46 protein-coding genes and 1 tRNA gene (1 of these 47 running past the window's edge) are annotated in these 57,671 nt (G+C 68.9%); 17 read left to right on the forward strand and 30 right to left on the reverse strand.

Going from position 1 to position 57,671, the window contains the following annotated elements; translation table 11 throughout:
* Positions 1 to 296: 296 nt before the first annotated feature.
* The 17 genes from tyrS to infC form a co-directional block, all read right to left on the reverse strand.
* Positions 297 to 1,604, reverse strand: coding sequence for a tyrosine--tRNA ligase (gene tyrS / locus TBIF_RS00970; RefSeq protein ID WP_235174421.1), 1,308 nt, complete (start codon positions 1,602 to 1,604; stop codon positions 297 to 299).
* The gene (locus TBIF_RS00975) at positions 1,601 to 2,266 is read right to left on the reverse strand and encodes a DNA-3-methyladenine glycosylase (protein WP_024793016.1); all 666 of its coding nucleotides are present in this window, start codon (positions 2,264 to 2,266) and stop codon (positions 1,601 to 1,603) included. The genes tyrS and TBIF_RS00975 overlap by 4 nt, the downstream gene beginning before the upstream one ends.
* Before the next feature lie 5 nt (positions 2,267 to 2,271).
* A complete protein-coding gene (locus TBIF_RS00980; RefSeq protein ID WP_024793017.1) occupies positions 2,272 to 5,253 on the reverse strand; it encodes an AMP-binding protein in 2,982 nt (993 codons plus the stop codon).
* A gap of 167 nt (positions 5,254 to 5,420) precedes the next feature.
* Complete coding sequence (gene argH, locus TBIF_RS00985) at positions 5,421 to 6,851, reverse strand: argininosuccinate lyase (protein WP_024793018.1); 1,431 nt, start codon at positions 6,849 to 6,851, stop codon at positions 5,421 to 5,423.
* 3 nt (positions 6,852 to 6,854) lie between these two features.
* Positions 6,855 to 8,054, reverse strand: coding sequence for an argininosuccinate synthase (locus tag TBIF_RS00990; protein WP_024793019.1), 1,200 nt, complete (start codon positions 8,052 to 8,054; stop codon positions 6,855 to 6,857).
* A gap of 72 nt (positions 8,055 to 8,126) precedes the next feature.
* Entirely contained in the window at positions 8,127 to 8,615 is a 489-nt protein-coding gene (locus tag TBIF_RS00995) for an arginine repressor (protein ID WP_024793020.1), read from the reverse strand.
* On the reverse strand, positions 8,612 to 9,535 hold the full coding sequence (argF, locus tag TBIF_RS01000) for an ornithine carbamoyltransferase (protein ID WP_024793021.1): 924 nt from the start codon (positions 9,533 to 9,535) through the stop codon (positions 8,612 to 8,614). The genes TBIF_RS00995 and argF overlap by 4 nt, the downstream gene beginning before the upstream one ends.
* Positions 9,535 to 10,728, reverse strand: a complete 1,194-nt coding sequence (locus tag TBIF_RS01005) for an acetylornithine transaminase (protein WP_024793022.1) — start codon at positions 10,726 to 10,728, stop codon at positions 9,535 to 9,537. Before TBIF_RS01005 ends, argF begins: the two co-directional genes overlap by 1 nt.
* Positions 10,725 to 11,660 (reverse strand): acetylglutamate kinase, encoded by a 936-nt coding sequence (gene argB / locus TBIF_RS01010; protein WP_024793023.1) that lies wholly within the window; start codon positions 11,658 to 11,660, stop codon positions 10,725 to 10,727. Before argB ends, TBIF_RS01005 begins: the two co-directional genes overlap by 4 nt.
* Positions 11,657 to 12,868: a bifunctional glutamate N-acetyltransferase/amino-acid acetyltransferase ArgJ gene (gene argJ, locus TBIF_RS01015; protein WP_038169432.1), complete on the reverse strand. Its 1,212-nt coding sequence runs from the start codon at positions 12,866 to 12,868 to the stop codon at positions 11,657 to 11,659. Before argJ ends, argB begins: the two co-directional genes overlap by 4 nt.
* Before the next feature lie 8 nt (positions 12,869 to 12,876).
* Positions 12,877 to 13,914 (reverse strand): N-acetyl-gamma-glutamyl-phosphate reductase, encoded by a 1,038-nt coding sequence (gene argC / locus TBIF_RS01020; protein WP_024793025.1) that lies wholly within the window; start codon positions 13,912 to 13,914, stop codon positions 12,877 to 12,879.
* A gap of 159 nt (positions 13,915 to 14,073) precedes the next feature.
* Positions 14,074 to 16,560, reverse strand: coding sequence for a phenylalanine--tRNA ligase subunit beta (gene pheT, locus TBIF_RS01025; RefSeq protein WP_024793026.1), 2,487 nt, complete (start codon positions 16,558 to 16,560; stop codon positions 14,074 to 14,076).
* Between the two features lie 44 nt (positions 16,561 to 16,604).
* A complete protein-coding gene (gene pheS, locus TBIF_RS01030; protein WP_051461317.1) occupies positions 16,605 to 17,672 on the reverse strand; it encodes a phenylalanine--tRNA ligase subunit alpha in 1,068 nt (355 codons plus the stop codon).
* A 124-nt stretch (positions 17,673 to 17,796) separates the two neighbouring features.
* Entirely contained in the window at positions 17,797 to 18,636 is an 840-nt protein-coding gene (locus tag TBIF_RS01035) for a TrmH family RNA methyltransferase (RefSeq protein ID WP_024793028.1), read from the reverse strand.
* Between the two features lies 1 nt (position 18,637).
* Positions 18,638 to 19,024, reverse strand: coding sequence for a 50S ribosomal protein L20 (rplT, locus tag TBIF_RS01040; RefSeq protein WP_024793029.1), 387 nt, complete (start codon positions 19,022 to 19,024; stop codon positions 18,638 to 18,640).
* Positions 19,025 to 19,087: 63 nt separating this feature from the next.
* Positions 19,088 to 19,285: a 50S ribosomal protein L35 gene (gene rpmI, locus TBIF_RS01045; RefSeq protein WP_024793030.1), complete on the reverse strand. Its 198-nt coding sequence runs from the start codon at positions 19,283 to 19,285 to the stop codon at positions 19,088 to 19,090.
* A 108-nt stretch (positions 19,286 to 19,393) separates the two neighbouring features.
* Positions 19,394 to 20,083, reverse strand: a complete 690-nt coding sequence (gene infC / locus TBIF_RS01050) for a translation initiation factor IF-3 (protein WP_084611473.1) — start codon at positions 20,081 to 20,083, stop codon at positions 19,394 to 19,396.
* A 327-nt stretch (positions 20,084 to 20,410) separates the two neighbouring features.
* On the opposite strand from infC, the gene TBIF_RS01055 reads away from it, so the two are divergent.
* The 4 genes from TBIF_RS01055 to TBIF_RS01070 all read left to right on the forward strand — a co-directional run bounded on the left by TBIF_RS01055 (position 20,411) and on the right by TBIF_RS01070 (position 25,090).
* Positions 20,411 to 20,788, forward strand: a complete 378-nt coding sequence (locus tag TBIF_RS01055) for a DUF1844 domain-containing protein (protein WP_024793032.1) — start codon at positions 20,411 to 20,413, stop codon at positions 20,786 to 20,788.
* A gap of 146 nt (positions 20,789 to 20,934) precedes the next feature.
* Positions 20,935 to 21,672 (forward strand): ABC transporter ATP-binding protein, encoded by a 738-nt coding sequence (locus TBIF_RS01060; protein WP_024793033.1) that lies wholly within the window; start codon positions 20,935 to 20,937, stop codon positions 21,670 to 21,672.
* Positions 21,672 to 24,203, forward strand: a complete 2,532-nt coding sequence (locus TBIF_RS01065) for an ABC transporter permease (protein WP_024793034.1) — start codon at positions 21,672 to 21,674, stop codon at positions 24,201 to 24,203. Before TBIF_RS01060 ends, TBIF_RS01065 begins: the two co-directional genes overlap by 1 nt.
* A 704-nt stretch (positions 24,204 to 24,907) precedes the next feature.
* Positions 24,908 to 25,090 carry a hypothetical protein gene (locus TBIF_RS01070; RefSeq protein WP_024793035.1) on the forward strand — a complete coding sequence of 61 codons (183 nt, stop codon included), beginning with the start codon at positions 24,908 to 24,910 and terminating at the stop codon, positions 25,088 to 25,090.
* A gap of 81 nt (positions 25,091 to 25,171) precedes the next feature.
* On the opposite strand, the gene uvrA is transcribed toward TBIF_RS01070, so the two are convergent.
* A complete protein-coding gene (gene uvrA, locus TBIF_RS01075) occupies positions 25,172 to 28,201 on the reverse strand; it encodes an excinuclease ABC subunit UvrA (RefSeq protein WP_024793036.1) in 3,030 nt (1,009 codons plus the stop codon).
* Between the two features lie 314 nt (positions 28,202 to 28,515).
* On the opposite strand from uvrA, the gene TBIF_RS01080 reads away from it, so the two are divergent.
* From TBIF_RS01080 to TBIF_RS24290, 4 genes are all read left to right on the forward strand, one after another.
* Positions 28,516 to 29,199: an MBL fold metallo-hydrolase gene (locus tag TBIF_RS01080; RefSeq protein WP_024793037.1), complete on the forward strand. Its 684-nt coding sequence runs from the start codon at positions 28,516 to 28,518 to the stop codon at positions 29,197 to 29,199.
* Between the two features lie 136 nt (positions 29,200 to 29,335).
* Positions 29,336 to 30,163, forward strand: a complete 828-nt coding sequence (locus TBIF_RS01085) for a DoxX family protein (protein ID WP_024793038.1) — start codon at positions 29,336 to 29,338, stop codon at positions 30,161 to 30,163.
* 150 nt (positions 30,164 to 30,313) lie between these two features.
* Positions 30,314 to 32,614, forward strand: coding sequence for a HelD family protein (locus TBIF_RS01090; protein ID WP_024793039.1), 2,301 nt, complete (start codon positions 30,314 to 30,316; stop codon positions 32,612 to 32,614).
* Positions 32,611 to 33,042, forward strand: coding sequence for a DUF732 domain-containing protein (locus tag TBIF_RS24290; protein WP_148302115.1), 432 nt, complete (start codon positions 32,611 to 32,613; stop codon positions 33,040 to 33,042). The genes TBIF_RS01090 and TBIF_RS24290 overlap by 4 nt, the downstream gene beginning before the upstream one ends.
* Before the next feature lie 80 nt (positions 33,043 to 33,122).
* Here the strand turns inward: TBIF_RS24290 and TBIF_RS01100 are convergent, their stop codons facing one another.
* The 3 genes from TBIF_RS01100 to TBIF_RS01110 all read right to left on the reverse strand — a co-directional run bounded on the left by TBIF_RS01100 (position 33,123) and on the right by TBIF_RS01110 (position 37,262).
* A complete protein-coding gene (locus tag TBIF_RS01100) occupies positions 33,123 to 33,572 on the reverse strand; it encodes a universal stress protein (protein WP_024793041.1) in 450 nt (149 codons plus the stop codon).
* Between the two features lie 289 nt (positions 33,573 to 33,861).
* On the reverse strand, positions 33,862 to 36,018 hold the full coding sequence (uvrB, locus tag TBIF_RS01105) for an excinuclease ABC subunit UvrB (RefSeq protein ID WP_024793042.1): 2,157 nt from the start codon (positions 36,016 to 36,018) through the stop codon (positions 33,862 to 33,864).
* A gap of 50 nt (positions 36,019 to 36,068) precedes the next feature.
* Positions 36,069 to 37,262 (reverse strand): hypothetical protein, encoded by a 1,194-nt coding sequence (locus TBIF_RS01110; RefSeq protein WP_024793043.1) that lies wholly within the window; start codon positions 37,260 to 37,262, stop codon positions 36,069 to 36,071.
* A gap of 140 nt (positions 37,263 to 37,402) precedes the next feature.
* Here TBIF_RS01110 and TBIF_RS22575 point away from each other — a divergent pair, with 140 nt between their 5' ends.
* Entirely contained in the window at positions 37,403 to 37,924 is a 522-nt protein-coding gene (locus tag TBIF_RS22575) for a ribonuclease FAU-1 family protein (protein WP_038169354.1), read from the forward strand.
* On the opposite strand, the gene coaE is transcribed toward TBIF_RS22575, so the two are convergent.
* A complete protein-coding gene (gene coaE, locus TBIF_RS22580; protein ID WP_084611474.1) occupies positions 37,921 to 38,901 on the reverse strand; it encodes a dephospho-CoA kinase in 981 nt (326 codons plus the stop codon). The genes TBIF_RS22575 and coaE overlap by 4 nt on opposite strands.
* 106 nt (positions 38,902 to 39,007) lie before the next feature.
* Positions 39,008 to 40,477, reverse strand: coding sequence for a 30S ribosomal protein S1 (gene rpsA / locus TBIF_RS01125; protein WP_024793044.1), 1,470 nt, complete (start codon positions 40,475 to 40,477; stop codon positions 39,008 to 39,010).
* A gap of 252 nt (positions 40,478 to 40,729) precedes the next feature.
* Here rpsA and TBIF_RS01130 point away from each other — a divergent pair, with 252 nt between their 5' ends.
* Entirely contained in the window at positions 40,730 to 41,584 is an 855-nt protein-coding gene (locus TBIF_RS01130) for a class I SAM-dependent methyltransferase (protein ID WP_024793045.1), read from the forward strand.
* Positions 41,585 to 41,790: 206 nt separating this feature from the next.
* Here TBIF_RS01130 and TBIF_RS01135 read toward each other — a convergent pair whose 3' ends face one another.
* Positions 41,791 to 42,639, reverse strand: coding sequence for a patatin-like phospholipase family protein (locus TBIF_RS01135; protein ID WP_024793046.1), 849 nt, complete (start codon positions 42,637 to 42,639; stop codon positions 41,791 to 41,793).
* 200 nt (positions 42,640 to 42,839) lie between these two features.
* On the opposite strand from TBIF_RS01135, the gene TBIF_RS01140 reads away from it, so the two are divergent.
* The 4 genes from TBIF_RS01140 to TBIF_RS24720 are packed head-to-tail and all read left to right on the forward strand — an operon-like array spanning position 42,840 to position 48,286.
* A complete protein-coding gene (locus TBIF_RS01140; RefSeq protein WP_038169356.1) occupies positions 42,840 to 45,182 on the forward strand; it encodes a glycerol-3-phosphate 1-O-acyltransferase in 2,343 nt (780 codons plus the stop codon).
* On the forward strand, positions 45,179 to 46,615 hold the full coding sequence (locus TBIF_RS01145; protein ID WP_024793048.1) for an HAD-IB family hydrolase: 1,437 nt from the start codon (positions 45,179 to 45,181) through the stop codon (positions 46,613 to 46,615). The genes TBIF_RS01140 and TBIF_RS01145 overlap by 4 nt, the downstream gene beginning before the upstream one ends.
* 58 nt (positions 46,616 to 46,673) lie before the next feature.
* Positions 46,674 to 48,182 carry a sodium-dependent transporter gene (locus tag TBIF_RS01150; protein ID WP_148302125.1) on the forward strand — a complete coding sequence of 503 codons (1,509 nt, stop codon included), beginning with the start codon at positions 46,674 to 46,676 and terminating at the stop codon, positions 48,180 to 48,182.
* Complete coding sequence (locus tag TBIF_RS24720) at positions 48,179 to 48,286, forward strand: methionine/alanine import family NSS transporter small subunit (RefSeq protein WP_084611475.1); 108 nt, start codon at positions 48,179 to 48,181, stop codon at positions 48,284 to 48,286. The genes TBIF_RS01150 and TBIF_RS24720 overlap by 4 nt, the downstream gene beginning before the upstream one ends.
* Positions 48,287 to 48,367: 81 nt before the next feature.
* On the opposite strand, the gene polA is transcribed toward TBIF_RS24720, so the two are convergent.
* Both polA and TBIF_RS01165 read right to left on the reverse strand, forming a co-directional pair.
* The gene (polA, locus tag TBIF_RS01160; protein ID WP_024793050.1) at positions 48,368 to 51,118 is read right to left on the reverse strand and encodes a DNA polymerase I; all 2,751 of its coding nucleotides are present in this window, start codon (positions 51,116 to 51,118) and stop codon (positions 48,368 to 48,370) included.
* 57 nt (positions 51,119 to 51,175) lie between these two features.
* Positions 51,176 to 51,796, reverse strand: a complete 621-nt coding sequence (locus TBIF_RS01165; protein ID WP_024793051.1) for an ANTAR domain-containing response regulator — start codon at positions 51,794 to 51,796, stop codon at positions 51,176 to 51,178.
* A gap of 163 nt (positions 51,797 to 51,959) precedes the next feature.
* Here TBIF_RS01165 and TBIF_RS01170 point away from each other — a divergent pair.
* Positions 51,960 to 52,033, forward strand: a tRNA-Leu gene (locus TBIF_RS01170).
* A 111-nt stretch (positions 52,034 to 52,144) separates the two neighbouring features.
* Here TBIF_RS01170 and TBIF_RS01175 read toward each other — a convergent pair.
* Together TBIF_RS01175 and TBIF_RS25210 are read right to left on the reverse strand one after the other, a co-directional pair.
* A complete protein-coding gene (locus TBIF_RS01175) occupies positions 52,145 to 52,381 on the reverse strand; it encodes a hypothetical protein (RefSeq protein WP_038169358.1) in 237 nt (78 codons plus the stop codon).
* A gap of 149 nt (positions 52,382 to 52,530) precedes the next feature.
* Positions 52,531 to 53,103, reverse strand: coding sequence for a septum formation family protein (locus tag TBIF_RS25210; protein WP_148302116.1), 573 nt, complete (start codon positions 53,101 to 53,103; stop codon positions 52,531 to 52,533).
* A gap of 131 nt (positions 53,104 to 53,234) precedes the next feature.
* On the opposite strand from TBIF_RS25210, the gene arfB reads away from it, so the two are divergent.
* The gene (gene arfB / locus TBIF_RS01190; protein WP_024793055.1) at positions 53,235 to 53,705 is read left to right on the forward strand and encodes an alternative ribosome rescue aminoacyl-tRNA hydrolase ArfB; all 471 of its coding nucleotides are present in this window, start codon (positions 53,235 to 53,237) and stop codon (positions 53,703 to 53,705) included.
* Here the strand turns inward: arfB and TBIF_RS01195 are convergent.
* A complete protein-coding gene (locus TBIF_RS01195) occupies positions 53,653 to 54,933 on the reverse strand; it encodes a glycosyltransferase 87 family protein (RefSeq protein WP_024793056.1) in 1,281 nt (426 codons plus the stop codon). The genes arfB and TBIF_RS01195 overlap by 53 nt on opposite strands.
* Positions 54,934 to 55,128: 195 nt before the next feature.
* Positions 55,129 to 56,676, reverse strand: coding sequence for an FAD-binding protein (locus tag TBIF_RS01200; RefSeq protein WP_024793057.1), 1,548 nt, complete (start codon positions 56,674 to 56,676; stop codon positions 55,129 to 55,131).
* Between the two features lie 165 nt (positions 56,677 to 56,841).
* Between TBIF_RS01200 and TBIF_RS01205 the strand changes: the two genes are divergently transcribed.
* Positions 56,842 to 57,671 carry the 5' portion of a family 1 glycosylhydrolase gene (locus TBIF_RS01205; protein ID WP_207164912.1) on the forward strand. Its footprint extends 526 nt past the window's final position, so the window shows 830 of its 1,356 coding nt (coding positions 1-830); it begins with the start codon at positions 56,842 to 56,844; its stop codon lies off the right edge, out of view.

Raw genomic sequence — 57,671 nt, forward strand, 5'->3', positions numbered from 1 at the left:
GGGATTCGCCAGGGGCGCGTTCCCGGCTAACTTGCGGCCGGGCGTCTCTCGCTGACTTCCAATAAGTTACGCGAGTGCGGCAGCAATGCCAAATCGGTCGAATCCGAGCTCTCTCATGGCCATCCATGCAGGCCACGGACCTGCGGACCTCTCGAATCTCGCCGATTAGGGCGATCCGGCGAGCCCGTTGTGAGCGAGGACACTAGCTGGAGGACAACTCGGCCCCCGCTCCGTGGCCCGCCCTCTTGTGCCGGGGCGAGCATGTGGAGCGGGGGCGAAGTAGGCCTGGAGCGAGCTCAGCGGCGAACGCCGGCGATGTTCTTCTTTCCTCTACGCAGAACCAGCCAGCGGCCGTGGAGGAAGTCGGTCTCGGCGGGCGTCCAGTCGTCCTCCCCCACCCGGGAGTTGTTCACGTACGCGCCGCCCTCCTTCACCGTCCGCTTGGCCGCGCCCTTGCTCTCACACAGGCCGGTGGCAACGAGGAGGTCGACGATGGTGGTGGGGTCACCGGCCGCGAGCTCCGCGACAGGCGCCTCCGTCAGTGAGGCCGCGAGGGTCGGCTCGTCCAGTTCCCCCAGCTCGGCCCGGCCGAACAGCGCCTGGCTAGCGAGCTCCACCGCGCGGGTCTGGTCGACGCCGTGCACCAGGTTCGTCATCTCCGTCGCGAGGCGACGCTGCGCGGTGCGGGTGTGCGGGCGTTCCTCCACCTCGACCTGAAGCTCCGCCAGCTCCTCGCGGCTCAGGAAAGTGAACCACCGCAGGTACTTCATGACGTCGGCGTCCGCGGTGTTGATGAAGTACTGGTACCAGGCGTACGGGCTGGTCATCTCCGGGTCGAGCCACAGGCTCCCGCCGCCGGTGGACTTCCCGAACTTCTTGCCGTCAGACGCGGTCACCAGCGGCACCGTCATGCCGTGCACCGCGGTGCCGTCGATCTTGCGGGACAGGTCGACGCCGGCGACGATGTTCCCCCACTGATCAGAGCCGCCAACCTGCAGCGCGCAGCCGTGGCGGCGGCGCAGCTCCAGGAAGTCGTTGGCCTGCAGCAGCATGTAGCTGAACTCGGTGTAGGACATCCCGTCCGACTCGAGGCGCTTCTTGACGGTGTCCCGCGCGAGCATCACATTGACGGAGAAGTGCTTGCCCACCCCGCGCAGCAGGTCGATCGCGGTCAGCTCGCCAGTCCAGCGCATGTTGTTCTCGACGATAGCGCCGGAGGGCGAGTCGTCGAAGTCCACAAAGCGCTCGAGCTGCGCGCGGATCCGGTCGGACCAGTCCGCCACCGTGTCCGCGGAGTTCATGCTCCGCTCCCCCACATCGCGGGGGTCGCCGATGAGTCCGGTCGCGCCGCCGGCGAGCACGATCGGCCGATGGCCGGCGCGCTGGAAACGCTTGAGCGCCAGCAGCGGGACGAGGTGGCCCGCGTGCAGGCTGGGCCCGGTGGGGTCGAAGCCCGCATAGAGCGTCAGCGGTCCGGCATCGAGATCCCGGCGCAGATTGTCCAGGCTCGTCGACTGCGCGATGAGCCCGCGCCACTCGAGCTCGTCCAGGATGTTCTCGGCGTTCTCGGCCACGGCATTCTCCCTACCAGCATTCTCAGTCACGACTCTGATCTTCCCGCATCGCCGTGGGCAGCATCGAGTCGGGCGGGGTCGGCAGCGAAAGGCCCAGCATCCGACGGGTCAGCGGCGCGCGGGCTGCGCCGGTAGGCCGAGACAGCCCGTGAGTCCGGCACCCACAGCCGCCAGGGCACCTCGGCATTGGTGCTGACGCCCACCCTCGGCCCGGCGCGGAACGGCGATTCGGCGGCGGGCAGCATCAGGCGGATTGCCGAGTGCGGGTCGAGCAGGTCGGCGCCGCCGTCGCCCAGGGTGATGCCCAGCGCCGCGCCGAGGTTGCCCGGGCCGCGGGCCAGATTGTCGGGGGCGGCCTTCGGACGACGACTCACAGCGACCTCGGCGCCGTCGAGCACCTCCCCCGCCCGCAAGAGCACAGCCCACCCGATCCCGTCGGGCCCGGCGCTGACGTTCAGACACGTGTGGATGCCGTAGCTGCGGTACACGTATAGGTGTCCGGCGGGCCCGAACATCACCTTGTTCCGCTCGGTGATTCCCCGAAATGCATGGGACGCAGAATCCTCTGAGCCGTGATACGCCTCTACCTCGACGATCCGCACCGTCACGCCGTTCGACCGCAGCCGCGCGCCGAGCAGCCGCCGCGCCGCGATCAGCGGTTCGACGGCCAGCCGTGCGCGCGGCCCTGGCATGGCGGCTAACCCCGGATCAGGGTGAGGAGTTCCGCCGTCAGCTCCTGGTAGTGGCCGCTCGCCGGGTCCAGGCCGAAGACTCCGACACCCGGCGCGGGCAAGCCCGAGGCCTGCAGGTCCACCGTCATCGGCCGGTACCAGCGGGATTTCGCGATCTTGTCGACGACGTGCACCAGCGCGGGGCGCTTCTCGGCGGGCAGCACGGACAGCGCCTCGTCAAGGTCCTCGTGCGAGAGCTGCTCACCGGGGTGCACGGTCACAGCGAGCACCGCGATCTGGGTCTCGCCGTCGGGCACCCCGTAGGTGACCGCCGAGTCGATCTCGGGGAGCCGGCCGGCTGCGTCCGAGATCGGCAGCGTGAAGACAGGACCGCGGGCCGAGTGCACCACAGCGTCAACGGTGTCCACCATCCAGAAGTCGCCGTCGGAGTCCTTATAGAACAGGTCGCTCGAAGCCACCCACGCGTCGCCCTGCGCGAAGACTCCACGCATGATCACCGGCGAGTAGTCCATGTCCGCGCGGGCCTTCGCCAGCAGGCGGCCGACCTCGCCCGTCTGCGCCTCCCGCACCAGGCCGTTCTTCTTCTCGAGGTATCGATCCTCGGTGGAGTCGTAGGCCGCGAGCTTGACGAGGGCGCTGCCGGGCATCGGCCGACCCTTCGACCCGAGCTTGTGCTTGGACAGGTTGGCGAGCACCGCGCCGCCCTCGGTCGAGGCGTAGAACTCCACCACACGGGCGGGGCTGAACTGCTCGGTGACCCGCTCCCACAGCCCCAGCGGCATGCCGGAGCCGATGAACAGGCGGATGGCGTGGTGCTTGCCGAGGTCGAACTCCGGATTGTCAACGAGTTCGCTGAGCTGCGTCCACGTGTAGGAGACGACGGTGACGCCGTAGCGCGGGACCTCGGCCGCGAAGCGCGCCGGATCGAACTTGCCTGTGAGCGCGATGCGGGAGCCTCCGGCCACCGCGCCGCCGACGCTGGTGAGCAGGCCCGACGGGTGGTTGAGCGGGGTCAGGCAGTAGACGGTGTCGCCGCTGCCGAGTGCCGCCGCGCTGGCGGTGCCGAACGCCGAGGTGGCCCAGCGCCGGTTGGTGATGCGGCGGGCCTCTGTGCGGCCGCCCGAGCCGGAGAACATGATGAACGCGAGGTCGCGGGCACGGCCAGGGTTGGCCTCGTACCACTTCGGCATCCGCACCCTGTCCGGGTCGATGCGCTCCATGTCGATGACGCCCTCGCGCTGGTCCAGCTCGCGCTCGGCGCTTCCGCCGCCGAGCACGAACACGGGGCGCCCGGAGTCGACCGCCGTGTCGAGGTGGTCGGGATCGGCGATGATGGCGACGACGTCGGACTGCTCGATCGCGTCGTGCATGGCGCTGCTTGCGGGGAGCAGCACCGCGATGGCGCCGATCCGCGAGAGTGCGGCGATGGCAACGAGCGCGCTGGGACGGGTCTCCATCAGCACACCGACCTCGGTGCCCTGCCGGACGCCCAGGTGCACGAGCCCCCGCACGACGTTGTTGATGCGCTCGTCGACGGCGGCGTTGGTGTGCACGCGGTCCTCGAACAGGAAGCACTCCCCGCCCGGGTTGTTCTGCGCCTGCTCGGCCAGCAGCTGCCCCAGTGAGACGCGGGTGTGCGACTGCATCTCGCCGAGCCGGGCCAGGCGCGGCAGGGTGCGGGCCGCCTCCTCGGCGATGGCGACCGTGCTGCGCGTGACGCCAACCGCGAGTCCGATGACACTGCGGGTCGCCCCAACCCCGACCTCCGCCATCGTGTTCACGCCGTGGGTGATCCGCGACGTCACCGAGACGCCGGTCTCCCCCGCATCTGCGGCGTCGGCTGGCTCCATCGGGTGGATGTTCTCCGGCCGCTCCGCCGCCACGTTGCCGATGCGGACGGCCTCCTGCCAGTGCATCCACCCAGCGGCACCCGGCCAGGTCAGGTTCGCGGCGGTGGAGCCGACGACCAGGCCGAAGTGCCCCGACGGGAGCATCTGCTCGTAGATGCTGGCCTTCGGCGAGGCCTGCAGGATCCCGCGGACGGCGACAGGCTGGCCGATATCGTCGACCTCGCCGATGAACGCCAGCACCGGGCAGGTGATCTCGGCGAGGCTCACGAGCTGGCCCTCGATCACGAACCCGCCGGTCATCATGCGGTTGTGCGCGATGAACTGCTTGAGCAGCTCGGCGATCGCAGGGCCGGAGTACGCCACGTAGCCGTCGTTCTCCAGGAACCGGCGCTGCGGCTCGCGCGGGAGCAAGGCGTCCCGGTCATGGAGCTGGCGGACGAAGTCGATCCGCGACTTCGCCGTCTTCACCGGGTCCAGCAGCTGGAAACCGATCCGCGCCCCCCAGGCCGGCAGGTACAGGCGGCTGATGATGTGGTCGGCCAAGAAATCGGCGCCGCGCGTGGCCAGGCCCGCGGGCAACCCGAAGGGCAGCGCGGCGAGCGTGTCGACGGGGCTGCCGAACGTGATGACGCTGGCGAGTCCGGCGGACTGGCGGAACGCCGCGGTCTGGTAGGCGAACATGCCGCCCTGGGAGTAGCCGGACAGGTGCACGTCGCGGCCGGTGTGGGCGATCACCTGGTCCACGGCCTGGCTGACGGCGACGATGTGATCGGCGAGGTTGCGGGCGAGGCCGCCGTCCTCGCGGTCCGGGGAGCCGAAGTCGATGACCCATGGGTCGATGCCCTGGTCGAACAGCACGCCCGCGCCGCCCTTGTCGCGCGTGACGTCGAAGACGTCCGCGGACATCATCATCGGGGGGATCAGCAGGACCGGGGGGCGGTCGCTGACGCCGTCGACCATGGTCGCCGCATCGGGGAAATACCGGCGCAGCCGATACATCGGGCGCCGCTCGACGACGTCGTACGGCGTGTCCTCGGACTCCGTGTCTAGGCCGCCGAGCCGCAGGACCTCCAACCCGTTCTGGGCCGTGGCCAGCAAGCGGTTGATCGGTCGTGTGAACGTGCGGCTGCTAACCATCGCGTGTCCCCTCCTGTGGCGGCCGTGTCACGTTGCGGGCCTCTTGTGCTGGCCGACACAGTCCTTACCTGATCTTCCCACAGTCACTGCACGCAATACTCCCGGGTAGGGTCGGGCCGGGAACCTCTCGATTCCCGGCCCGACTGACCATCCTTGTGCGCAGCCAGTTAGACCCAGCCGCGGAGCGTGGCGACCTGCGCGCGCACACCGTCGAGCTGTTCGGCCACCCGCACCCCGGCGGTGCCGCCGCGGGCGTCGCGGGAGGCGATGGAACCGGAGACGGTCAGGACCTCGCGGACCTGGGCCGTCAGGTTCGGGTCGACGGCCGCGAGCTCCGCCTCGGTGAGGTCCTCGAGGCCAACGCCGCGGGCCTCGGCGACCTTGACGCACGCGCCGGCCGCCTCATGGGCGACGCGGAACGGGACGCCCTGGCGGACGAGCCACTCCGCGATATCGGTGGCGAGCGTGAAGCCGGCCGGGGCCAGCTCTGCCATCCGCTCCTCGTGGAACTCGAGGGTGGAGACCAGTCCGGTCATGGCGGGCAGGAGCATCTCGAGCTGCGCGACGGAGTCGAACAGCGGCTCCTTGTCCTCCTGCAGGTCCCGGTTGTATGCCAGCGGCTGCCCCTTGAGCGTTGCCATCAGCCCGGTGAGGTTGCCGATCAGCCGCCCCGTCTTGCCGCGCATCAGCTCCGCGACGTCGGGGTTCTTCTTCTGCGGCATGATCGAGCTGCCGGTGGACCACGCGTCGGCCAGGGTGACGTAGCCGAACTCGGCGGTGCACCACGTGATGACCTCCTCCGCCAGGCGGGAGAGGTCCACGGCGGTGAGCGCCAGCACGAACGCCGCCTCGGCCGCGAAGTCGCGGGACGAGGTCGCGTCGATGGAGTTCTCCGCCGAGGAGTTGAAGCCGAGGTCCTTGGCGATCGCCTCCGGGTCCAGTCCCAGCGAGGAGCCGGCGAGCGCGCCCGAGCCGTACGGGGAGACCGCGGCGCGCACGTCGAAGTCCTGCAGCCGCGCGACGTCGCGCAGCAGCGGGTGGGTGTGCGCGAGGAGGTGGTGCGCCAGCAAGATCGGCTGCGCGTGCTGCAGGTGCGTGCGGCCCGGCATGGCGGCGTCGGGGTGCGCCGCAGCCTGGCCGGCGAGGGCGTCGACGACATCGAGCACGCCCGCCGCGACCCGGCGGACCGCGTCGCGCAGCCACATGCGGAACAGCGTCGCGACCTGGTCGTTGCGGGAGCGGCCGGCGCGCAGCCGCCCGCCCACCTCGGTCCCGACGCGGTCGATGAGCCCCCGCTCGAGGGCTCCGTGCACGTCCTCGTCGGCCTCGTCGGGTGTGAAGGCGCCGCTGGCGACATCCGCCGCGAGCTGCTCGAGGCCCCGCGTCATCTCCGCGAAGTCCCCATCGGTGAGCAGGCCGGCGGCGCGCAACACCTTGGCGTGCGCCAGCGAGGCGCGCACGTCATAGGGCGCGAGCACCCAGTCGAAGTGCGTCGACTTGCTCAGCGCCGCCATGGCGGCGGCCGGTCCGGACTCGAACCGGCCGCCCCACAGGGCGCCCTCATTGGTTCCGTGTGCAGGGGTGCCCTGTGTGGTCATGACTTACAGGCCCAGGTCCCGCTTGGCCGCGACCTTCGAGGACAGGCCGTGGATGTTGACGAAACCCTTGGCGTAGGACTGGTCGAACGTGTCGCCCTCGTCGTAGGTGGCCAGGTTGAAGTCATACAGCGACTCCGGGCTGCGGCGGCCGTTGACGGTGATCGCGCCGCCGTGCAGGTACAGGCGGATGTCACCGGTGACGCGCTCCTGCGTGTTCTGGACGAACGCGTCCAGGGCGTACTTGAGCGGGGAGAACCACAGGCCGTCGTAGACCAGCTCCGACCAGCGCTGCTCCGTCTGACGCTTGAAGCGGCCCAGCTCACGCTCGAGGGTGACGTGCTCCAACTCCTGGTGGGCGGTGATGAGCACCATCGCGCCGGGGGCCTCGTAGATCTCGCGGCTCTTGATGCCGACGAGGCGGTCCTCGACGACGTCCAGGCGGCCGACGCCCTGGGCGCCCGCGCGGCGGTTGAGCTCCTCGATGGCCTGCAGCACGGTGACCGGGCGGCCGTCGATGGCGGTGGGGACGCCGGCGGTGAAGCTGATGATCAGCTCGTCGGGCGCGTTCCAGTTGACGGTGGGGTCCTCGGTGTAGTCGTACACGTCCTTGGTGGGCGCGTTCCACAGGTCCTCGAGGAAGCCGGTCTCAACGGCGCGGCCCCACACGTTCTGGTCGATCGAGAACGGCGACTTGGCCGTCACGTTGATCGGGATGTTGTTCTCCTCGGCGAACTTGATCGCCTTCTCGCGGGTCCACGCGTAGTCGCGGACCGGGGCGAGGACCTCGAGGTCCGGGGCCAGGGCGCCGAAGCCGACCTCGAAGCGGACCTGGTCGTTGCCCTTGCCGGTGCAGCCGTGCGAGACGACGGTGCCGCCGTGCTCACGCGCCGCCTCGACGATGTGCTTGACGATCAGCGGGCGGCTGATCGCCGAGACCAGCGGGTAGCGGTCCATGTACAGGGCGTTGGCCTGGATGGTGGGCAGGCAGTACTCGTTGGCGAACTCGTCCTTGGCGTCCACGACGACGGACTCGACCGCGCCGCAGTCGAGGGCGCGCTGGCGCACGAGGTCCATGTCCTCGCCGCCCTGGCCGAGGTCGATGGCGACGGCGACAACTTCCTTGCCGGTCTCCTTCGCGATCCAGCTGATGGCCACCGAGGTGTCCAGGCCGCCCGAGTAGGCGAGAACAACGCGATCAGACATGATATTTACGCTCCTAATAAGTACTGATGTGGTGTGCAGTTATGTCTATCTTGCCGGGGCCGGGCCCCAGGGTCAGGCGAGGGCCTCCAACTGGGCCGCCACCTGTGCACCCGTGACCGGCGCGCGCGCGATGACCATGATTGTGTCATCGCCGGCGATGGTGCCGACGATCTCCGGCAGCGACGCGCGGTCTAGCGCGCTGGCCAGGAACGACGCGGCCCCCGGCGGGGTACGCAACACGGCCAGGTTCCCGCTGGAGTCGGCTGAGACCAGCAGGTCCCCCAGCAGCCGGGCGAGCCGGTCCGTGCCGCCGACCACGCCCCGCACGAGATTGCCGTCCTCCGGGATCACGTACACCCCGGCCCCGCCGTCCGCCGCGCGCAGCTTGACGGCGCCCAGCTCGTCCAGATCGCGGGAGATGGTCGCCTGGGTGGCCTCGATGCCCAGCTCGGACAGGAGTGCCTGCAGCTCCGGCTGACTCCGGACCTCACGCCGGGCGAGCAGCTCGCCGATGCGGGCCTGCCGGCCCGCGCGCGTCGGCGAGGTCTCCCCCGCGGTCACTGGTTCTCCAGGAGCCAGACCATGAGGGCCTTCTGCGCGTGCAGCCGGTTCTCGGCCTCGTCCCAGGCGGCGGATCGGGGGCCGTCGAGCACCCCGGCGGTGATCTCCTTGCCGCGGTAGGCAGGCAGGCAGTGCAAGACCATGGAGTCAGGAGCCGAAAGACTCAGCAGCGCCTCGTTCACCTGGAACGGGCGGAACGGGGCCTCACGGTCGAGGCCGTCGTTCTCCTGGCCCATTGACACCCAGGTGTCGGTGACCAGGACGTCCGCGCCGGTCGCCGCCGCGGACGGATCAGAGGTGACGGTGACGCTGCCGCCGGTCTCCGCCGCCCGGGCCTGCGCCGCGGCTGTCACGTCGGCGTCGGGCTGGAAGTCCTCCGGCGTCGCGATGACGACGTGCATCCCGGCGGTGACGCCGCCGAGCATCAGCGAGTGCGCCATATTGTTCGCGCCGTCGCCGAAGTACGCCATGGTCAGCCCCGCCGTCGCGCCCTTGCGCTCGCGGATGGTCTGCAGGTCCGCGAGCACCTGGCACGGGTGGAACTGGTCGGTGAGCGCGTTGATCAGCGGCACGGTGGACTCCGCCGCGAAATCGTCGACGCGGTCCTGGCCGAACGTGCGCCAGACGACCATGTCCACGAAGCGCGAGAGCACCCGGGCGGTGTCCTCGATGGACTCGCCCTTGCCGATCTGCGTGCTGGAGGCCTCCACCACGATCGGGTGCCCGCCAAGCTGGTTGACCCCGACGTCGAAGGACATCCGGGTGCGGGTCGACGTCTTGTCGAACAGCACGGCGACGCTCTTGGGCCCCTCGAGGGGGCGACGCGAGTATGGGGCCTTCTTGAGCTCGTCCGCGAGCTCGAGCACCTCGAGCTGTTCGGCCGGGGTGAGGTCGTCGTCGCGCAGGAAATGCCGGGCCATCAGTTGGACGTTCCTTCAGTTGTGTCGGTTGCGGCGTCGAGCAGTCCGGGCAGCGCGGTGACGAAGCTCGCGGCCTGCTCCTTGGTGAGCACCAGCGGCGGCGCGATGCGCAGCACGGCCTCGCGCGGGGCGTTGATGAGGAAGCCGGCGTCGCGCGCGAGCGCCTCGGCCCGCTTGGCGATGTCCTTGTTCAGGACGATCCCCAGCAGCAGCCCGGCGCCGCGCACGTGCTCGATCGCCGGGTGGCCCAGCGCCTCGATGTCCGCGGCGATGGACTTGCCGAGCTCGCTGACGTGGCTCAGGAGGTCCTGCTCGTCGATGGTGCGCAGCACGGCCAGGGCCGCCGCGGCGCACACCGGGTTGCCACCGAATGTGGTCCCGTGCTGGCCGGGGCCGAACAGCTCCGCGGCCGGCCCGACGGCGATGCATGCGCCGATCGGCAGGCCGCCGCCGAGGCCCTTGGCCAGGGTGATGACGTCGGGGACGATGCCGTTGGCCTGGTGCGCGTAGTGCCAGCCGGTGCGGCCGATGCCCGTCTGCACCTCGTCGAGGATGAGCAGCGCGCCGTGGCGGGCGGTGATCTCGCGAGCCGCGGCGAGGTAGCCGGGCGGGGGCATGACGACGCCATACTCGCCCTGGATCGGCTCCAGGATCAGCGCGGCGGTGTTCTCGTCGATGGCGGCCTCAAGCGCGGCGACGTCGCCGAACGGCACGAAGCTCACGCCGGCGGGCATCGGCTCGAACGGCGCGCGCTTCTCCGCCTGGCCCGTCATGGCGAGCGCGCCCATGGTGCGGCCGTGGAAGCCGTTCTCGGCGGCGACGATGTTCGTGCGGCCGGTGCGGCGGGCCAGCTTGAAGGCGGCCTCGTTGGCCTCGGCGCCGGAGTTGCAGAAGAACACGCGGCCGGGCTGGCCCAGGTGGCGCAGCAGCTCCTCGGCCAGCTTGACCGGCGGCTCGGCGATGTACAGGTTGGACACGTGGCCGAGGGTGGACAGCTGCGTGGTGACCGCCTCGATCACGGCGGGGTGCGCGTGGCCCAGCGCGTTGACGGCGATGCCGCCGAGCAGGTCCAGGTACTCCTTGCCTTCGGCGTCGGTCAGCACTGAGCCCTCGCCGCGCACCAGGGCCACGCGGGGCACGCCGTAGGTGTCCATCAGCGCATCAGACCAGCGATGTTGCAGTGGTGCGGTCACAGGTTCTCGCCTTCCTTGGCAGGCTCGGCAGCGGTGGGGGTCACCATCGTGCCGATGCCTTCTTCTGTCAGTAGCTCTAGCAGGATCGAGTGCGCCAGGCGGCCGTCGATGACGTGGGCGCTGGGCACCCCGCCGCGCACGGCCCGCAGGCAGGCTTCCATCTTCGGGACCATGCCCGAGTCCAGGCGCGGCAGCAGCTGTTCCAGCGCCTCGGTGTCGATCCGGGTGACGAGCGAGTCCTTGTTGGGCCAGTCGGTGTAGAGGCCCTCGACGTCGGTGAGGATCACGAGCTTCTCCGCGCCGATCGCCGCGGCCAGCGCGCCGGCGGCGGTGTCCGCGTTGACGTTGTGCACGACCCCGTCCGAGTCGGGCGCGATCGTCGAGACGACAGGGATGCGGCCCGCGTCGATCAGGTCGAGCACCGCGTCCGGGTTCACGGACGCGATATCGCCGACCAGGCCGATGTCGGTGGAGACTCCGTCGACCATCACGTTGCGTTGCTGCGCGGTGAACAGGTGCGCGTCCTCGCCAGAGATGCCGACGGCGTACGGGCCGTGCGCGTTGATCAGCCCGACGAGCTCGCGCCCGACCTGCCCGAACAGCACCATCCGCACGATGTCCATCACCTCGGGGGTGGTGACGCGGAAACCGCCGCGGAACTCCCCCTCCATGCCGAGGCGGGCGAGCATCGCGCTGATCTGCGGGCCGCCGCCGTGCACCACCACTGGCTGGATGCCCACGGTGCGCAGGAAGACCATGTCGGCGGCGAACGCGCGCTTGAGGTCGTCGTCGATCATGGCGTTGCCGCCGTATTTGATGACGACCTTGCGGCCGCGGAACTGCTGCAGCCACGGCAGCGCCTCCGCGAGGACATAGGCCTTGTCCATCGCGGTCAGGGCTGAGAGCGCAGCTGACTTTGTGGTTTCGGTCATGACGAGTACGCAGAGTTCTCTTCGACGTAGTCGTGGCTCAGGTCGGTGGTGCGGATAGATGCGGTGGCGGTGCCGACCTGCAGCTCCACGACGACATGGATGTCCTCGCCGGACAGGTCCACCTCGCGGGCGCCGGGCGCGCCCATGCCGTCCACACACACGTGCGAGCCGTTGAAGGACACCGTGATCTTGTCGGGGTCCAGCTCGATGGGCGCGATACCGATCGCGGCCAGCACCCGGCCCCAGTTGGGGTCGGAGCCGAACAGCGCGGTCTTGACCAGGCTGTCGCGCGCGATGACACGGGCGCCGATGAGCGCCTCGTCCTCGCTGACGGCGCCGTTGACTGTGATGCGCACGCGCTTGGTGACGCCCTCGGCATCGGCCATCAGCTGGTCCGCGAGGCTGTCGCATACCGCGAGCACCGCGGCGTCGAGCTCCTCCTGGGACGGCGCGACCTCGCTGGCCCCCGAGGACAGCAGCAGCACGGTGTCGTTGGTGGAGGTGGCGCCGTCGACGTCGAGGCGGTCGAAGCTCATCCGGGTTGCGGCACGCAGCGCGGCGTCGAGCTGCTCCGCGGTGGCGACGGCGTCGGTGGTGATCACGCACAGCATGGTGGCCAGCGACGGGGCGAGCATGCCCGCGCCCTTCGCCATCCCGCCGACATTCCACTTGCCGGCGTGGTGGACCGCGGCCTCTTTCGCCACGGTGTCGGTGGTCATGACGGCGTGCGCGGCGTCGGTGCCCCCGGAGATGCCGCCCGCCAGCTCGTGGACGATCTCCTTGACACCGGCGGAGATCTTGGCCATCGGCAGCCGGTCGCCGATCAGGCCGGTGGAGCACACTGCGACCTCACCGGCGCCAGTCTCGCTGCCCCAATCGCTCAGGGCGACGGCGAGCTCCTCGGCCGTCTGATGCGTGTCCTGGAAGCCCGGCGCGCCGGTGCAGGCGTTGGCGCCGCCGGAGTTCAGCACGACCGCGCGCAAGCGGCCGCCGCTGAGGACCTGCTGGGACCACAGCACCGGGGCGGCCTTGACCTTGTTGCGGGTGAACACGCCCGCGGCGGCGAAGTCCGGGCCCTCGTTGACGATGAGCGCCAGGTCCAGCTTGCCGCTGGCCTTGATGCCCGCCGCGATGCCAGCGGCCTTGAAGCCAGCCGACGCGGTGACCCCCTGGTTCAGCACCACCTGGGTGATGCTCTGCTCATGCACGTTCTCGGTCACGGCGCTACTCCCACAGTGCTCAGGCCCGCGGTCTCTGGCAGGCCGAGGGCGATATTCATGGACTGCACCGCACCGCCGGCGGTGCCCTTCGTCAGATTGTCCAGCGCGGCCAGGACGACGAGCTGCCCGGCGCGCTCGTCGACGGTGACCTGGATGTGCACGGCGTTCGAGCCGATGACCGAGCTGGTCTGCGGGAGCTGGCCCTTGGGCAGCAGGTGCACGAACGGCTCGTCGGAATAGGCGGCCTCATAGACGGCGCGGACCTCGTCCTCGGTGGCCGTGGTGCGGGCGACGCAAGTGGACAAGATGCCCCGTGACATCGGCACGAGGACCGGCGTGAACGAGACCGAGACCTCTTCTCCTGCCACCTTCGACAGGTTCTGGATGATCTCGGGCGTGTGCCGATGCGCGCCGGCGACGCCGTACGCGCGGGCGGAGCCCATCACCTCGGAGCCCAAAAGATCTGCGCGCAAGGACTTTCCCGCGCCCGACGTGCCGGAGACCGCGACGACCGTGATGTGCAGGTCGACCAGTCCCGCCGCCACTGCGGGGGTCAGCGCCAGGTTCGCGCTGCTCGGGTAGCACCCGGGGACCGCGATGCGCGTCGCGCCCTTGAGCTTGTCCCGGTTTCCCGGCAGCTCGGGCAGGCCGTACGGCCAGGTGCCGGCGTGCTCGCCGCCGTAATAGCGCTCCCACTCGGCGGTGTCGTCTAGGCGGAAGTCCGCACCGCAGTCGATGATCACGACGGACTCCGGCAGCTGCTTCGCGACCTCCGCGGACTTGCCGTGCGGCAGCGCCAGGAACACGACGTCGTGCCCCTTCAGCGTGTCCTCGTTGGTCGCCTCGAGCACGCGGTCCGCGAGGGGCAGCAGGTGCGGCTGCAAGCTCCCGAGTGCGGTGCCGGCGTTGGAGCCGCCGGTGAGCGCGCCGATCTCAATGGACCCGTCCTGCACGCCGGGATGCCCCAGCAGCAGGCGCAGGATCTCCCCGCCCGCATAGCCGCTGGCACCGGCGATAGCCACCTTGATAGTCATACAAGGATTATGCACCACTCTGCATAGTCATGCAAGAGTGCTGGGTACGGCGCCGCGCGGTCGCCGAACGTGAAGAACATCCGACATCGGCCGAGTGGCACCCGGAAGTTCTGCATGCTCGAGGACAGCCAACTGGTGGGGCTTGCCGATCAGGAGCGGTCAGCCCCGGATGACTGCACCCACCGCGGCCGAGGCTGCGGCGACCGCGGCGTCACGACCCGCGCTCGCGTCGTCCTCGGTGAGCGTGCGGTCATCCGCGCGGAACGTCAGGGCATAGGCCAGGGACTTCTTGCCCTCCCCCACCTGCTCGCCGGTGTAGACGTCGAACAGCGAGAGGTCCTCGAGGAGCTCCCCTGCGCCGGCCCGCAGCGCGGACTCGACGGCGGCGGCGGGGACGGCGGCGTCCACGACGACGGCCACGTCCTGCAGCACGGCCGGGAACTGCGAGATACGCGGCGCGGGCAGGTTCTCCACCAGCGGCAGCGCGTCCAGGTCCAGCTCCAGGGCGCACAGGCGCGGGGGCAGGCCGGCCCGCTCGAGCACTGCGGGGTGCAGCTCGCCGGCATAGCCGACCACCACGCCGTCGACCGTGAGCTCGGCGCAGCGGCCCGGGTGCCACGGCAGGTGCTGCGCCGCGTTCACCTCGAGCTCGACGCCAGCCGCACGGGCGATCTGCTGCGCGGCGGCGAGGGCATCAGCGGTGTCTGCCACGCGGCCCGGACCCCACGGCCCGCGTGGCTCGCGCAGCCCGGTCAGGACCAGCGCGACATGCACGGGCTGCTTGGGCAGCGAGTCGAACAGGTGCTGGACCTGCGCGTCGGTGGGCCGACGGTCCACCGGCAGCGCGTCGACGGTGATGGAGCCGTGCACGGGCTGGACGACCTGGGCGACGCTGAACAGCGACAGATCGCGGCGACCGCGCGAGATGTTGCGGGCGACGACCTCGAGCAGGGCGGGCAACAGGGTGGTGGCCAGCTCGGGGCGGTCGGCCTCGAGCGGGTTGAGGACCTTGGTGGTGACGCGGCGCGGATCATCCGCGTCGAGCCCCCAGGAGTCGAAGATGCCCGCCGGCAGGAACGGGGTCGCGAGGACCTCCGCGTAGCCGCCCAGGGCGAGCGCCTTGCCAACGTTGCGGCGGCGGCGCTGCGCGGCGGTCAGCCCACGCCCGGCGGGGGCGGTCGGCAGGATCGAGGGGATCTTGTCGAGACCCTCGAGCCGCAGCACCTCCTCGACGAGGTCGGCGGGCTGGGTGAGGTCCGGGCGCCAGCTCGGCGGGGTGACCATCAGCTCGCCCACGCCGTCGTCGGTCACGGCCAGGTCGACGACGCAGCCGACCTGGGTCAGGCGGCGGGTGACGGCGCCGTTCTCGTAGGTGGCGCCCGCGATGCGCTCGGGCAGGCTCAGCGCCATCTCGATGGGCGCGGCGGCGGGCACGGACCCGACGTCGGTGAGCACCGGCAGCACCTGGCCGCCGGCGATCTCCACGAGCAGGCTCGCGGCCCGGTCGAGGGCCGCTGCGGCGATCGCCGGGTCGACGTTGCGCTCGTAGCGGCGGCTCGCCTCGCTGGGCAGCTTGTGCCGGCGCGAGGTCTTGAACACGGCCAGTGGGCTCCAGCATGCGGCCTCGAGGAGCACGTTCTTGGTGCTGGCGGAGACCTCGGTGGTGGCGCCGCCCATAACGCCAGCTAGAGAAATGGGGCCGGTGTCATCGCAGATCACGATGTCCTCCGCGTCGAGCGTGCGCTCGACGTCGTCGAGGGTCCTGAGCTTCTCGCCCTTGGCGGCGGGCCGCACGACGAGGTCGCCCTCGACCAGATTCGCGTCGAACGCGTGCAGCGGCTGCCCGAGCTCGAGCATCACGTAGTTGGTGACGTCGACGGCCGGGGAGATCGGGCGGATGCCGGAGAGCAGCAGGCGGCGGCGCAGCCACCACGGGGTGACTGCGGCGGCGTCGATGCCGGCGACCTCGCGCAGCGCGAAACGGCTCACACCGGAGCCGGGCTGCAGGTCGATCGCGCGGGAGGGGCCGTCAACCGGAACTGCGGGCAGCTCGGAGGGATCAGCGAAGGGCAGGTCGAAGCCGCACGCGAGCTCGCGGCCGAGACCGCGCAGGCTCAGGCAGTAACCGCGGTCCGGCGTGACGGCGAGGTCGAAGACGATGTCGTCGAGGCCCAGCAGCGGCAGCGCATCCGCGCCGGGATCCGCAATACCGGGCTCGAGCACCAGAATGCCCGAGTGATCGTTGCCCACACCCAGCTCGGAGCCGGAGCAGATCATGCCGTCGGACGTCTGCCCGTAGGTCTCGCGGGTGGCGATGGCGAAGCCGCCGGTCAACACCGCGCCCGGTAGCGCGGCGATGACGAGGTCGCCCTCGGCGAAGTTCCGCGCGCCGCACACGATGCTGCGGGGCAGGCCCTCGCCGACATCCACCTGGCAGTGCCGGATCGGCTTCTTGAACTCGGTGAGCTCGGTGATCGACACGACGCGGGCCACCACGACGGGGCCGGTGATCGGCTCGAACCGCTCGACCTCCTCAACCTCCAGGCCGACCCGCACGAACCCTGCGTCAAGCTCCTCGGGATCAACCTGCCAGCCCGGATTGGACCGCTGCAGGATCTCGGTAACCCACGATTGCGCTACTCGCACGTCTACTCTGCTCTCTCGCTAAATTTCAGGAATTGGGGTCGCGGTTAGTTTCCGACACCGAAGGGCAGCGTGAACCGCACGTCGCCCTCGACGATGTCGCGCATGTCCGGGATGCCGTTGCGGAACTGCAGCGTGCGCTCCAGGCCCATGCCGAACGCGAAGCCGGTGTACTCGTCCGGGTCGATGCCGCTGGCGGTCAGGACCTTGGGGTTGACCATGCCGCAGCCGCCCCACTCGACCCAGCCGGCGCCGCCCTTCTTCTTCGGGAACCACACGTCCACCTCGGCCGAGGGCTCTGTGAAGGGGAAGTAGTTGGGGCGCATGCGGGTGCGGGTCTCGGGGCCGAACAGGGCGCGGGCGAACGCGTCGAGCGTGCCCTTCAGGTGCGCCATCGTCAGACCTTTGTCCACCGCGAGCCCCTCGACCTGCGAGAACACCGGGGTGTGGGTCGCGTCGAGCTCGTCGGTGCGGAACGTGCGGCCCGGGCACACCACGTATAGCGGCGGCTCGGAGGTGAGCATCGTGCGCACCTGCACCGGGGAGGTGTGTGTGCGCAGCACCTGGCGCGAGCCCTCGGGCGCGATGTGGAAGGTGTCCTGCATTGTGCGCGCGGGATGGTCCGGCAGGAAGTTCAGCGCGTCGAAGTTGAAGTGCTCGGCCTCGACCTCGGGGCCCTCCGCGACCTCCCAGCCCATCGCGATGAACACATCGGCGATTTGCTCGGAGATGATCGTGATCGGGTGCCGCGCGCCGACGGGCTGGCGCTGAACGGGCGCGGTGACGTCGATGGCCTCGGAGACCAGCACCGCGGCGTCGCGCTCGGCGAGGAGCACCTCGCGGCGGGCGGTGAAAGCCTTGTTGACCCGACCCATCGCGATGTTCACGGTGCGGCCCGCGTCCTTGCGCTCCGCGCCGGGCAGCGAGCCAAGCCCGCGCTTGGCCAGGGGCAGCGCGCCCTTGTCGCCAAGGTGGTCATGCCGGGCCGCGGCCAGCGCGTCCAGGTCCGTGGCCGCGTCGAAGGCCTGCTCGGCCAGCTCCGCGGCGGCGGTCAGCGTCTCTTCGGCGAACGGGTTCGCACCGTCGGCCGCCGTCGTCTCAGGCTGACCGGCCACGGCATCGGCGGGCGCATTCGCAGCGTTCTTCTTCGACACTCTCGGAACAACTCCTCGTTGGTCTCACAAAACCGTGCCGACCCGGGGCCGGCACCAACACTGATGATATTGGATCGGCGTGCCGCTAGCCGCCGGCGCGGGCCCGGCGCTGGCTCCGAGCCGTCGCATGCAGGCAGATCGCGGCGGCGGTGGCCAGGTTGAGGCTCTCCGCCCGGCCGCCGATGGGGATGCGCACGCGGTGGTCCGCGGCGGCGGCGACGGCGGCGTCCAGCCCGTGCGCCTCGTTGCCGAACAGCCAGGCGGTGGGCTGGGCCAACAGCTCGTCGGCGTCATCCAGGTCGACCTCGCCGTCCGCGGCGGTGGCCAGAATCTGCAGGCCCGACGCGCGCAACGCGGTCAGGACGGCGCCGATATCGCGCTCGCGGGCGATGGGCAGGTGGAACACGCTGCCCGCAGAGGAGCGCACGGCCTTGCCGTTGTGCGGGTCCACGCTGTCGCCGGCGAGGACGACGGCGTCCGCGCCCACGGCGTCCGCGATGCGGATGATCGTGCCCGCGTTGCCCGGGTCGGACGCCTCGACGGGCACGGCGACAATCGTCGGCGCACCGCCCAGGGCTGCCTCGAGGGGCACGTCGAGCAGCGCGCACACCGCGATGATGCCCTGCGGGGTGACGGTGTCCGAGAGCCCCTTCGCGGCACGCTCGGTCACCTCCGACAGTTGCACGCCACGGGCCTGCGCGTCGGTCAGCAGCGCATGGTTCTTGATGGCCGCGTCCTCGGTGAAGAAGACCTCCCGAGCCACGTCAAGCTCGATGGCCTGGCGGACGGCGTTGACGCCCTCGGCGAGGAACTTTCCCTGCTTGCGGCGCTCGGCCGACCGCAGGAGCTTGACAGCAGAAACGACCCGCGGGGTCCGCTCGGTGAGCAGATCCGCGGGCCGTTCTGAATCCTGAGTGTCGCTCAAATCACGCGACGCCGGCAGGCGCGTTCACGTCGGCGGGCAGTGCCGCCTTCGCGATTGCGACCAGGCTGGTGAACGCAGCGGGATCGCTGACGGCCAGCTCGGCCAGGTTCTTGCGGTCGATCTCCACACCGGCGAGCTTGAGGCCCTGCCAGAAGCGGTTGTAGGTCATGTCGTTCTGGCGTGCCGCGGCGTTGATGCGCGTGATCCACAGCTTGCGGAAATCGTTCTTGCGCTGACGACGGTCGCGGTACGCGTACGTCATCGAGTGGAGCATCTGCTCCTTGGCCTTGCGGTACAACCGCGAACGCTGGCCCCGGTAGCCCTTGGTGGACTCGAGGATTGTACGACGCTTCTTATGGGCGTTGACTGCCCTCTTTACGCGTGCCACTGGTTAATCCTGTCGATCTCGGGGGCGCCGTCGCCGACACCCGAAGTCAAAAGTCGGAGCGTATTACTTGAGGCCGAGCAGGCGCTTGATGCGCGGGGCGTCGTTCTTACTGACGTCCGTGGTGCCATCAAGGCGACGCTTGCGAGTCGACGTCTTGTGCTCCAGCAGGTGGCGACGGCCAGCCTTCTCGCGGCGGAGCTTGCCACTGCCGGTGACCTTGAAGCGCTTTGACGCGCCGCTGTGGGTCTTTGCCTTGGGCATAGTGATCCTCAGTTCTTCATTGTTGTGTCCTGGCAGCCGGGCCTTGCGACCCAACTACCACGTATGTCTGTCTATCGCTGCCGGCTGCCCGTGAGGACGGCCCCAGCTCTACGCGCTGGCGTCCGACTCGGACGCAGCTGCCGCCGGAGCAGCGGGTGCGGCAGGCGCGGCCGGGGCAGCGGGCGCCGCCTCGGCAGTCGCCGGCGCTGCGGCGGCCGGGGCAGACCTGGCCGCCTTCGACTCCGCCGCGGTCGACACGTCCTGGGCTGCCTGCGCCCTGGTCTTGGCGCTCTTGTGCGGTGCCACGACCATGGTCATGTTGCGGCCGTCCTGCTTGGCGGAGGTCTCAACAAAGCCCAACTCGGCGATGTCGGCCGCAAGGCGCTGCAGCAGCCGGTAACCGAGCTCCGGACGCGACTGCTCGCGACCGCGGAACATGATGGTGACCTTGACCTTCGACCCCGCCTCGAGGAAGCGAACAACGTTGCGCTTCTTGGTCTCGTAGTCGTGTGAGTCGATCTTGGGGCGGAGCTTCTGCTCCTTGATCACGGTCTGCTGCTGGTTCTTGCGAGATTCGCGCGCCTTCTGCGCGGCCTCGTACTTGAACTTGCCGTAGTCCATGATCTTGCACACAGGCGGACGGGCTTCCGGAGCAACTTCAACCAGGTCAAGATCGGCTTCGATTGCCAGTCGGAGTGCATCTTCGACGCGCACGATCCCGACCTGCTCCCCGGCCGGTCCAACCAAACGGACTTCGGGAACTCGGATGCGATCGTTGATGCGGGTGTCAGCGCTGATGGGGCCTCCTCGGTAGGGTTATCACTCATACGTCCGCAGGCGATGCGGCGGAGCCCTCTACCCGGCCTACCCCTGTCAGGGTTGGCGCCTCAGCAAAAAGGACCTCTCGCGATTTCTCGCGAGGGGCCCGTTACCGACCGATCCACGTCGCTGTCCCCAGATATCAAAACTTCTAGGTCTTGCGGCGGACCGGACCACAAAGCTGTCGTCTCCGAATACCTGCTGTTGAGAGCGCATATTCGGGGCAGTTGCCCGGTGGTGGGAGCGGGACTCCACTTGTTGCCCCCGGAGTATCCGGAAGCGGTCGTGAATGAAACGATACCAGCCATGACCGATAACTCCCAGCCAGGCCCCGACAACACAACCGAGATCGACGGCGAACTGCCCGTCCGCGAACTCCATGACATTCCCGCCATCGAGGTCATCTCCCGCGCCGCGGTGATGCTGATGAGCTCGTCCGCCGAGAAACTCGGCCTGTCCTCGGACGATCCCGACAACAGCCCCCACCGCGACCTCGACGAGGCCCGCCGGCTGATCACAGCCCTCGCAGGCCTGGTCACCGCCTCCGCGGAGTACCTCGGACCGCACGCCGCACCGCTGCGCGACGGGCTCCAGAGCCTGCAGCGCGCGTTCCGCGAGTCCTCCGCGATCCCCGACGAGGCCGGCCAGGGCCCCGGCGAGAAGCAGACCGGGCCTGTGTACTAGGACACTTGCACCACCGCGGACACGTCGCCGCGCACTCAAAAAATCGGGGGGAACCCCGATTGCGCGGCGACGACGCGTGTATAAGAGTTGTCACCGAACCGCACCGGACACGCTTGATCTGGGCGGCACAAGTTGGGAAGGCTGAAATGACCTCCACCGAATTCGCCGCGCAGGCCAGCGGCGTCAGCAAGGGCTACGGCGCCGGCGACACCCGGGTGGACGCGCTAATCGACGTCAGCATCGAGTTCCGGCGCGGGGAGTTCACCGCGATCATGGGCCCGTCTGGCTCTGGCAAGTCCACGCTCATGCACTGCCTCGCCGGTCTGGACTCCGCGGACTCCGGCTCGGTGCGGATCGGCGAGACGGACCTGACCGGGCTCTCCGACAAGGAGATGACCAAGCTTCGCCGCGACCGCATCGGGTTCGTCTTCCAGTCCTTCAACCTCGTGCCGACGCTCACCGCGCTCGAGAACATCACGCTGCCCCTGGACATCGCGGGCCGCAAGGCAGACCAGCAATGGCTCGACAGCGTCATCGACACGCTCGGGCTGCGCGATCGCCTCAGCCACCGCCCGTCAGAGCTCTCCGGCGGCCAGCAGCAGCGGGTCGCATGCGCCCGCGCCTTGGCCGGCCAGCCGGAGATCATCTTCGGCGACGAGCCGACGGGCAACCTGGACTCGCGCTCGTCCGGCGAGGTGCTCGGCATCCTGCGCCGCTCGGTGGACCAGCTGGGCCAGACCGTTGTCATCGTGACCCATGACCCCCGCGCGGCCGCCCACGCAGACCGCGTCGTCTTCCTCGCCGACGGCCGCCTGGTTGACGAACTGCACTCCCCCACAGCCGATTCCGTGCTGGACCACATGAAGCAGCTCGAGGCCAGCTGATGGCCCCCACCAACGCGATGCGTCGCGTCTCGCTACGCAACCTGGCTGCCCACAAGGTCCGCCTGGCCCTCACTGTGCTGTCCGTGGTGCTCGGCACCGCCTTCGTCGCCGGCTCCTTCGTGTTCACCGACACCCTCCACAGCACCTTCAACGGGGTCTTCGCCAACACCGCCAAGGGCGTCGACGTCCATGTGGCGGAGAAGGTGTCCGGCGGCAGCGGCGTCCCCCTCTCCGACGTCGACAAGATCCGGGAACTCCCCAACGTCCGCGCGGTGGAGCCTGCCATCCGCGGCTCGGTGGTGCTGATCGCCGCCGACGGAAAGCCCATCCAGAGCGGGGGCGCGCCCAGCTTCGGCGCCGCATATTCCCCGCCCGGGACCCAGTTGGGTGACCCCACGGAGTTCCTCGAGGGCGGCCCGCCTGACGCCGCCGGACAGATCGCGATCAATCAGGGCGCCGCCACGAACGGCGACCTCCACGTCGGCTCCAGCACGCAGGTTCTTGTCCCGGCATCCGGCATGCACGACGTCACGGTCTCCGGCGTGTACTCCACCTCCACCGACACCGGCGGTTTCGTCGGTGTCCTGATGGAACCGGCGCAGGCGGCCTCGCTGTTCACGGACGGCCAACATGTGCAGTCCATCGACATCGCCGCGACGCCCGGCACCAGCCCTGAGACTCTCCGCGACGAGGTGTCCAGCGCACTGCCGAACTTCGACGTCAAGACCGGCGACCAGGTCCGCGCCGAGACCCAGGAGGATCTCGACACCGCGCTCCAGTTCGTCAACTACTTCCTACTGGCGTTCGGCGCCATCGCGCTGCTCGTCGGCACCTTCATCATCTACAACACCTTCTCGATGATCGTGGCGCAGCGGCTGCGCGAGCTCGCCCTGCTGCGGGCAATTGGAGCTAGCCGTCGGCAGGTCAGCCGGTCGGTGCTGCTCGAGGCGGCCGTCGTCGGCCTCATCGGCAGCCTCATCGGCCTCGCGGCCGGCATCGCCCTGGCCTTCGGGCTGCGGAACCTTCTCAATGCCTTCGACCTGGGTCTGCCGACCGGAGCCCTCGACGTGCAGCCGAGTACGGTCGCGATCTCCCTCAGCGTGGGCATCATCGTCACGCTGTTCAGCGCTTGGGCCCCGGCCCGGCGCGCGTCGAACACCCCGCCCGTGGCCGCAATGCGGGCCGAGTTCGCGTCGGTAGGCACCTCCCTGCGCACCCGCACCGTAGTCGGCTCCGTCATCATCGCGATCGGCGTCGCCGCGCTCATCGCCGGCTCTCTGGCAGACACCACGAGCGTGGCCGCATCGCTCGTCGGCGCGGGCGCAGCCGCCGTGCTGATCGGCGTGCTGCTCGTCTCCCCCGCACTGTCCTCCCCCGCCATCCGCGTGCTCGGCTACCCGGCGGAGAAACTCGGCGGCACTGTCAGCCGTCTCGCCCGCACCAACGCTGTGCGCAACCCCCGGCGCACCGCCGCTACCGGGTTCGCACTGACCCTTGGCCTGATGCTCGTGACGACCATCGCCGTGTTCGGCGCCTCCGCCCGCGCCAGCGTGGACACGATCGTCGACAACGGCATCACCGCCGACTACATCCTCACCGGCACGGGCCCCAGTGGCGTGCCCGTCAGCGCGGCCCAACCCGTCGCCGCGGCCAAGGGCGTCGCGGAGGTCGTACAGTTCCATCCGGCGAGCGCCCAGCTCGATGGCGAGACCATTACCGGGATCGCCGTCACCGGCCCCATCGCCGACGTCCTCTCGTTCACCATGGACTCCGGCACTCCCGACCTGACCGGCGACGGCATGATTGCCTCCCAGTCCGAGGCTGCGGCGCGCGGTTGGCAGCTGGGGTCGACCGTCACCCTCATCGGGCCCGACCGCAACGAGGTGCCCAATACGATCACCGGCATCTACGCCGACAGCCCCACGCTCGGCAACTGGATCATCGGCCAGGAGTCCTACGCGAAACTGACGCCGGCGCTGTTGGCCAGCGACCTGTTCGTGCTGATCAAGGCCCAGCCCCGCGCGAACCTCGAGGAGCTGCGCGGAGCGCTCACCGACGCCACCGACCCGTTCGTGGTGGTGAAGGTGCAAGACCGTGAGCAGTTCAAGGGGGAACAGGCCCAGCAAATCGACCAGTTGCTCGCGATCCTCTACGGGCTGCTGGCACTCGCCGTGGTGATCGCCATCCTCGGCATCATCAACACCCTCGCCCTCTCGGTGGTGGAGCGGCGGCAGGAGATCGGGATGCTGCGCGCCATTGGCATGCAGCGGGCCCAGGTGCGACGGCTGATCTACCTCGAGTCTGCGCTGATCGCCGTGTTCGGCGCCGTGCTCGGCATCGCCATGGGCCTGGCGTTCGGCACACTATTCGTGCACGCCCTGCGCGATGAGGGCATCAACCAGATCTCCATCCCGTGGGGCCAGGCGATCGGGATGCTGGTCGGCTCCGGCGTGGTTGGCGTCCTCGCCGCACTGTGGCCGGCAGTGCGCGCCGCTCGGACCAGGCCACTGGAGGCCATCGCCGACGAGTGATCGCCGGGGCCCGGCCGCGGCTGCTGCCCTTTCGTGGGTGACAGTCCTGCACGGGCCCTACGTTCCGCGGGCACCCGACGCCCGCAGAGCCGGGAATCGAGGCGATGAGGACCGGCCCTGCCCGCTCGTGCGGTCAGAGCCGGTCCTCGTTCGCTGCCACCTGGGCTAACGATCCAATGGCGTGGTCAGGATTCTCACGAGCGCGCACCCGACCTGCGATTGTTGTGGAGGAACGGCCTGAATCCCCCGTTGGCGAAGGCTGACCGGCCGTCACCGCTCGCGCGACCTGGGCTTTTCCCGCGGCACTCGGTATGAGGCGCGTCCACCGGGGGATTTGCGGTGTCCGATGCTCCCGATTGAGGTGATACGGGCGTTGTCTGCCCGCGCAACGTAGGCCCGCGACAGGACTATCCGCAGTCGGTGAGACTTCCGCCCAACTCCGGCGGAGATTCGACAACAGCCAGCACAGGGCTCGCTGCGACAGGTGCGGCGCGCATTGCCCGTCCCGCTACGGAGACCGTGTCCTGCCGCTACGGTGAGGCACGAGCCTTGGCTGGTCCCTCCACCGCGTCGAGCCGGAGTCCCAGGCACCCAGCAGACCGCCGCCCGCTCCCCCTGGACTAACCATCGCGGTTCTGACCTTGGCCTGCGTCGCCCTGCTGCAATGCTTGCGTCTCGACCTTTGGCCTGCTTCCTTCGGTCGGGTGGACAGATACGACCAACTGTTCCTCGGCGCCCTCGTGCTGACTGTTCTGGGGATCACTGCGGCGTGGTGGCTCGCGCGCACTGTCAAACGCCTGCGGTGGGCGAGCTGGTCCTGGTGGATCGCGGTGGCGCCAATGATTCTGGCCGCCGGAGCGGTGACCGCGTTGCTCACGCCGTCGTAATCCGCAACAGGCCAGCGCCACTCCCCGGCGGCTGTCGGCAGTGCGTTTCAGAGACAGGAGGTCCCGCGGCCCTGCGCCAACCTACTTCGCCGGCAACTTCTTGGTTGCGGCCTTGGCGCCGGCCTTCTTCGCCGGTACCTTTTTCGCGGTGGCCTTCTTCACGGGGGCCTTCTTCGCGGGGGCCTTTTTGCCCGGGGCGTCCAGCTCCGGTGCCCTCTTGACTGGAGCCGGGGCCACGGTGGGCGTGGTGCCCGCCGCGATGAGCGCATCCTTTAGAAACCTGCCGGTATAGCTCGTTCCGACCCCGGCCACGTGTTCGGGTGTGCCGGTCGCGACCACCATGCCACCGCCAGAACCACCTTCCGGTCCCATATCGATGACCCAGTCCGCCGTCTTGATCACATCGAGGTTGTGCTCGATCACGATCACCGAGTTGCCCTTGTCGACAAGGCCGCCGATGACCTTGAGCAGCTTTGCGATGTCCTCGAAGTGCAGGCCTGTCGTGGGCTCGTCGAGCACGTAGATGGTGCGCCCGGTCGACCGCTTCTGCAGCTCGGCCGACAACTTGACGCGCTGCGCCTCACCACCGGAGAGCGTGGGTGCGGGCTGGCCCAGGCGCACGTAGCCGAGGCCGACCTCTACGAGCGTCTTGAGGTAACGGTGGATGGACGTGATCGGCTCGAAGAACTCCGCAGCCTCGTCGATGGGCATGTCGAGGACCTCGGCGATGGTCTTGCCCTTATAGCGGACCTCGAGGGTCTCCCGGTTGTACCGCGCGCCTTGGCACACCTCACAGGGCACATACACGTCGGGCAGGAAGTTCATCTCGATCTTCAGGGTGCCGTCGCCAGAGCATGCCTCGCAACGCCCGCCCTTGATGTTGAACGAGAACCGTCCGGGCTGGTAGCCGCGCACCTTCGCCTCGGTGGTGGAAGCGAACAGGGTCCGAATCTTGTCGAACACGCCGGTGTAGGTTGCCGCGTTGGAGCGCGGGGTGCGGCCGATCGGCGACTGGTCGACCTGCACCAGCTTGTCCAGATGCTCGAGCCCCGTGATGCGGGTGTGCCGGCCGGGCACCTGGCGGGCGCCGTTGAGCTTGTTGGCCAGGACTGTCGCGAGGATCGAGTTCACCAGCGTCGACTTGCCGGACCCGGAGACGCCGGTGACAGCGGTCAGCACGCCGAGGGGGAACTCGACGGCGATGTCGTCGAGGTTGTTCTCCCGGGCGCCTAAGACCACGAGTTGGCGGTCGCGGTCGACGTGCCGCCGCTGCGCGGGCAGCTCGATGCGGGAGCGGCCCGCCAGATAGGCGCCGGTCAGCGACTCCTCATTGGCGAGCAGCCCCTCATAAGACCCGGAGTGCACGATCTTGCCGCCGTGCTCGCCGGCGAGGGGTCCGATGTCGACGATCCAGTCGGCGGCCTTGATCGTGTCCTCGTCGTGCTCGACGACGATCAGCGTGTTGCCGAGGTCCCGCAGCCGGGTCAGGGTCTCAATGAGCCGATGGTTGTCGCGCTGGTGCAGGCCGATGGACGGCTCGTCCAGTACGTACAGCACGCCGACGAGGCCGGAGCCGATCTGGGTGGCCAGGCGGATGCGCTGTGCCTCGCCGCCGGACAGCGTCGCGGCGGGCCGATCCAGCGAGAGGTACTCCAGGCCGACGTCGAGGAGGAATCCAAGCCGGGCCTGGACCTCGCGCAGCACCTGGCCGGCGATGGCCTCCTCGCGGTGACCGAGCGTGAGCTCGCCCAAGAAGCGGGAGCACTTCGAGATCGACAGGTTGCAGACCTCGGCGATGGACAGGGCGCCGTGGGAGCCGGCCGACAGGGTGACTGACAAGATCTCGGGTCGCAACCGCGCACCGCCGCAGGCCGGGCACGGCACGTCGCGCATATACCCCTCGTAGCGCTCCTTCATCTGGTCCGACTCGGTTTGGTCCAGCCGGCGCTGCAGGAACGGCATGACGCCCTCGAAGTCCGCGTAGTACGAGCGGGTGCGGCCGTAGCGGTTCTTATAGCTGACGTGGACCTGGTCGCTGCTGCCCTCGAGAACGGCCTTGCGCACCGTGGCGGGCAAATCCTCCCAGGGCGTCTCGATGTCAAAGCCCATGACGTCCGCGAGGCCCGTCAGCAGGCGAGTGAAGTACTCCGCGGTCTGTCCCATCGACCAGGGCGCGATGGCGCCGTCGAGCAGACTCAGGCCCCCATCCGGCACCACAAGGTCCGGGTCAACCTCCTTGTTCACGCCCAGGCCCGCGCAATCCGGGCAGGCGCCGTACGGCGAGTTGAAAGAGAAGGAGCGGGGCTCGAGGTCGTCGACGGCGAGGGCGTGGCCATTGGGGCAGGCCAGCTTCTCGGAGAAACGTCGCTCACGGTCCGGGGCCTTCTCGTCGCGCTCGACGAAGTCCAGGACCACGATGCCGTCGGCCAACCGCAGCGCTGTCTCCACCGAGTCCGTCAGCCGCTGCTTCGCGGAATCCTTGACAGTGAGACGGTCGACGACCACTTCGATATCGTGGCGCTCCTGCTTCTTCAGCTTCGGCGGATCCATCAGCGAGTGGACTGTGCCGTCGACCCGCACGCGCGAGAATCCCTGCGAGTTGAGCTGGTCGAACAGGTCCACGAACTCGCCCTTGCGGGTACGGACCACGGGCGCGAGCACCTGGAAGCGCAGGCCCTCCTCCATGGTGAGGACCTGGTCCACGATCTGCTGCGGGGTCTGCTTGGCGATGGCCTCCCCGCAGTACGGGCAGTGCGGGCTGCCGGCGCGGGCATAGAGCAGGCGCAGGTAGTCGTAGACCTCGGTGATGGTGCCGACGGTGGAGCGCGGGTTCCGGTTGGTCGACTTCTGGTCGATGGACACCGCCGGAGAGAGGCCCTCGATGAAGTCCACATCCGGCTTGTCCATCTGCCCCAGGAACTGACGGGCATAGGCCGACAGCGACTCGACGTACCGGCGCTGCCCCTCCGCGAAGATCGTGTCGAACGCCAAGCTTGATTTCCCGGAGCCCGAGAGTCCGGTGAACACCACCATGGCGTCACGAGGCAGATCGATATCAACCCCACGCAGATTGTGTTCCCGCGCGCCGCGCACGATCAGCCGATCAGTCACCTAAGAGTCCCCTTGCCACGGATTCGGCCGACGGACACTGCCGCCAGCCGGCCCAGATCCATCAGAGCCGTCTCCATCGTAGAGCCGGGGTCTGACAACGTCGCGGGTACTGGCCCGGGACTTCGTCACACTGACGGCGAGTCCGCAAACATAACCCCAGTTCACCACCGAGATCTTCCCACCTGGACACCCCCGCCTCCCCACAGGCGTCGAGCGACTCTGGCCTGGCCGGGGCCAACGCGGGACCGGACTGGCACGGGCCACCAATGGGTTTCAGCTCGTGTCTGGCCGCCCGCACAGGTAGCGTTCTGAAAATGACATCAGCCCCGATGACCGTCGACGACAACTACACCGGCGCAATCGCCGCCGGCGGCGCCCCGCAGCGGCGCACGCTCTCTGGCGCACGCATCATCAAGGCCTCGGTGGGCCCGATGGACAACAACGCCTATCTAGTGACGTGCACCCAGACCGGACAAGCACTGCTGATCGACGCGGCGAACGACGCCGGCACACTGGTGCAGCTGATCGATGAGAACGCCCCGCAGCTGGCGCTCATTGTCACCACCCACCAGCATCCCGACCACTGGCAGGCACTGGCGGACGTGGTCGGCGGATTCGAGTCCCCCACCGCCGCGCACGAGGTCGATGCGAGCGAGCTGCCGGTCCAACCCTCCCAGCTGCTGCACGACGGCGACACCATCAGCGTCGGGCGGCTGAGCCTCACGATCACGCACCTGCGCGGGCACACCCCCGGCTCCATCGCGCTGGCGCTGAACGCAGACGGCGTCACCCATCTGTTCACCGGCGACAGCCTGTTCCCCGGCGGCCCCGGGAAGACCAACGCGCCCGAAGAGTTCACGCAGCTGATGGACGACCTGGAGCAGCGGATCTTCGGCAAGTACAAAGACGAGACCATCGTCTACCCGGGCCACGGCAAGGACACCACCCTCGGCGCCGAGCGTCCGCACCTGCAGGAGTGGCGCAAGCGCGGTTGGTGATCCCGGCTGGCACAGCATTATCCGAGCCAAGGTCAGCACAATTCCCCCGCTCCTGGAAGAATGACCAGAGCACGATCGACCCCAACTCAATCGCTGCCAGATCTACCCGAACTGTCCGTCCCACAAGGAGGCACTCGTGCTCGTTCGTAGAATCGCCCGGCCCATGCTCGCCAGCACCTTCGTCGCCATGGGCATCGATGTTCTCCGCAAGCCCGGTGGCCGCACCGAGGTCGCCGCTCCGCTGGTCGAGCAGTCAAGGGCGCTGCTGCCCGGGCCCGCCGCCGCGCTCGTGCCGGCCGATCCGGAGAACGCGGTGCGCCTGAACGCCCTGGTGCAGATCGGCGGCGGGCTGATGCTCGCCACCGGGAAGTACCCGCGCATCGCGTCGTCCGTGCTGGCCGCCACACTGCTCCCCACCACGGTTGCGGGCCATCCCTTCTGGGCGGAGACCGATCCCGAGCGACGCCAGATACAGCAGGTCCAGTTTCTGAAGAACATCAGCATCCTGGGCGGACTGCTGCTCGCCGCCGTCGACACCGAGGGCAAGCCTTCCCTGGGGTGGCGCGGGCGTCGCGCGGCCGCGGAGGCCAGCGCTAAGGTCGCGGACGCGCTGCCGTCGCAGTCCGCCACCGAGTCCTTCGCGGAGTCCTTCACCCAGAATCTCGGGGAGACCGCGCACCAGGCCAGCGAGCGGGCCACCGCCCTCGCGGAGACCGCGGCGGCACGCGGCTCGGCCATCGCAGACCTTGCCGTGCAGCGTGGTTCCGCGCTCGCCGACGCGGCGAGCGTCCGCGGCTCGGCTCTCGCAGACGCGGCGAGCGTCCGCGGCTCGGCTCTCGCAGACCGGATTGTCGCCGAGGCTCCCGAGCTGCGCCGTCGGGCCCGCAAGGCCGCAGAGCGCGCTGACCACGCCGCGAAATCGGCGCTGGCCAAGGCGGAGGAGCTGCGGCACAACTTGGCGTGACAGGGCACACGCGCACCGTCTGTCCACCAGCTCCACTCTGGACTAGACTTGATGATCCGTGTCGGCAAGAAGGTGGCCGACACGGATCTCGCCGCCCAGCCAGGAGAGTGCCCCCACATCGTGTCCGACAACGCAGTGTCTGAAGCCGCCATGCCAGAAACCGCGGCGACCACCGCCCCACAAGACCCCGAAACCTCTGCACTCACAGGCGAGCAAGCACACCTGGACACCCTCTACCAACGCCTCGACCAGATGCGGGAGTACGCCTCGACCAGGCTCAGCCGCGTCCTACTCGAGGGCGGCGGCACCCCCCAAGCCCGCTCCGAGCGAGAGTCCTTCACCCAGCTCTACTCCGAGGACCTCGCCCGCTACGACGCCGCCGAGAACGGCATGTACTTCGGCCGTCTGGACTTGGTCGATGGCGAGGTGCGGCACGTCGGCCGGCTCGGCATCCTCGATGAGGACGACGACTTCGAGCCACTCCTGCTGGACTGGCGCGCACCGCTGGCCCGGCAGTTCTACTTGGCCACCCCCGCCGCGCCAGACGGCGTCGCACGGCGGCGGCATGTGCGCACCCGCAACCGCTCGGTCAACGCGGTCAACGACGAGTACCTCGACCTCTCGCAGGCGAGCCTCCCCGGCCCGGAGACCTCCGGCGTGGCGGGCGAGGTCGCACTGCTCGAGGCGTTGAACGCGGCACGCACCGGCCAGATGACCGACATCGTGGAGACCATCCAGGGCGAGCAGGACGGCATCATCCGCTCCGAGCACCGCAGCGTGCTGGTGGTCCAGGGTGGGCCTGGCACCGGCAAAACGGCCGTCGCGCTGCACCGCGCCGCCTACCTGCTGTACACGCACCGCAAGCAACTGTCTCGCAGTGGCGTGCTGATCATCGGCCCCAACAGCACCTTCCTCGACTACATCGCGCGCGTGCTGCCCTCGCTCGGCGAGACCGGCGTGCTGCTCTCGACGATCGGCGATCTGTATCCCGGAGTCGTCGCTACCGTGGCGGACTCCGCCGAGGCCGACCAGATCAAGGGCTCCCTCGACTTCGCCGCAGCTCTCAAGCTCGCGGTCCGGGACCGGCAGTCTGTCCCGTCGGCGCCGATGGAGATCCGCTTCGACAATTACACGCTCAAGCTCGACCGCAAGATCGCCACGCGGGCGCGCGGGCGGGCCCGCTCCTCGCGCCGCCCCCACAACCTGGCACGGCCAATTTTCGCGTCCATGATCGTCGAGGATCTGGCCGATCAGCTGGCGCAAACGATCGGCGGGAGCGTCGTCGACGGCTCGAACCTGCTCAGCCGCGACGACATGGCCGATATCCGCGACGAAATGCGTGAGGACGCCGCGGTGCAGTCCGCAATCTCCGAGCTGTGGCCCGAGCTCACACCGCAGCAGGTCCTCGCCGAGCTGCTCACCTCTGCGGACCGCCTGGCCACCGCCACGCCGAAGCTGGCGGAGGCACAGAGGAAAACCCTGCTGCGCAATGGCTTTGGCGGGTTCAGCGCGGCGGACGCGCCCCTGCTCGACGAGCTGGCAGAGCTGCTCGGCGTCGACAACTCGGCGGCGGCCGAGCGGGAGAAGGCGCAGTGGCGCCAGCAGATCGCCGACGCCCAGGGCGCCCTCGACATCCTTACCGGCTCGCAGCCCCAGGACCTCGAGGACGAGCTGGACCCAGAGATCCTCATGGCCTACGACCTTATCGATGCCAGCCAGCTGGCCCGGCGCCACGACAACGCCGAGCACCAGACCACCGCCGAGCGCGCCGCCGAGGACCGCACCTGGACCTACGGGCACGTCATCGTCGACGAGGCCCAGGAACTGTCACCCATGGCGTGGCGGATGCTGATGCGCCGCTCCCCCAACCGGTGGATGACCGTCGTCGGCGACACGGCCCAGACCGGCTCCGCCGCGGGCACCGCCTCTTGGGCCGATGTGCTGTCCCCCTACGTGGCGCAGCGCTGGCGACTGCGGGAGCTGACCGTCAACTACCGCACCCCGCGCGAGATCATGGACCTCGCCGCCGACGTGCTGGCCGTGATCGACCCCAGCCAGGTCCCGCCACGCTCCATCCGCGACTCCGGCCACACCCCGCGCGCGATCCAGGTCGAGCCGGGCCTGCTGCCCGACGCGGTGGCGGACAGCCTGCGCGCGCTGCCCGACGAGGGGATCGCCGTGGTGCTGGCCCCCGCCGCGGAGCTACCCCGCCTGGCGCACCTGGCCAGCGACAACGTGAGTGTGCTGAGCGTGTCCAGCGCGAAGGGCTTGGAGTTCGACTCGGTGCTGATCGTCGAGCCGCAGCAGATCATCGACGAGTCCGAGCGCGGGCTCAACGACCTGTACGTTGCGCTCACCCGGGCCACCCAGCGCCTCGCGGTGCTGCACAGCGCCGCGCTGCCAGATGTGTTGTCCGCGTTGGCCCGTACCTCCGCCGGGGTCTCCCGATGAGGCCCCGGCACCTGCGGGCCGTGCTGGCCGGCGCGGCGGCGTCCTGCGCGCTCGCCGCGTGCTCGTCGCCCGTCGCCGTGGAGGTGGCCCCCGCCATAGCCCCCAGCGCCAGCGCGCAGGACGCGGCCGCCCTGGGATCCAAGGCCCAGAACTCCGCAGAGCAGGACAACCTGGAGCAGATTGGCGCCGCCTATGCGGCCGCGCTGGCGGACGGCGGCCTGAGCTTGCCCCCCACCTCGAACCACTCCACGCTCGCGCAGGTGGCCCGCGGGATATGCAGCCAGCTCGCCGCGGGCACCTCGGAGTCCGAGATCCGTGCGCAGCTTCAGCCGTTCTCGCTGTTCGCCGTGTCGCAGGCGGTCGGCGATATCAACGAGGCCCAGGCCGGGCAGGCCTACCTCGACGCGGCCCGCACCCACATCTGTTGAGGCGTAGAAAAAACGCGCCGCCGACGAACCGGATTCGGTTCGTCGGCGGCGCGTTCGCTGCGGAGCAGGCTGTCAGGGTCTCAGCGGACTGTGTGCACGATGAGCACGTCGACCTTGGCCTTGCGTGCCGCGTCCGAGGGCACGGAACCGAGCAGGCGGCCCGTGATGGTGTTCAGTCCGCGGTTGCCGATCACAAGTAGGTCCGCGCTGGCGTCGTCGACGAGCTGCAGCAGCGACTCCACCGGCGGCCCCACGATCGAGCGCTCCTCGACCTTGGTGGCGCCGGCGGCGCGAGCGTGCTCGTTGGCGGTGCGCAGGATCTCGTATGTGGGCGCCGCGCCATGCACCTGGTACGCGTCCTCACCCAACTGGTCGGACGCCGCGCTCACCTCACGGGAGTCGGATGGGAAGTAGGCGCATGCGATGATCAGCTTCGCGGTGTCGCCCGCGATGGCCGCCGCCCTCTGGACGGCTTTCAGCGACGACTCGGAGCCGTCGGTCCCGACGACAATAGTGTTGTAGGCGCTCATTCAATCCTCCATGTCTCGGACCGGCAATTCTCATTGCGGGTTGGCCCGACGATGCTTCTCGATGACTGTGCAGTGCTCGCGACTCTCGACATAAGCTGTGGAAGACCGACAGCGCGGCAGTCTCCGCAGCGATCTTAACCCCATTGTCGGCCCGCCACACACTGTTGCGGATCTCCCGCGATCTGACGCATCGGCCCTGCGCACACATTGATTCAATATTCTTCTATATGCACGTCTGGAGCAGGTAACTCCCGCGGAGCGGCGCCCCGGTGTCCTTTCTCGCCCATGGCTAAGCCAATCCGGCGGCGTCCATTCCCCGGAGTTCCTTCTTCAGATCGACAATCTCATCGCGCAATCTGCCCGCGAGTTCGAATTGCAGGTCCCGGGCGGCGTTCATCATCTGCGCACTCATCTCGGAGATCAGATCCGCCAACTCGGCCCGTGGCATCGACGCGGTGTCCACGCCCTCGTAGATCCCCGCGCTGACCGCGCGCCCGGCCTCCCCTGGCGCCCGGCGCCCACGGCTGGCGTTGCGGCCGCCGACCTCCACGAGGTCCGCCGAGTCCGCCGCCTCCTCGTATACCCGGTCGAGGATGTCCGCGATGTGCTTGCGCAGCGGCTGCGGGTCCACGCCCATCTTCTCGTTGTAGGCGACCTGCTTCTCACGCCTCCGGTCGGTCTCCTCGATGGCCTGGCGCATGGAGTCGGTGATCCGGTCCGCGTACATGTGCACCTCGCCAGAGACGTTGCGGGCCGCGCGGCCGATCGTCTGGATAAGGCTGGTGCTGCTGCGCAAGAAGCCCTCCTTGTCCGCGTCCAGGATCGCCACCAGGGAGACCTCTGGCAGGTCGAGGCCCTCGCGCAGCAGGTTGATGCCCACCAGCACGTCGTACTCGCCGAGGCGCAGCTCCCGCAGCAGTTCCACCCGGCGCAGGGTGTCAATGTCCGAGTGCAGGTAGCGCACACGAATCCCCAGTTCGAGGAGGTAGTCCGTGAGGTCCTCGGACATCTTCTTCGTCAGCGTGGTGACCAGAACCCGCTCGTTGCGCTCGCTGCGCACCCGGATCTCGTGGACCAGGTCGTCGATCTGCCCCTCCGTCGGCTTGACGATCACCTGCGGGTCGACCAGGCCGGTCGGGCGGATCACCTGCTCAACGAACTCCCCGCCCGCCGCGGCCATCTCGTATTTTCCGGGCGTCGCGGACAGATACACCGTCTGCCCCACCCGCTCGGTGAACTCCGTCCACGTCAACGGCCGGTTGTCGGTGGCCGAGGGCAGCCGGAAGCCGAACTCGACGAGGTTGCGCTTGCGGGACATATCGCCCTCGTACATGGCCCCGATCTGCGGCACGGTCACGTGGGACTCGTCGATCACCAGCAGGAAGTCCTCCGGGAAGTAGTCCAGGAGGGTCGCGGGCGCGGAGCCCGCGGGGCGGCCGTCGATGTGCCGCGAGTAGTTCTCGATGCCGGAGCAGAAGCCGACCTGCTTGATCATCTCGAGGTCATAGCTGGTGCGCATCCGCAGCCGCTGCGCCTCGAGCAGCTTGCCACGCGCCTCCAGGTCCTCGAGCCGTACCTCGAGCTCGGCCTCGATGTCCTTGACCGCGCGCTCCAGTCGCTCCGGCCCGGCCACATAGTGCGTCGCCGGGAAAATGCGCAGCGAGTCCACGCGGCGGACGACATCGCCGGTCAGCGGATTGAGGTAGTACAGCGCGTCGATCTCGTCACCGAAGAACTCGATGCGCACCGCCAACTCCTCATAGGCCGGGATGATGTCGATGGTGTCGCCCTTGACCCGGAACGTGCCGCGGGTGAACGCCATGTCGTTGCGCTTGTACTGGATGTCCACGAGGAGCCGCAGCAGCGCGTCCCGCGGCACCTCCACGCCGAGCTCCAGCTGCACGGAGCGGTCGAGGTAGGACTGCGGGGTACCCAGGCCATAGATGCAGGACACGGACGCGACCACCACGACGTCGCGGCGCGAGAGCAGGCTAGAGGTGGCCGAGTGCCGCAGCCGTTCCACATCGTCGTTCACCGAGGAATCCTTCTCGATGTAGGTGTCCGTCTGCGCGATGTACGCCTCGGGCTGGTAATAATCGTAGTAGGAGACGAAGTACTCGACGGCGTTATTGGGCAGCATCTCCCGGAGCTCGTTGGCCAGCTGCGCGGCGAGCGTCTTGTTCGGCGCCATCACCAGCGTGGGCCGCTGCTCCTTCTCGATCAGCCACGCGGTGGTGGCCGACTTGCCGGTGCCCGTCGCGCCCAACAGCACGATGTCCTTCTCGCCCCGCCGCAGCCGCTTGCTCAGGTCCTCGATGGCCGCCGGCTGGTCCCCCGCGGGGGTGTACTCGCTGACGACCTCGAAGTCGCTGGACGCCCGCTCGATGTCCCCCACCGGGCGGAACTCCGACTGCGCGACAACGGGGTGCTCAGATGGGAAAGCCATGCGACCAGACTATGCCCGTCCTCTGACAATTTCGCATTTGCGCGGGCCTGCTAGCCGCGGGCCGCGGTGAGCTCCGCGATCTCGCGGGCGACCAGGCTCTGGTACGGCGCATAGGAGAAGCCGCCGATCTCGACCTCCTCGCCGATCCGATACAGGTTCTCCGTCGCCATCTCATGCCCGCCGGAGCGGCCGACGAGCTCATCGATGCGGTGGTCGAGGTTCCGCGCCTGGTCCGCCGCCCGGGCCTCGCCGAGGTGCCGCTCGACGTTGCCCAGCGCCCCGAATATCCGGGCCAGCGATGCCACCCGCTCGACAAGCTGGTCCCAAACGCCGTCGAGCACTCGGGTGCGCTGCTCGACCTGCAGCCGCACGTCGAGGCTGGTCGTGCTCGACGCGGTGTGGGCCAGCGCCCGGTACAGCTGCTGGAGCTCCGCGGTGTCCACGGACAGCGCCACCACCTCGGCGCCGAGGTCCACCTGGATGCGCTGCATGTCGAAGACCGGCGAGAGCCAAGTGGGCGAGACCGTGATGTGGTCGAAATAGACGCCCGCCAAGTACAACAGCGTCTCGTACCGATCGTTGAAATGCAGGGGGCCGGTGCCGTCGGGGGCCACCGGGCGACCCCAGCTCTCCACCCTCCGCAGGGCCGCCGCGGAGGAGCTGCCCTCGCCGAGCCGGTCGACGCGAGCCGCCGCCGCCGAGGCCACGTCCGCGATGGCCGCGGACCCGACGCTCACGACGTAGCCGCGGCCATCCGGCTGCGGCACCGGCGTCCAGCACAGCATGCCGAACAACTCGGTGCGCTGCGCCACGGTCAGATGCACCCCCTCGCGGCGCTCCCGCCGCACCCCGCGCACGCCGCCCGGATAGATCACCGCCGAGCCCACTACGCGGGAGCGCACCGCGTGCAGTCGCCGCCGGAGGTCCTCGGCGCGCAGGCTCAGCGCCATCAGGCGGGCGCCCCGCTCCAGGCCCCGCATCATCTTCTCGGTCCGGTCCAGCCGCTCGGCCATCTCCCGCACCTGCGCGAAGCCGCCGACCGAGGGCACGCCCACACCCGCCCGGCAGCGGGCGAGGAGGATGTGACGCATCGATGGCTCGAGCCGGCCGGCCGCGATCAGCACCGCCGCGCTATCGGACAGATCGCGCCGCGCACCGTCGATGGTCGCGCCGTCGCACCAGGCCCGCACGTGCGCGAGCACCCGGGCCCGGTTGGCCTCCGCGTCCTCAATAAAACCAGTCATCGATCGCCATCCTGTCCCGAGAACTCGACGCCGTCGCCGAGGCGAGGCTGCGTCCGTCGTTCCAGGATGCCCGAACTTCCCCCGCCGCGCACCGTCGATCCGCAGTACGGCGGGGGAATCCGTGCGAGGCTGGCACCGCTATGACGAACAACACCGCCGCGCATCCCCCGAAGCATGAGACCTTCGACTTGGACGCGATGACTAATACCGATCCGAAGGGGTTCGTCCGCCCCGTCGACGAGTACCGCCGCGAGCCGTGGGGCCTCTATATGGCACGTCCGGCCGACCACCCGCGCTTTTACTATCTGGAATCGTGGCTGCTGCCGACGCTGGGTCTGCGCGCCTCGGTCTTCCACTTCACACCCGGCCATGAGCGGGACCAGGACCACTACGTGGATATCGGCGAGTTCTCTGACGGCGGTCGGACTTGGCAGTCGGAGGACCACTACCTGGATCTGGTGGTGCGGACCGGCACCTGCACAGAGCTGCTCGATGTGGACGAGCTGTTCGACGCCCGCCTCGCCGGGCTGCTCGACCAGGAGCGGGCCGAGGCGGCGGTGCACCGCGCGGTGGCCGCGGTCGACGGCATCGCCGCCCACGGCCACGATCTGCTGGCGTGGCTGGGCTCGTTGGGGATGCCGGCAGTCTTCCGCCCCGGCTAGGCGGGGCTGATCAGGTGCACGGCGACCGGCCGGAGCGGGTCGCAGCCGCGGTGCAGCCGGTAGCTGTTGCCGACCGCCCGCGCCTGTAGATCCGCCAGGTCCGGCGTGGTGGCGCCGCTGTCGACGGGGAAGCCGGCGCCGCCCAAGATTGCGGAGAGCTCCTGCGCCGTCGCCGCGTCCGCGATGGTCACGAGGATGTCGAGGCAGTCCCGGGCCGGCTGACCGGGCACCGAGGTGGGCCCGACATGCTCGATGGCGAGCGACCGCCCGCCCGTGGCGAGGCCGAGACGGGCGATGGCGCGTCGCGCCTGGCCCGCCCACTCTGGGTTGGCTTCCACGATGTCCGACGCGGCGATCACGCCGGACTGCTCGCTGATATTGCGCTCGAACGGGATCAGCCGCTCGATCCACAGCGTGCGGACGTCCTCGACGATCGCGCCCGGCGCGCCGCCGTTGTCTAGCCACACATCTGCGGCGGCCCGGCGCTGTTCCACGGTGGCCTGCGCGGCCATCCGCGCGCGGACATCGGACTCCTCCATGCCGCGGTACTCGGTGAGCCGCCGCAGCCGCTCAGCCTCGTCCACGTGCACCACCACGACCAGGTCGAAGGCCGCGCCCATGCCGCCTTCGACGATCAGCGGGATGTCCTGGACCAGGATCCCGTCGGCTGGCGCCGCCTGCACATACTCCTGTGTGCGCGCGCCGATCCGCGGATGCAGGATCGAGTTCAGTGTCAGCCGCGACTCGTCGTCCGCGAAGGCCCGGGCGGCCAGCGCCGCGCGGTCGAGGGACCCGTCCGCGGCGATCACCGTCGGCCCGAAGGCCGCCGCCAGCTCGGCGAGGCCCTCGCTGCCGGGCTCGACGACCTCGCGCGCGATACGGTCCGCGTCGACGATCACCGCCCCCAGGTCGGCCAGCGCCCCCGCCACCGTCGACTTGCCTGCCCCGATTCCACCGGTCAATCCCACTCTCAGCACGCCGTCGAGTGTTCCATACCGACAGTGAAGGCCGGGCCCCACCTCCGTGTGAAGGTGGGGCCCGGCCCTGTGTCTAGCTTGTACTGCGTCTAGCTAGCTCGGCAGATTACGCGTTGCCGGCAAGCTTCTCGCGCAGTGCAGCGAGCTGCTCGTCGCTGGCCAGCGAGCCACCGGTCGAGACCGCAGCGGTCTCGCCGTCAACGGCGTCATCCTCGGAGCCACCGGACGAGTAGTTCGCCGCAGCGGCGCTCTCGGTCTCGGCGTCGGCCGCCATCTTCTCGATCTGAGTGGTGTGCATCTTGTGACGACGCTCGGCCTCCTGGTAACGGCCTTCCCACTCCTCACGCTGCTTGTCGAAGCCCTCAAGCCACTCGTTGGTCTCCGAGTCGAAGCCCTCCGGGAAGATGTAGTTCCCGGCCTCGTCGTAGCTGTCGGCCATGCCGTACTTGGAGGGGTCGAACTCCTCCGAGTAGTCCTCGTTGGCCTGCTTGAGGCTCAGCGAGATGCGGCGACGCTCCAGGTCGATGTCGATGACCTTGACCATGGCGTCGTCGTTCACGCCGACAACCTGGTCCGGAACCTCGACGTGGCGCTCGGCCAGCTCGGAGATGTGGACCAGACCCTCGATGCCCTCGTCCACGCGGACGAACGCGCCGAACGGCACGAGCTTCGTGACCTTGCCGGGCACGATCTGGCCGATGGCGTGCGTGCGGGCGAACTGGCGCCACGGGTCTTCCTGCGTCGCCTTGAGCGACAGGGAGACACGCTCGCGGTCCATGTCGACGTCGAGGACCTCGACGGTGACCTCGTCGCCCACCGTGACGACCTCGGACGGGTGGTCGATGTGCTTCCAGGACAGCTCGGAGACGTGCACCAGGCCGTCGACGCCACCCAGGTCCACGAAGGCACCGAAGTTGACGATGGAGGACACGACGCCCTTGCGGACCTGGCCCTTCTGGAGCTGGTGCAGGAACTCGCTGCGGACCTCGGACTGGGTCTGCTCGAGCCATGCGCGACGCGACAGGACCACGTTGTTGCGGTTCTTGTCGAGCTCGATGATCTTGGCCTCGATCTCCTTGCCGACATACGGCTGGAGGTCGCGGACACGACGCATCTCGACGAGCGACGCCGGGAGGAATCCACGCAGGCCGATGTCGAGGATCAGGCCGCCCTTGACGACCTCGATGACGGTGCCTGTGACGGCCTCGTCCTTCTCCTTGAGCTCCTCGATGGTGCCCCAGGCGCGCTCGTACTGGGCGCGCTTCTTCGACAGGATGAGCCGGCCGTCCTTGTCCTCCTTGGTGAGGACGAGGGCTTCGATCTCATCGCCGACGGAGACAACCTCATTGGGGTCGACGTCGTGCTTGATCGAGAGCTCGCGCGAGGGGATGACACCCTCGGTCTTGTAACCGATGTCGAGCAGGACCTCGTCGCGATCAACCTTGACGATGGTGCCCTCAACGATGTCGCCATCGTTGAAGTACTTGATCGTCTTGTCGATTGCGGCGAGGAAGTCCTCGGCGGTGCCAATATCGTTAATGGCGACCTGCGGCGAGGTATGAGTAGGCGTGGACATTGAGTGAGTAGCTCCGGAGGGATTGAAAGTCGGTGTGTGGACTGACCTGCGAGGATCGATGACGGAATAGGTCCGTCGCGCCCTCGCCTGCCAGTTATGCAGATTCAGCTTGCGCCGATGGTCTTAGCTGGTCACGATTCGTGCTCTTCGCTTGCGCCCAACGATGAGGGCACTCGCGATACTCGACACTACTCGACGCCCGTGGCCACGGGCAAACGCGCCGGGCTCCTGGACCAGGTACCTTTTGATCCGATGACCGAGCAAAATGATCGACACCAAGACGCCAGCGCCGCGCTAGGCGAGGCCACCGTCAGCCGCGCCCGGATCGGAACCGCGGAGAGCCAGCACGCCAGCCGCGTGTGGTGGGACGCCGACGCCGACGATTACCACCGCACCCACGGCGACTTCCTCGGCGTGGACAGCGACCACGGCGAGTTCGTCTGGTGCCCGGAGGGCCTCCACGAGGGCGATATGCACCTGCTCGGCGAGGTGGCCGGCCAGCGGATCCTCGAGATCGGCTGCGGCTCCGCCCCGTGCTCACGGTGGCTCGCCGATCAGGGTGCGCACCCGGTGGGCCTCGACATCTCCATGCAGATGCTCCGGCATGGGGTGGCCGCGATGGACCGGGTCGGCAAGCGGGTGCCTCTCGTCCAGGCCGGCGCGGAGGCGCTACCCTTCGCCGACGAGTCCTTCGACGCGGCCTGCTCCGCGTTCGGCGGCGTCCCGTTCGTGGCCGACTCGGCGCTGGTCATGCGCGAGGTCGCCCGCGTCCTCAAGCCCGGCGGGCGCTGGGTGTTCTCCGTGAACCACCCGATGCGCTGGTGTTTCGCGGACGATCCCGGCCCGATGGGCATGGTCGCGTCAATCCCCTACTTCGACCGCTCCCCCTATGTGGAACTGGACGAGCAGGGAAATGCCATCTATGTGGAGCATCACCGCACCATCGGCGACCGGGTCCGCGAACTCGTCGCCGCCGGACTCCTCGTGGAGGACATCGTGGAGCCGGACTGGCCGGAGTGGCTCGACCGCGAGTGGGGACAGTGGAGCCCGCTGCGGGGCCAGGTCTTCCCCGGCACCGCGATCTTCTGCGCGCGCAAGCCCGGCTAGCGCCCCGCGGCTGGTTCGCCGGAAGCAGGTCCCGGTCGCCGCGGGCAGGTCGCCGCGGTTACACAGCCGAACCTCGCTTGCAACGACGGCGTCGCTACGAAGCCGCGGCGAACTCGGTCGTGGTGAACTCGGTCGTGGTGAACTCGGTCGTGGTGAACTCGGACGCGGCGAACTCGGCCGTGGCGAACTCGGCCGCGGTCAGAGTGTCAGAGCGAGAGCAGGATCCCGATCCGCATCGCCTCGGCCCGGCCCTGCGCCCGGCCGGCAAGCGCCGCGGGCAGCCGGGTCGACGGCGCGAGGGGATTGGTGCCGAACGCCTGTCGCGAATTGGCGTCGGGGACGATCGCCGCGGTGCGGGAGTCCTGCAGCGCGTCGAGCTCGGCGGCCAACGTGGGACCGGCCACCGCCTCCGAGAACGGCGCGATGACCAGCACCTCGGAGCAGCCCGCCGCGAGGTCCGCGTGGGTCGACGAGTTCAGCCCGCCGTCGAAATACCGCTTCCCGGCGATCGGCACCAGCGGCATCAGCCCCGGCACGGCGCAGCTGGCCATCACCGCCTCTAGCAGCGACGCCCCGGAATCGGCCGCCCACACCGTCAACTCGCCCGTCGCCGCGGCCACCGAGGTGAGCTGTAGGTCTGCGCCCGCCGGCCAGTCCTGGACGGGCAGCTGGCCGTCGATCACCGCCCGATAGACCTCCAGCGACGCCGTCTGCGCCTCCGCCGCCATCGCGCCGATGCGGCGCATCAGCGCGCGCAGACCATCGTCATGGGACTCCGGCCCCCGCTCGAAGAGCAGCTCCGACCACACATCGAGGTCATGTTCTGGCCGCTCCGCGCCCTCTCCGGGTGGTAGGGCTGCCAGTTGCGCGTCGAGCATGGCCGCGACCTCGGCCCCAGCCGCGACCTGCGCGCCGACGATCGAGCCCGCGGAGGTGCCGATGACGCGGCTCGGCCGGCCCAGCTCCACCCCCGCCTCCGCCAGGCCCGCGAGGATGCCCACCTCCCAGGCAATCCCGGCCACCCCGCCGCCGCCGAGCACCAATCCCAGTGCCATCGCCTACCTCCTCGAACGTCCCCGCAGCATAATTCCCGGCAAACCCGAACCGACGGGTCGCGGAATCTGAGACAACGTGATGGGGGCCGCGATGACCCGGTAGGTTCAGCGATGCTGACACTACAGTTCTCGGCGCGTACCTAGCTATTGATCTCACTGCGCACGCTCGGCGGCCCGCACAGGCCAGATATGGGGTTCGAATGGGTTCAGGCACACAGGATTCCGTGGTGGTGCTCGTTGACGCCTCGACTCCGATCGAGCGCCGCCTCATCGACGAGTGGCTGGCTGGCGGCGGATTGTCCGTGGCGGACAGCCCCGCCACGCAGATCCCGCTCAAGGCCCGCAGCCTGGAGCACCGGCTCGTCGGCCGCAGCGACGATCCGCTGATCGTCCCCGTGAAGATCGCCTGGCTCCCGCCCGAGCGCGACGGCGCCCGCCGCGCCCGGTTCTCCGATGTCATTGCCCTGACCAACCCGCGCAACCCGAACCGCCTGATCCAGCGGAGCATCGTCAAGCACTCCCCCGACCGCTTCGCCGTCCTCACCGGCGAGCCGGCACGGCTGAGCGAGATGCACACCCGGCTCATCGCGTCCGACGGCGATCCGGCACCCTCGTCGTTCTCCCGCTTCATCGTCCGCAACGCGGTCGTCACACTAGAGCGCGCGGAGCGCAAGCTGGTCGGCGACCGTTATAAGGTCCCGCGGCTGCTGGCTGAGCAGATCCTGGACTCGCCGGCGTTCCGGCGGCGCCTGTCCGTTATCGCGAGTGAGACCGGCACCAGCGACGCGGAGGCCGTCGCCGCGGCTCAGTCCTCCCTGCGCGAGCTTGTCGCGGTGCAGTCTCGCCTGGTCACGGATCTTTTCACGCAGGTCATGCACCCCATCTACGGCAATGCTTGGACGGTGGACGTCGACGAGTCCGGGCTGGCGGAGCTGCGGGAGCTGAACAAGACCAATCCCCTGGTGTTCATGCCCTCGCATCGCTCCTACGCCGACGCGTTCGTGCTCGGGGACGTGTTGTCCGGCCATGATTTTCCCCGAAATCACCTCATGGGCGGCGCGAACCTGACGTTCTGGCCCCTCGGCCCCATCGCCCGCCGCGCCGGCACCGTCTTCATCCGCCGCAGCTTCGGCGACGACCGGATCTACAAGGCCTCACTCGAGGAGTACTTCGCCCATCTGCTGTCCAAGCGGTTCAACCTCGAGTGGTACTTCGAGGGCGGCCGTACCCGCACGGGCAAGCTGCGCCCGCCGAAGTACGGGCTGCTGGCCTACGTGGCCAATGCCATCCGCACCAACCGCGCGCCGGACGCGATGCTGGTGCCTGTCTCCATCACCTATGAGCGGATGGCCGAGGTGGGGGCCGTCGCCGCGGAGCAGACCGGCGCGAAGAAGCAGCCCGAGGGGCTCAAGTGGCTCGCAAACTACGCGCGCAACCAGCAGCGCAGCGCGGGCAACGTCTACGTCCGCTTCGGCACGCCCCTATCCCTGCGCCAGCAGCTCGTGGCCGCCGGGGACCCGGATCTGGTCCCCACTCTGGAGGATCCGGCCGGGCCCGAGCTGAGCGAGGACGACCATCGGAGCCGGTCCCGCCTGGCCCTGCAGAAGGTCGGCTTCGAGGTGGCGGTGGGCATCAACCGCGCCACCCCGATCACGGTCAACGCGCTGGTCACCCTGGCGCTGCTCGGCGTGCGGGACCGGGCCCTGACGCTCAACGAGGTGCGTGCGGTGATCAGCCCGGTGCGCCGCTACATCGAGCAGCGGGACCTGCCCCAAGGCGAGCTGTCCATGCTCGACGACGACGCGGGCCTGGCCCGAGTGCTCAGCCGGCTCGACGCCGCGGGCGTGCTGACCACCTACGACGGCGGCCTCGAGCCCGTCTACTCGATCGAGCGCGGCCAGCACCTGGTCGCCGCGTTCTACCGCAACAGCGGCATCCACTGGTTCGTCAACCGCGCCATCCTGGAGCTCGCGATCCTGCACGCGCACCTCGGCGGCTACACCGACTCCGCCAACGCCGGCTGGCAGGAGTCCAAACGCATCCGGGACCTGCTCAAGTTCGAGTTCTTCTTCCCTGAGCGCGACACCTTCGAGGCGGAACTCCTCGCCGAGCTGGGCCTGGTCGTGCCGGAGTGGCGCGACCACATCCCCACCGCGCAAGACGCCCTGACCCGACTCGTGGACACTGGCTTCTTCATGGCCCACCGCACCCTCCGCTCGTTCTTCGACGCACAGCTTGTCGTCGCCGAGCGGCTCGCCGACCGCCCGCTGGACGCGCCGCTGGACAAGAAAGAATTCCTCGACGAGTGCGTGGCCGTCGGGCAGCAGATGCTGCTCCAGGCGCGCCTGCACGGGCCGGAGTCGGTGTCCTCCGAGCTGTTCGCCTCCGCCCTCCAGCTGGCGGACAACCAAGGCCTGCTGCGGCACAGCGACGACACCCTGCTGGCCGACCGACAAGAATTCGCGGAGCAGCTACGCACCCTCGGGGAGAGCCTTGCCCTCGCCGAATCCCTCGACATCTCCAATAGGAAGGTACAGCCGTGACCCTCGACGAGGCTCTCGACAGGATCCACGCCAGCCCCGACGGCCCGCAGGTGGCGGCGTTTTTCGACTTTGACGGCACCATCGTGCACGGGTTCTCCGGCATCCACTTCTTCCGCGACCGGCTGTTCGCGGGCAAGGTGGGCCCCGGCGAGCTGCTCGGCACCCTGCTCAACGGCGCCCGCGGCACCGACAGCGAGGCGGACTTCGAGCGCTTCGTCGCCGTCGCGTTCCGGGCCTGGGGCGGGCACACTGAGGCGGAGATGTCCACAGTGGGCCAGCACCTGTTCGAGAACACCCTCGCGGGCCTGATCTACCCGGAGGCCTGGCAGCTCATCCGCGCGCACGACGCGAAGGGCCACACCCTGGTGATCGCGTCGTCCGCGTCCAAGTTCCAGTTCGAGGCCGCCGCCCATGCCCTCGGCGTGGAGCACCTGCTGTACACCCCACTCGAGGTCCGGGACGGCGTGCTCACCGGGAAGGTCGATGGCAAGTCCCTCTGGCGCAGCGGCAAGGCCCGCGCCACCCGGGAGTTCGCCGAGGAGCATGGCATAGACACCGCCGCGAGCTTCACGTACTCGAACGGCGGGGAGGACGTCGAGTTCCTCAGCGTCGTCGGCAATCCCACCGCCACCAACCCCGACAAGTCTCTGGCCGAGGACGCCGGCGCCCGCGACTGGCCCATCTTGCGCTTCCGCCCGCGCGGCACTCACAGCGTCAAGGACGTCGCCCGCACCGCCGCCGCGTTCGGCACTATGGTCGGCGCCGCCGGCGCGGGCGTCGGGCTCGGTTTGCTCAACCGCAACCGCAAGGTCGCCCTCGACACCATCACGTCCATGTCCGGAGAGATGGCCCTGGCCACCGCGGGCGTCGACATCCGCGTCATCGGCGAGGACCACGCATGGAGCCAGCGCCCCGCCGTGTTCATCTTCAACCACCAAAGCCAGCTCGACATCCTCGTGCTGGCCAAGCTGCTGCGCGAGGGCATCACCGGCGTCGCGAAGCAGGAGATCGCCACCGACCCCATCCTCGGCGTGCCGCTGCGGCTGGCCGGCGCGACCTTCGTCGACCGGAAGAACTCGACCAAGGCCAAAGAGGCCCTGGGACCCGTCGTCGACACGCTGCGCGCCGGCACCTCCGTGATCATCGCGCCCGAGGGCACCAGGTCCCTCACCCCCTCGATCAACCCGTTCAAGAAGGGCGCCTTCCACATGGCGATGCAGGCCGGCGTGCCCATCGTGCCCGTGGTCCTGCGCAACACCGGAGAACTGATGTGGAAACATTCCACGCTGGTGCGGTCCGGCACTGTCGACGTGCTGGTGCATGAGCCCATCGACGTGAGCGGATGGCACGCCGACAATCTCGACGAGCACATCGCCGAGATCGAGGCCTTCTACCGGGACACGATCGCCAATTGGCCGAAGGGTGGACACTGACTTGTCCGAGAACGAAGCGACGGCCGAGAACCACTCGGCCGCGCCGCAAGAACGCGAGATGTGGTCGCGCAGATCAGTCTTCATCCTCGCGGCGATCGGCTCGGCCGTCGGGCTCGGCAACATCTGGCGCTTCCCGTACGTGGCGTATGCCAACGGCGGCGGCGCGTTCATCATCCCGTATCTGATCGCCCTGCTCACCGCGGGCATCCCGCTGCTGTTCCTGGACTACGCGATCGGCCACAAGTTCCGCGGCTCGCCCCCGCTGGCGTTCAAGCGCCTGCGCAAGCGCACCGAGGCCATCGGCTGGTGGCAGGTGGGCATCTGCTTCGTCATCTCCGTGTACTACGCGGTGATCATCGCGTGGGCGCTGCGCTACACGTTCTTCTCCCTCACGAGGGCCTGGGGCGACGACGCGGAGGGCTTCTTCGTCAAGGACTTCCTGAAGCAGTCCGACGCGAACTTCGGGTTCGACTACGTCGGCAACGTCGCCTGGCCGCTCATCCTGGTGTGGGTCGGCGTGATCGCGATCCTCGCGTTCGGCGTGCAGAAGGGCATCGGCGCGATCTCCCGGATCTTCGTCCCCGTCCTGATCCTGCTGTTCCTCGCGGTGGTCGTGCGCGCGCTGTTCCTGCCGGGCGCCGCCGCGGGCCTCGACGCGTTCTTCACCCCCGACTGGTCCGCGCTGACGAACACCAGCGTGTGGATCGCCGCCTACGGGCAGATCTTCTTCTCGCTGTCGGTGGCGTTCGGCATCATGGTCACGTACTCGTCGTACTTGAAGCGCAAGACGAACCTCACCGGCTCCGGCCTGGTCGTCGGCTTCTCCAACAGCGCCTTCGAGATCCTCGCCGGGATCGGCGTGTTCGCCGCCCTCGGCTTCATGGCCTTCCAGGCGGGCGAGCCGGTCTCGGAGGTGGTGGACGGCGGCATCGGCCTCGCGTTCATCGCGTTCCCGACGATCATCTCCCAGATGCCGGGCGGCGCGCTGTTCGGCTTCCTGTTCTTCGGCTCCCTGGTGTTCGCCGGGTTCACGTCGCTGATCAGCATCTCGCAGGTGGTGATCGCGGCCGTCGAGGACAAGCTGAGCCTCGGCACCGTGCGCTCCACGCTGCTCGTCGGCGGCGCGTCGGCCATCGTCTCGGTGGCCTTGTTCCCCACCACCACCGGCCTGAACCTGCTCGACGTCGTCGACCACTTCGTCAACAGCTTCGGCATCGTCACCGTCGCACTGGTCGCGATCGTCACGGTGTCCTGGCTGCTGCGCAGCCTCCCCGCCCTGCAGCTGCACCTGAACTCGGTGTCCTCGTTCAAGCTGGGCCGGCTGTGGCAGGTGTGCGTCGGGCTGCTCACGCCGATCGTGCTCGGCTACATGATGATCAGCGAGTTCGTCGACGTGATCCGCAACGGCTACGGCGGGCTCCCCACGGTGCTCGTCGTGTCCGCCGGCTGGGCGGTGCAGGTCGCGATTATCGTGTTCGCGATCCTGCTCTCGCTGACCCCGTGGCGGCACTACGGCGACCGCGTGCCCGAGTACACCGACCCCGTCCCCGCAGGAGCCGTCAAATGAGCACCTCCGCCATCGTGATGATGATCGTGGCCCTGACCATGCTGTGGGGCGGGCTGATCCTCAGCATCCTGCACCTGCGCAGGCACCCCGACGAGGAGGAGTAGCGGCTTCCGTCGCCCCAGCCTGAACGGAATCGCGGGCCCGTTGTCCATGGACAACGGGCCCGCGAGTCTTTGTGCTGGCGCCTAGTGCGCGGCGAGATCCCAGGACGCGCCGACGCCAACCGAGACGTCGAGCGGCACCGACAGCTTCATCGCGCCCGCCATCTCGCGGCGGACCAGCACCTCGACCTGCTCGCGCTCGGACTCGAGGATCTCGAGCACCAGCTCATCGTGGACCTGCAGCAGCATCCGCGACTGCACGCCGGCCTCCACCAGGGCCTTCTGCACGTTGATCATCGCGACCTTGATGATGTCCGCGGCGCTGCCCTGGATGGGGGCGTTGAGCGCCGCGCGCTCGGCGACGTCGCGGCGCTGGCGGTTGTCGCTGTTGAGGTCCGGCAGGTAGCGGCGGCGGCCGAACAGCGTCGACGTGTAGCCGTCCTTGCGGGCCTGCTCGACGACGGCGCGCAGGTAGTCGCGGACCGCGCCGAAGCGGGCGAAATACGCGTCCATCTGGGCCTTGGCCTCGTCGTTGCCAATCTTGAGCTGCTGCGCCAGGCCATAGGCGCTCAGGCCATACGCCAACCCGTAGGACATCGCCTTCACCCGGCTGCGCAACTCCGGGGTGATCTCGTCGATGGGCACGCCGAACGCGCGCGAGCCGACGAAGCTGTGCAGGTCCTCGCCGGTGTTGAAGGCCTCGATCAGGCCCTCGTCGCCGGACAGGTGCGCCATGATGCGCATCTCGATCTGGCTGTAGTCCGCGGTGAGCAGGGTGTCGTAGCCCTTGCCGACGACGAAGCCGTGGCGGATGCGCCGGCCAGCCTCGGTGCGGACGGGGATGTTCTGGAGGTTCGGGTCGGTGGACGAGAGCCGGCCGGTCGCCGCGACGTTCTGGTTGAACGTGGTGTGGATGCGGCCGTCGTCGGCGATCGTCTTGAGCAGCCCGTCGACGGTGACCTTCATGCGTGTCGCGTCGCGGTGTTCCAGCAGGTGCTGCAGGAACGGGTGGCTGGTCTTCTCGAAGAGCGTCTCCAGCGCGGCGGCGTCGGTGGTGTAGCCGGTCTTGGTCTTCTTCGTCTTCGGCATGTCGAGCTTGTCGAACAGCACCACCTGCAGCTGCTTCGGCGAGCCGAGATTGACGCGCTCGTCGATGACCTCATAGGCGGCCTCGGCGGCCTCGTGCACGCGAGACGCGAAGTCCGACTGCAGATCCTGCAGCTGGTCCAGGTTCATCGCGATGCCGGTGGCCTCGCACTCCGCGAGGACCTGCAGCAGCGGCAGCTCCATGTCGGTGAGCAGGCTCGCGGAGTGGATCTCCGTGAGCTCGGTGTCGAAGGCGGCGGCGAGGTCCAGCACGGCCTGCGCCCGCAGGATCTCCAGGCTCGCCTCCTTGGCGAGGCCCTCCGCGGGGGTCTCCTCCGCGTCCAGCAAGGACAGCTGGCCATCGCCGCCGTCCTCCACCCGCAGCTCCAGCTTGAGATAGCGCAGGGACAGGTCGTCGAGGTTGAAGCTGCGCTGGCCGGGGCGCAGCAGGTAGGCGGCCAGCGCGGTGTCGCTGGTGAGACCGCCGAGCGTCCAGCCGCGGCCGCGCAGCGCGTGGATCGCCCACTTCGCCTCGTGCAGCGCCTTCGGCTCCGCCTCGTCCGCGAGCCACTGGCCGAGCGACTTCTCGTCCTCCGGTGTCAGGTCGGAGGTCCGCACGTACCCGCACTCCCCGTCGGAGGCAGCGATGGCGATGGCCGTTGCGTCGGACCCGAACACCTTGTGCTCGCCGATGATGCCCAGCCCGTGGCGCGCGCCGGTCCGGGCGTGCGCGTCCAGCCACGCGGTCAACGCACCCGGCTCGACGGGTCCGCCGCGCACCGCGAAACCCTGCTCGGCCTCCGGCTCGGCGGACTCCAGGGTGTCGAACAGGCGCTTGCGCAGCGCCTCGAACTCCAGATCGTCGAACAGCGTGTGGATCTTCTCGCGGTCCCAGGGGGCGAGCTCGAGCTGGTCCGGGGTGTACTCGAGCTCCATGTCCCGCACCATCTCGGTGAGCTGGCGGTTGAGCTGCACCGTCGCCAGGTTCTCCCGCAGCGAGTCACCGACCTTGCCGCGTACCGCGTCCGCGTTCTCGATCAATCCGTCGAGGGAGCCGTACTCGCGGATCCACTTGGACGCCGTCTTCTCCCCCACCCCGGGGATGCCCGGCAGGTTGTCGCTGGGGTCCCCGCGCAGCGCCGCGTAGTCCGGGTACTGCTTGGGCGTCAGATTATATTTGCGCTCGACCTCTTCGGGCGTGAAGCGCGTCAGCTCCGAGACTCCCCGCATGGGGTAGAGCACGGTGACGTTCTCGGTGACCAGCTGCAGCGCGTCGCGGTCGCCGGTGCACACCAGCACCCGGTAGCCGAGCTGCTCGGCCTGGGTGACGAGGGTGGCGATGATGTCGTCCGCCTCGAAGCCCTCGACGGCCATCGTGGGGATGTTCATCGCGTGCAGGACCTCCCGTGCGAGGTCGATCTGCCCCTTGAACTCGTCGGGCGTCTTCGCACGGTTCGCCTTGTACTCCGGGAACTGCGCGGCGCGGAACGTCTTGCGGGACACGTCGAACGCGGTCGCCACATGCGTCGGCTTCTCATCGCGCAACAGGTTGATCAGCATCGACGTGAAGCCGAACACCGCGTTCGTGGTCTGTCCCGTGCTGGTCTTGAAATTGTCCGGCGGGATCGCGTAGAACGCCCGGAACGCCATCGAGTGGCCGTCGATCAGGAGAAGCGTGGGCTTCTCGTCACCCGATTGGGCGGTCTCGGATGCGGGGGTGGATGCCGGGGCCTTCGCTGCTGGACTCACGCCGATGAGTCTAGGCGGTGGCGCCGACAGTCACGCCCTCGCTCAGGCCATCCCGGCTCAGGACCCGCCGAGATTGTCGATGACGACTTGGGCGACCGCGCGCATCGTGGTGCGCCGGTCCATCGCGGCCCGCTGGATCCACGCGAACGCCTCGGGCTCGGTCATGGCGTTGGACGCGATCAGCACAGACTTCGCCCGCTCCACCAGTTTGCGTGTCTCCAACCGCTCGGTCAGCGACTCCACCTCGCGCTCGAGCGCGTGCAGCTCCGCGAACCGGCTCACCGCCAGCTCCATCGCCGGGATCAGATCCGCCTGGAAGAACGGCTTGACCAGGTAGGCCATCGCGCCGGCGTCCCGCGCCCGCTCGACGAGCTCGCGCTGGCTGAAAGCGGTGAGGATCACCACGGGCGCGATGCGGCGCGACGCGATCTCGGAGGCCGCGTCGATACCGTCGCGCCGGGGCATCTTCACGTCCATAATCACCAGGTCCGGGCGCAGCTCGACGGCGAGGTCCACCGCCTGCTGCCCATCGGACGCCTCCCCCACCACGTCATAGCCCTCGTCGCGGAGCATCTCCACGAGGTCCATCCGGATCAGGGACTCATCCTCCGCGACCACGACCCGCCAAACCTTGCTGGGGCCGCCGGCCTTGCCGGACTGCGCGGACAGCAAGTCCATGGTCGGGGCGCTCCTTCAACTCTGCGGCTAGGCCCCAATTGGGACGGAAGTCCATCCTACGATGCGGGGTCGATTTCCCCACGCCCGCACAGTCTTCTACACTGAGACCTCGAGTGACGCGCTGCCCGGATTCCCGTCTGTGCGGCGCGCTCGCACGCAGGGAGCCCCCGTAGCCCAATTGGCAGAGGCAACGGATTCAAAACCCGTCCAGTGTCGGTTCGAGTCCGACTGGGGGCACAAGATCACACAGGTCAAAGGCACTATCCAGAATCTTGGATAGTGCCTTTCCTATTTCAGCACGCAGAGCCTACGCAGCAAATTCAGCGGCGAACCGGTGGCCACACGCAGTTAGAGGGACTGCTCCCGGACAAACGTGGCGAACTGCTCCGAGATCACGTACTCGTCCCCATTGGCAGTTTTCCTAATCTGTGAACCCATCGTGTACGTGCCACTCGCGCCGATCACCCCGAGCTGCATCAGCCGGGGAACCAGGTGTGCCGGCACCGGACCACTGGGGTTCGCAGCCAGCGCGGCCTTCGCGTCGACAGACATCCTGGACCAGGGGCGTTCATAGTTCGTCGTCATGCCGACTAGCGTCGCTTAAGCAGCCAAAGTTTGTCCACTCCGCCGTTGGATCCTCCACCGAATCCACTCGTTGTTGATCAGCGGTGGGGGCACACACAAAGAAGACGTCATCCGAACCATTGGATGGCGCCTTCTTTGACAATTGCCCGCTACCGGTTCGCCCCCCGCAGCGTGCCGGTCGTGCTCCCCGCCGGGTCGACGATGAGGCACAGGATCTCCCGGTCGCCCCCAGCCCACGAGGTCGACGTCGGGGTCAGCATAGAGATGTCGAGCTCAGATTCTGCATAGTCCATCCCCACAAAAGGCGCGAAGGCCTCCGCGCAGTACTCGTTCGCGGCGTCCGAGACCCCGGAGGAGCCGGGAAAGTCAGCGCCGATCATGTCCTTCTTCGCGAACAACTCGGACGCGTGGGGGCTCGAGCAGTCCACCGTGTTCTGATCGCCCTCCACGTCGCCGCCGCCGCCGATGATGTCGTCCGCCATACAGTCGCCCACCGAGAGCTCGAAGACGTCCACTGCGGCCGTGGTGGGCGCGGCACTGGTCCGGCTGGTGGTGGTGCTGCTCCCCGGGGACCGGCTCGTGGTGGCCGAGGTCGAATCCGTTGCCGCCGCATCGCTGCTGGCGGCGGTCGCGTCGCCGGCGGCTGTGGAGGTGCAGCCTGCCAGAACCAGCGTGGCGCATGCGGCGGTGGCCAGTGCTGCGGTTCGTGCGAGAGTTTTCAAGTGACGCTCCTATCGGTACTGCGCCGGGCAGCGCCTGATCAGATGCGCAACCCCGCCGGAATGTTCCCAACTCCCCCATTATCCCGTCCGCGATCGCAGACCTGAGGTTGGCCACTCGCTAGGATCAAGCGATGGACACACGGCGAGGTCAGGGGCGCTCCGCCCCGCAAGAGTCGGTGTCTAGCGACCTGCCCATCACCGCCAACCTCATCATCCCCGGCGCCGAGCTGCGGTGGCGGTTCTCCCGCGCCAGCGGGCCCGGCGGACAGGGCGTGAACACGACGGACTCGCGCGTGGAGCTCACGGTGAACCTGCTCGGGCTCGACGCGCTCAGCCCCGAGCAGTTCGCCAGGGTCGCCGACGCGCTCGGCGCCAGGCTGGTCGACGGCGCGCTGACCTTGGTCGCGTCGGAGCACCGCTCCCAACTGCGCAATCGCGAGGCCGCGCGGGGTCGGCTGACGGCGCTGTTGCAGTCCGCCCTTGCCGCGCCGCCGAAGCAGCGCAAGGCCACGAAGGCGACCAGGGGTTCGCGCCGGCGCCGGCTGGAGGCTAAGAAGCAACGCTCTCAGACGAAGGACCTACGCCGCAGGCCGGAGCATTAGGCGGCACCGGCTTCCAGACCCGCACGATAGCCCCGATCAGCACCGCCGCGAACACGGTGATGTAGATGTTCAACAGGAACTGGATACCGGTCCACCAGGGCGGGAACAGGAACAGCCCGACGGCGATGATGTCGGTGCCGTCGTAGACATAGGTCCACGCCGCGGTGGCCGCGAACAGCGCGACGGCGGCGATCCACCACCAGGCACAGCCCAGCGCCCGGTGCACCAGGTAGACGAATAGCGGCACGAACCACACCCAGTGGTGCCCCCACGAGAACGGGGACACGGCCGCGGAGGTCAGGCCGGAGAGGATGACCGCGAGCAATTGCTCGTCACGCTGGTAGAGGCGCACCGTCACGGTCAGGCTCACTGCGGTGATGAGCACGACGAGGAGCAGCCACAGCCAGGTGGGGGCGGCCCCCTGCACCAGATGCCCGAGCAGGCCGCGGATCGACTGGTTGGCCGGGTGCCGATCTTCGCCGATGCGGTCGGCCTGGAAAAAGGTGTGGGTCCAGTACTCGCGGGATTTCCTCGGCAGGATCGCCCAGGTGACCAGCACGGAAAGCGCCACCGTGCCCGTCGCGACGGCGGCCGTCCGCCATTGCCGCAGCGCCAGCAGCATCACGATGAAGTAGCCGGGGGTCAGCTTGATGCCCGCCGCGACGCCGATCCCGATGCCGCGCAGCAGGCCCTTCTCGTGGCGGGAGAAGTCCCATAGGACGAGGAGCATCAGCCACAGGTTGATTTGGCCGTAGAACAGGGTGGTCCGCACGGGCTCGAGGAACACCATGATGCCGGTGATCAGGACACTGGCGAGCACAACAGGCGGTGTCAGCCGGTAGCGCAGCATCCGCCAGGACATCAGGACGCATGCCAAGAGGGCGCAGAGGTTCGCGAGCATCCACGCGCTCACCACATGTGCCGTGGGGAATGCGTGCAGCGGGATGAACACGATGGTGGAGAACGGGGTATACGTGTACATCAGCCCGTAGATGACAGGTTCGGTGTACAGGGGCAGGCCCTCGAGAATCCGCCCCGCGCCGTCGCGGTAGACGTTCAGGTCCACGCCCCCGGCGAGGATTCCGATGCCAGGCGCCCGCGGGCTGACCTGGGTCACCAGCAGCACGAGGGCCGCGACCGCCCAGGCTCCCAAGCCCACGAATACCGCCGGACGCCAGGACAGGCTGCGGACGGCGACGACCTCGTGCTCGGCGTCCACGTCCGACACACCGTCTCCTCCCCTGGGCTGCCCGGTCCACGGGCAATTGAGACGAGGATAGATCACGGCAGCCCTAATACCGGGGAGCTATGCGGTGTGGGGCCCACCGAAATAATTCCGCGGGCGCGTCGTCGGTCTGCGGGCGCTATCGCACCCGCACATTGACAACGCGCCCGCGGAAAGGGAACCGGCGGAGGCCGGGAGTTAGCCCTGCTTCGCGAGGATGTCGAGCACCGCGAGGTGGCTGAACACCATCGACGTGCCGATGGGATTGCCGCCGCCCGGGTAGGTGAAGCCGCTGGGCGCCGCCATCGAGTTGCCGGCCGCGTATAGCCCGCCGATGAGCGCGCCGTCCGTGCCGAAGACCTGGCCGGCATTGTTGGTGCGCAGGCCGCCCTTGGTGCCCAGATCCGACAGCCCGAACTGTGCGGCGTGGAACGGGCCCTCGGTGATCGGGTACAGCGGGGGCTCGCCGCCGCTGAACGCGCGGTCGTAGGCCTCGTCGCCGCGGCCGAAGTCGGGGTCGACGCCGTCGCCCACAAAGCCGTTGAAACGGTCGACGGTCTTGACCAGCACGTCGGCGGGGACACCGATCAGCTCGGCCAGCTCCTCGAGGGTGTCGGCGGTCTTCCACAGGCCGGCCTCGACGTACTTCTCGGTCTCCACCATCGGGACGTTGGTGGCCTTGCAGGGCGGCACCTCGCCGTCGCGGTTGTCATAGACCATCCAGAACGGCAGGGTCATGCCCTTGTCCATCTGGTCGAGGATCTCGCGGCCCTGGCGGTCGTAGGCGGCGGACTCGTTGATGAACCGCTCGCCGTCCTGGTTGACGAAGATGCCGCCGGTGAACCACAGCGCGAACGCCGAGTTGCCGTCCGGGTGCGTCATGCCAGGCGCCCACCAGGCCTGGTCCATCAGGTCGGTGTCGGCGCCGATGTCGATGCCGGCCGTGATGGCCTTGCCGAGGCTGCCGGGGGTGCCCATCGAGTCGCGGGCCGCGCCGGGCACGCCGAACTTGTCACGCAGCTCCTGATTGCGCTCGAAGCCGCCGGACGCGATAACGACGCCCTTGTTGACCTTGACGTTGATCCGCCCGCCGTCGCGCACGATGACCGCGCCGACGATCTTCTTCGCGCCGTCCACCGTCTCGGTGAGCAGCTCCTCGCAGGGGCTGTTCAGCTGCGTGCGCACGTTCGGGTACTGCTGCATCGCCAGTAGGAACCGGCCGATCAGGGCCTGGCCGCCGATGACCATGTCCGGCAGTGGTTGGCCGAGCCAGTCGGTGCCCAGCGGCGGGCGCAGGGAGTCGCGCAGGTCGCCCATCTCCTCCGGCTTGAGCGGGATGGGGATGATGTGGCGGCCCTTGGCACTGGCCTTGGGCGCCTTGCCGTAGTAGTCCGGCCAGGGCAGCTCCATGAACTTGAGCGTCTCGTCCTGCTCCAGGTAGTCGATCAACGGCGCGCCGGCGCGCACGAAGGTCTCCTGCAGATCCTTGGGCGTGCGGTCGCCGACGACGGCGTGGTAGTACTCCAGGGCATCCTCGATGGTGTCCGTGTCGCCGTTGCGCTTGAGCACCGCGTTGCAGGGGAACCAGACGCCGCCGCCGCCGGAGTACGAGGTGACGCCGCCGAAGCGGTCCGTGGCCTCCACCAGCAGGGTGTTCAGGCCCTCGCGCGCCGCGGTGTAGGCGCCCGTGACGCCGCCGCCGCCGGAGCCGACCACCAGTACGTCACACTCGTCATCGAAATTCATGTTCTCTCCAGTTCATGCTCGCCCAGACAGGTATTCACCCCAATCTAGGCGCCGTCTGCCGTGGCCCCATGCCCTCCTCCCAGTGACAGGGACATTCCTCGTATCGGCCCACCGGGGGCTCCGCCCTGCGATGGTGGACGGGTGACTCGCTCCACGCCCCGCCGCCTGCCGCTGCTGCTCGCCACGCTGCTCGCGCTGGCCGTCCTGTCCCCCGCCTCCGCCGCCGCCGAGCCCGAGCAGCCGGGGTTCTACTGGGGCGCCGCGCAATCAGGTTTCCAGGCCGAGGGCGGCTATCCACCCGGCTCCCGGCCTGACGCCGCGACCCCGCCGGACAGCAACTGGAGCCGCTACGCCACCGCCAACGCGGGCAACGGGAAGGTCGACCCGTATGAGCGCGCCAACGACTTCCGCAACCGCTACCACGAGGACATCGCGAATGCCCGCGCGATGGGGCTGAACACATTCCGATTCGGCGTCGAGTGGGCCCGCGTGCAGCCCGCGCCGGGCGTGTGGGACCAGGCCGAGCTCGCGTACTACGACGACGTGGTCGCCACGATCCGCGCGTCGGGCATGACGCCCATGATCACCCTGATCCACTACGTCTACCCCGGCTGGGTCGCGGATGCCGGCGGGATGTTGACCGACGCGAACATCGCGGCGTTCGGCGAGTACGCCCGCGCGATCACCGCCCGCTATGCCGGGCTGGGCGTGCTGTGGGTGGCGGTCAACGAGCCGCTGGTGTTCGTCAAGCACGAGCTGACGATCGGCGCGATCAACCCACTGGAGGCCGGCGCGCTGCTCGACGGCCTCGAGCGGGCACACCGGGCTGCGTATGGGGCGGCGCACGACGCGGACCCGGCCGCGATGGTCACCAGCAACGAGGCGTTTCTGCCGGCCGTCACGCCGGTCACCGACGCGCTGTTCTCCGACCGCGTCGCGGACACGCTCGACTACGTGGGCATCGACTACTACTACGGCGTCGCACTGGACAACCT

The organism is Tomitella biformata AHU 1821 (assembly GCF_000524475.1).
Lineage (GTDB): Bacteria > Actinomycetota > Actinomycetes > Mycobacteriales > Mycobacteriaceae > Tomitella > Tomitella biformata.

Excerpts from the sequence above, each read along its gene's own strand:
- TBIF_RS01200 (WP_024793057.1), bottom strand. The coding sequence starts at position 56,676 with ATGAATTTCGATGACGAGTGTGACGTACTGGTGGTCGGCTCCGGCGGC.
- argB (WP_024793023.1), bottom strand. The coding sequence starts at position 11,660 with ATGACCGAAACCACAAAGTCAGCTGCGCTCTCAGCCCTGACCGCGATG.
- TBIF_RS01055 (WP_024793032.1), top strand. The coding sequence starts at position 20,411 with ATGACCGATAACTCCCAGCCAGGCCCCGACAACACAACCGAGATCGAC.
- TBIF_RS01080 (WP_024793037.1), top strand. The coding sequence starts at position 28,516 with ATGACATCAGCCCCGATGACCGTCGACGACAACTACACCGGCGCAATC.
- TBIF_RS01135 (WP_024793046.1), bottom strand. The coding sequence starts at position 42,639 with ATGGCACTGGGATTGGTGCTCGGCGGCGGCGGGGTGGCCGGGATTGCC.
- uvrB (WP_024793042.1), bottom strand. The coding sequence starts at position 36,018 with ATGGCTTTCCCATCTGAGCACCCCGTTGTCGCGCAGTCGGAGTTCCGC.
- TBIF_RS01100 (WP_024793041.1), bottom strand. The coding sequence starts at position 33,572 with ATGAGCGCCTACAACACTATTGTCGTCGGGACCGACGGCTCCGAGTCG.
- argC (WP_024793025.1), bottom strand. The coding sequence starts at position 13,914 with ATGACTATCAAGGTGGCTATCGCCGGTGCCAGCGGCTATGCGGGCGGG.
- TBIF_RS01175 (WP_038169358.1), bottom strand. The coding sequence starts at position 52,381 with ATGACGACGAACTATGAACGCCCCTGGTCCAGGATGTCTGTCGACGCG.
- argH (WP_024793018.1), bottom strand. The coding sequence starts at position 6,851 with ATGACCACACAGGGCACCCCTGCACACGGAACCAATGAGGGCGCCCTG.
- TBIF_RS22575 (WP_038169354.1), top strand. The coding sequence starts at position 37,403 with ATGACGAACAACACCGCCGCGCATCCCCCGAAGCATGAGACCTTCGAC.
- argF (WP_024793021.1), bottom strand. The coding sequence starts at position 9,535 with ATGGCCCGGCATTTCCTGCGCGACGACGACCTCACCCCGGCCGAACAG.
- TBIF_RS00990 (WP_024793019.1), bottom strand. The coding sequence starts at position 8,054 with ATGTCTGATCGCGTTGTTCTCGCCTACTCGGGCGGCCTGGACACCTCG.
- TBIF_RS01060 (WP_024793033.1), top strand. The coding sequence starts at position 20,935 with ATGACCTCCACCGAATTCGCCGCGCAGGCCAGCGGCGTCAGCAAGGGC.
- arfB (WP_024793055.1), top strand. The coding sequence starts at position 53,235 with ATGGACACACGGCGAGGTCAGGGGCGCTCCGCCCCGCAAGAGTCGGTG.
- TBIF_RS00980 (WP_024793017.1), bottom strand. The coding sequence starts at position 5,253 with ATGGTTAGCAGCCGCACGTTCACACGACCGATCAACCGCTTGCTGGCC.
- TBIF_RS00975 (WP_024793016.1), bottom strand. The coding sequence starts at position 2,266 with ATGCCAGGGCCGCGCGCACGGCTGGCCGTCGAACCGCTGATCGCGGCG.
- rpmI (WP_024793030.1), bottom strand. The coding sequence starts at position 19,285 with ATGCCCAAGGCAAAGACCCACAGCGGCGCGTCAAAGCGCTTCAAGGTC.
- TBIF_RS01110 (WP_024793043.1), bottom strand. The coding sequence starts at position 37,262 with ATGACTGGTTTTATTGAGGACGCGGAGGCCAACCGGGCCCGGGTGCTC.
- rpsA (WP_024793044.1), bottom strand. The coding sequence starts at position 40,477 with ATGTCCACGCCTACTCATACCTCGCCGCAGGTCGCCATTAACGATATT.
- TBIF_RS24720 (WP_084611475.1), top strand. The coding sequence starts at position 48,179 with ATGAGCACCTCCGCCATCGTGATGATGATCGTGGCCCTGACCATGCTG.
- TBIF_RS01090 (WP_024793039.1), top strand. The coding sequence starts at position 30,314 with ATGCCAGAAACCGCGGCGACCACCGCCCCACAAGACCCCGAAACCTCT.
- TBIF_RS01065 (WP_024793034.1), top strand. The coding sequence starts at position 21,672 with ATGGCCCCCACCAACGCGATGCGTCGCGTCTCGCTACGCAACCTGGCT.
- TBIF_RS01165 (WP_024793051.1), bottom strand. The coding sequence starts at position 51,796 with ATGGACTTGCTGTCCGCGCAGTCCGGCAAGGCCGGCGGCCCCAGCAAG.
- TBIF_RS01130 (WP_024793045.1), top strand. The coding sequence starts at position 40,730 with ATGACCGAGCAAAATGATCGACACCAAGACGCCAGCGCCGCGCTAGGC.
- TBIF_RS24290 (WP_148302115.1), top strand. The coding sequence starts at position 32,611 with ATGAGGCCCCGGCACCTGCGGGCCGTGCTGGCCGGCGCGGCGGCGTCC.
- TBIF_RS01140 (WP_038169356.1), top strand. The coding sequence starts at position 42,840 with ATGGGTTCAGGCACACAGGATTCCGTGGTGGTGCTCGTTGACGCCTCG.
- TBIF_RS01150 (WP_148302125.1), top strand. The coding sequence starts at position 46,674 with ATGTGGTCGCGCAGATCAGTCTTCATCCTCGCGGCGATCGGCTCGGCC.